Source organism: Dolichospermum sp. LEGE 00240 (genome assembly GCF_015207875.1).
Taxonomy (GTDB): Bacteria; Cyanobacteriota; Cyanobacteriia; order Cyanobacteriales; family Nostocaceae; genus Dolichospermum; species Dolichospermum gracile.
In genome coordinates this window covers 57,672-100,945 of the sequence record NZ_JADEVZ010000009.1, presented here as the reverse complement: position 1 = coordinate 100,945, position 43,274 = coordinate 57,672, and the positions used below count along the sequence as shown (strand labels likewise).

36 protein-coding genes (1 of these 36 only partly in view) are annotated in these 43,274 nt (G+C 38.4%); 23 read left to right on the top strand and 13 right to left on the bottom strand.

Features of this window, described 5'->3' with window-relative positions; translation table 11 throughout:
• The first annotated feature begins 119 nt into the window (after positions 1-119).
• The 3 genes from lepA (at position 120) to IQ226_RS05145 (ending at position 4,932) form a co-directional block, all read left to right on the top strand.
• Complete coding sequence (gene lepA, locus IQ226_RS05155; protein ID WP_193892927.1) at positions 120-1,931, top strand: translation elongation factor 4; 1,812 nt, start codon at positions 120-122, stop codon at positions 1,929-1,931.
• A gap of 300 nt (positions 1,932-2,231) precedes the next feature.
• Positions 2,232-3,518, top strand: coding sequence for an FAD-binding oxidoreductase (locus IQ226_RS05150; protein ID WP_193892923.1), 1,287 nt, complete (start codon positions 2,232-2,234; stop codon positions 3,516-3,518).
• Positions 3,519-3,579: 61 nt separating this feature from the next.
• On the top strand, positions 3,580-4,932 hold the full coding sequence (locus tag IQ226_RS05145) for a (Fe-S)-binding protein (RefSeq protein WP_193892920.1): 1,353 nt from the start codon (positions 3,580-3,582) through the stop codon (positions 4,930-4,932).
• Positions 4,933-5,101: 169 nt separating this feature from the next.
• Here IQ226_RS05145 and IQ226_RS05140 read toward each other — a convergent pair whose 3' ends face one another.
• The 3 genes from IQ226_RS05140 to IQ226_RS05130 all read right to left on the bottom strand — a co-directional run bounded on the left by IQ226_RS05140 (position 5,102) and on the right by IQ226_RS05130 (position 6,387).
• Entirely contained in the window at positions 5,102-5,425 is a 324-nt protein-coding gene (locus tag IQ226_RS05140; protein WP_193892917.1) for a DUF5615 family PIN-like protein, read from the bottom strand.
• Between the two features lies 1 nt (position 5,426).
• Positions 5,427-5,645 carry a DUF433 domain-containing protein gene (locus IQ226_RS05135; protein ID WP_193892914.1) on the bottom strand — a complete coding sequence of 73 codons (219 nt, stop codon included), beginning with the start codon at positions 5,643-5,645 and terminating at the stop codon, positions 5,427-5,429.
• A gap of 79 nt (positions 5,646-5,724) precedes the next feature.
• Positions 5,725-6,387, bottom strand: a complete 663-nt coding sequence (locus IQ226_RS05130; RefSeq protein ID WP_193892911.1) for a class I SAM-dependent methyltransferase — start codon at positions 6,385-6,387, stop codon at positions 5,725-5,727.
• A 152-nt stretch (positions 6,388-6,539) separates the two neighbouring features.
• Here IQ226_RS05130 and IQ226_RS05125 point away from each other — a divergent pair, with 152 nt between their 5' ends.
• From IQ226_RS05125 to IQ226_RS05090, 8 genes are all read left to right on the top strand, one after another.
• Entirely contained in the window at positions 6,540-7,739 is a 1,200-nt protein-coding gene (locus IQ226_RS05125) for a S8 family serine peptidase (RefSeq protein WP_193892908.1), read from the top strand.
• 194 nt (positions 7,740-7,933) lie between these two features.
• Entirely contained in the window at positions 7,934-10,405 is a 2,472-nt protein-coding gene (locus IQ226_RS05120; RefSeq protein ID WP_193892905.1) for an NACHT domain-containing NTPase, read from the top strand.
• A 117-nt stretch (positions 10,406-10,522) separates the two neighbouring features.
• The gene (locus IQ226_RS05115; RefSeq protein ID WP_193892901.1) at positions 10,523-11,461 is read left to right on the top strand and encodes a phosphoribulokinase; all 939 of its coding nucleotides are present in this window, start codon (positions 10,523-10,525) and stop codon (positions 11,459-11,461) included.
• Between the two features lie 124 nt (positions 11,462-11,585).
• Positions 11,586-12,317, top strand: coding sequence for a DNA repair protein RadC (gene radC / locus IQ226_RS05110; RefSeq protein WP_193892898.1), 732 nt, complete (start codon positions 11,586-11,588; stop codon positions 12,315-12,317).
• A 341-nt stretch (positions 12,318-12,658) separates the two neighbouring features.
• Positions 12,659-12,913: a SemiSWEET transporter gene (locus IQ226_RS05105; protein ID WP_193892895.1), complete on the top strand. Its 255-nt coding sequence runs from the start codon at positions 12,659-12,661 to the stop codon at positions 12,911-12,913.
• A gap of 16 nt (positions 12,914-12,929) precedes the next feature.
• The gene (locus tag IQ226_RS05100) at positions 12,930-14,579 is read left to right on the top strand and encodes a radical SAM protein (protein WP_193892892.1); all 1,650 of its coding nucleotides are present in this window, start codon (positions 12,930-12,932) and stop codon (positions 14,577-14,579) included.
• Positions 14,580-14,670: 91 nt separating this feature from the next.
• Positions 14,671-15,750: a 4-oxalomesaconate tautomerase gene (locus tag IQ226_RS05095; RefSeq protein ID WP_193892889.1), complete on the top strand. Its 1,080-nt coding sequence runs from the start codon at positions 14,671-14,673 to the stop codon at positions 15,748-15,750.
• A 26-nt stretch (positions 15,751-15,776) separates the two neighbouring features.
• Positions 15,777-17,105 carry an APC family permease gene (locus IQ226_RS05090; RefSeq protein WP_193892886.1) on the top strand — a complete coding sequence of 443 codons (1,329 nt, stop codon included), beginning with the start codon at positions 15,777-15,779 and terminating at the stop codon, positions 17,103-17,105.
• 267 nt (positions 17,106-17,372) lie between these two features.
• Here the strand turns inward: IQ226_RS05090 and ureC are convergent, their stop codons facing one another.
• Positions 17,373-19,079, bottom strand: a complete 1,707-nt coding sequence (gene ureC, locus IQ226_RS05085; RefSeq protein ID WP_193892883.1) for an urease subunit alpha — start codon at positions 19,077-19,079, stop codon at positions 17,373-17,375.
• A gap of 226 nt (positions 19,080-19,305) precedes the next feature.
• Between ureC and IQ226_RS05080 the strand changes: the two genes are divergently transcribed.
• Positions 19,306-21,999, top strand: coding sequence for a pentapeptide repeat-containing protein (locus IQ226_RS05080; RefSeq protein WP_193892880.1), 2,694 nt, complete (start codon positions 19,306-19,308; stop codon positions 21,997-21,999).
• A 69-nt stretch (positions 22,000-22,068) separates the two neighbouring features.
• Here IQ226_RS05080 and IQ226_RS05075 read toward each other — a convergent pair whose 3' ends face one another.
• Genes IQ226_RS05075 through IQ226_RS05055 form a run of 5 tightly spaced genes read right to left on the bottom strand, consistent with a single transcriptional unit; the run spans position 22,069 to position 25,455 of the window.
• Entirely contained in the window at positions 22,069-22,374 is a 306-nt protein-coding gene (locus IQ226_RS05075) for an urease subunit beta (protein WP_193892877.1), read from the bottom strand.
• A gap of 14 nt (positions 22,375-22,388) precedes the next feature.
• Complete coding sequence (locus tag IQ226_RS05070) at positions 22,389-23,045, bottom strand: DUF4276 family protein (protein WP_193892874.1); 657 nt, start codon at positions 23,043-23,045, stop codon at positions 22,389-22,391.
• Entirely contained in the window at positions 23,042-24,232 is a 1,191-nt protein-coding gene (locus IQ226_RS05065) for an AAA family ATPase (protein WP_193892871.1), read from the bottom strand. Before IQ226_RS05065 ends, IQ226_RS05070 begins: the two co-directional genes overlap by 4 nt.
• Before the next feature lie 41 nt (positions 24,233-24,273).
• Positions 24,274-24,576, bottom strand: coding sequence for an urease subunit gamma (gene ureA, locus IQ226_RS05060; protein WP_193892869.1), 303 nt, complete (start codon positions 24,574-24,576; stop codon positions 24,274-24,276).
• A 39-nt stretch (positions 24,577-24,615) separates the two neighbouring features.
• Positions 24,616-25,455, bottom strand: a complete 840-nt coding sequence (locus tag IQ226_RS05055) for an urease accessory protein UreD (protein ID WP_193892866.1) — start codon at positions 25,453-25,455, stop codon at positions 24,616-24,618.
• Between the two features lie 171 nt (positions 25,456-25,626).
• Between IQ226_RS05055 and IQ226_RS05050 the strand changes: the two genes are divergently transcribed.
• Positions 25,627-26,367 (top strand): sulfite exporter TauE/SafE family protein, encoded by a 741-nt coding sequence (locus IQ226_RS05050; protein ID WP_193892863.1) that lies wholly within the window; start codon positions 25,627-25,629, stop codon positions 26,365-26,367.
• 236 nt (positions 26,368-26,603) lie between these two features.
• Complete coding sequence (locus IQ226_RS05045) at positions 26,604-27,179, top strand: Uma2 family endonuclease (protein ID WP_193892860.1); 576 nt, start codon at positions 26,604-26,606, stop codon at positions 27,177-27,179.
• 84 nt (positions 27,180-27,263) lie between these two features.
• Here the strand turns inward: IQ226_RS05045 and IQ226_RS05040 are convergent, their stop codons facing one another.
• Positions 27,264-27,941, bottom strand: a complete 678-nt coding sequence (locus IQ226_RS05040) for a response regulator transcription factor (RefSeq protein WP_193892857.1) — start codon at positions 27,939-27,941, stop codon at positions 27,264-27,266.
• A gap of 1,037 nt (positions 27,942-28,978) precedes the next feature.
• Here IQ226_RS05040 and groES point away from each other — a divergent pair.
• From groES to IQ226_RS04995, 9 genes are all read left to right on the top strand, one after another.
• Positions 28,979-29,290: a co-chaperone GroES gene (gene groES, locus IQ226_RS05035; protein ID WP_193892854.1), complete on the top strand. Its 312-nt coding sequence runs from the start codon at positions 28,979-28,981 to the stop codon at positions 29,288-29,290.
• Positions 29,291-29,392: 102 nt separating this feature from the next.
• A complete protein-coding gene (groL, locus tag IQ226_RS05030) occupies positions 29,393-31,030 on the top strand; it encodes a chaperonin GroEL (RefSeq protein ID WP_193892851.1) in 1,638 nt (545 codons plus the stop codon).
• A 238-nt stretch (positions 31,031-31,268) separates the two neighbouring features.
• Positions 31,269-31,676: a hypothetical protein gene (locus IQ226_RS05025; protein WP_193892848.1), complete on the top strand. Its 408-nt coding sequence runs from the start codon at positions 31,269-31,271 to the stop codon at positions 31,674-31,676.
• A gap of 11 nt (positions 31,677-31,687) precedes the next feature.
• Positions 31,688-34,393: a ParA family protein gene (locus tag IQ226_RS05020; protein WP_193892845.1), complete on the top strand. Its 2,706-nt coding sequence runs from the start codon at positions 31,688-31,690 to the stop codon at positions 34,391-34,393.
• A 357-nt stretch (positions 34,394-34,750) separates the two neighbouring features.
• Positions 34,751-35,044 carry a hypothetical protein gene (locus tag IQ226_RS05015; RefSeq protein WP_193892842.1) on the top strand — a complete coding sequence of 98 codons (294 nt, stop codon included), beginning with the start codon at positions 34,751-34,753 and terminating at the stop codon, positions 35,042-35,044.
• Entirely contained in the window at positions 35,045-35,218 is a 174-nt protein-coding gene (locus IQ226_RS05010; RefSeq protein WP_228039250.1) for a hypothetical protein, read from the top strand.
• 440 nt (positions 35,219-35,658) lie between these two features.
• A complete protein-coding gene (locus tag IQ226_RS05005; protein ID WP_228039249.1) occupies positions 35,659-36,459 on the top strand; it encodes a type 1 glutamine amidotransferase in 801 nt (266 codons plus the stop codon).
• A gap of 158 nt (positions 36,460-36,617) precedes the next feature.
• The gene (locus IQ226_RS05000; RefSeq protein ID WP_193892839.1) at positions 36,618-37,160 is read left to right on the top strand and encodes a GAF domain-containing protein; all 543 of its coding nucleotides are present in this window, start codon (positions 36,618-36,620) and stop codon (positions 37,158-37,160) included.
• 254 nt (positions 37,161-37,414) lie between these two features.
• Positions 37,415-37,747: a hypothetical protein gene (locus IQ226_RS04995; RefSeq protein ID WP_228039248.1), complete on the top strand. Its 333-nt coding sequence runs from the start codon at positions 37,415-37,417 to the stop codon at positions 37,745-37,747.
• Positions 37,748-37,829: 82 nt separating this feature from the next.
• Here IQ226_RS04995 and IQ226_RS04990 read toward each other — a convergent pair whose 3' ends face one another.
• From IQ226_RS04990 to topA, 3 genes are all read right to left on the bottom strand, one after another.
• Entirely contained in the window at positions 37,830-40,394 is a 2,565-nt protein-coding gene (locus IQ226_RS04990; RefSeq protein WP_193892836.1) for an AAA family ATPase, read from the bottom strand.
• Entirely contained in the window at positions 40,394-40,786 is a 393-nt protein-coding gene (locus tag IQ226_RS04985; RefSeq protein ID WP_193892833.1) for a hypothetical protein, read from the bottom strand. The genes IQ226_RS04990 and IQ226_RS04985 overlap by 1 nt, the downstream gene beginning before the upstream one ends.
• Positions 40,787-41,134: 348 nt before the next feature.
• Positions 41,135-43,274, bottom strand: the 3' portion of a protein-coding gene (gene topA, locus IQ226_RS04980) for a type I DNA topoisomerase (RefSeq protein WP_193892830.1). 26 nt of this gene lie beyond the right edge of the window; the window shows 2,140 of its 2,166 coding nt (coding positions 27-2,166); its start codon lies beyond the right edge, outside the window — the gene reads right to left on this strand; its stop codon occupies positions 41,135-41,137.

Here is a 43,274-nt window from a genome sequence, read left to right as displayed (position 1 = left end):
AGACTTCCCCCTGCCCCCTGCCTCTTCCCTCTTCCCTCTTCCCTTATTACCTCAAAAAGCATTAAAATACATGGAGTAAATAGCTTTCACTTTGGTTTGCTTTAGAGCAAAGATGGTATATGACTGACGTTCCCGCAGATCGCATTCGCAACTTTTGTATTATTGCTCACATTGATCACGGGAAATCAACTCTCGCAGATCGGTTGCTACAGGCTACTGGGACTGTAGAAGATAGACAGATGAAAGAGCAGTTTCTCGATAACATGGATTTGGAACGGGAGCGCGGCATTACAATTAAGCTGCAAGCTGCCCGGATGAATTATACTGCCAAAGATGGTCAGCAGTACGTTCTCAATTTAATTGATACTCCTGGTCACGTAGACTTTTCCTATGAAGTGTCTCGTTCTCTTGTGGCTTGTGAAGGGGCATTGTTAGTTGTGGATGCGTCCCAAGGCGTAGAGGCGCAAACCCTGGCAAATGTGTATTTAGCTCTAGAGAGTAATCTAGAAATTATTCCGGTTTTAAATAAAATTGATTTACCAGGAGCAGAACCAGAGCGAGTAATTGGCGAAATTGAGGAAATTATTGGTTTAGATTGCAGTGGTGCAATTTTAGCTTCAGCGAAAGAGGGAATTGGCATTGCTGAGATTTTAGAAACAATTGTCGAACGAGTTCCCCCACCTGCTGACACGGTGAATGAAAACCTGCGAGCGCTGATTTTTGATAGTTATTATGATAGTTACCGAGGTGTAATTGTTTATTTTCGGGTCATGGATGGTACTGTCAAAAGAGGCGATCGCATCTACTTAATGGCATCCGGTAAAGAATATGTCATTGATGAATTAGGCGTACTCTCTCCCACCCAAAAGCCAGTTGAAGAACTCCATGCCGGAGAAGTAGGTTATTTAGGTGCAGCCATTAGAGCCGTAGCTGATGCCAGAGTCGGAGATACCATTACCCTATGCAAAAACAAAGCCACCGAAGCCTTACCTGGTTACGCAGAAGCCAATCCGATGGTATTTTGTGGAATGTTCCCCATAGACGCAGATCAGTTTGAAGACTTGCGGGAAGCTTTAGAAAAACTAGAACTCAATGATGCCGCATTACAGTATGAGCCAGAAACCTCCAGTGCCATGGGTTTTGGTTTCCGTTGCGGGTTTTTGGGACTACTGCACATGGAAATCGTCCAGGAACGCTTAGAACGGGAGTATAACCTAGATTTAATCATTACTGCCCCCTCAGTGGTTTACAAAGTGGTCACCATCAAAGGGGAAGAACTGTACATTGATAATCCTAGCCGCTTACCCGCACCCAATGAACGCGACAGAATTGAAGAACCCTACGTCAAAGTAGAAATGATTACCCCCGAAATCTACGTCGGTTCTTTAATGGAGTTGTCTCAAAACCGTCGCGGTATCTTCAAAGATATGAAATATCTCACCCAAGGACGGACCACACTCACCTATGAATTACCCTTAGCCGAAGTTGTTACCGACTTTTTTGATCAAATGAAATCTCGTTCTCGCGGTTACGCCAGTATGGAATATCATCTGATTGGCTACCGCGAAAATCCTTTAGTAAAATTGGATATCATGATTAACGGTGATCCAGTGGATTCCCTAGCCATGATCGTTCACAGAGATAAAGCCTACAATGTCGGTAGATCAATGGCGGAAAAACTCAAAGAACTAATTCCCCGTCATCAATTCAAAGTCCCCATTCAAGCTTCCATTGGCGCGAAAGTTATCGCCAGTGAACATATCCCCGCCATGCGAAAAGATGTGTTAGCTAAATGCTACGGTGGCGACATCAGCCGCAAAAAGAAACTATTGCAGAAGCAAGCCAAAGGCAAAAAACGCATGAAAGCCATAGGTACTGTAGATGTACCCCAGGAAGCTTTTATGGCTGTATTGCGTCTAGATAAAGGCTAACGTAGGGGCGGGGTTTCCCCGCCCTAACTGTGGGTTTCCCGTCCCTAATTTTATGACTTTGTTCCCTGGTGCGAAATATAATTCATATTAAGTAAGTAGGCGTTAAAAATATAAGATAGACCTAACCCTCCAGCCCCCTTCTCTGGTAGGGAAGGGGGAGTCAAAGCCTCTCCAGTAATAAAAGTAATTCCTTTCCCCTCTCCTAAGAGGAGAGGGTTAGGGAGAGGTTTGGAGAGTGGTCTTATATTTAATTATGCCAAGCTACTTACATTAATTAAGAAGGATATGAAAAATACACTGATGAATTCAATAGCATCTACCTTAACTTCTATTCTCAGCCCTGAAACCTCTATTATATCGTGGGAAAATCTTACCCCCACCCAACAGCATCATATCCAACAAGGGATAGACTCCAAAAGCCAACCCAGTTGCGTCATTTATCCCCATAACCAAGCAGAATTAGCCGCAGTGATAGCGATCGCCAACAGTCATCAATGGCGCGTTCTCACCTGTGGTAGCGGTAGTAAAATCAATTGGGGTGGTTTAGCTAAAAATATTGATATTGTTGTCAGCAGCGATCGCATCAACCAACTCATAGAACACGCAGTTGGTGATTTAACTGTCACCGTCGAAGCAGGGATGAAATTTGCCCAGCTTCAAGAGATTTTAGGTAAACATAACCAATTTTTAGCACTTGATCCGGCTTTTCCTGATTCTGCTACCATAGGCGGTATCGTTGCTACGGCTGATACAGGTTCTCTGCGTCAACGTTATGGTGGTGTGCGTGACCAACTTTTAGGGATAACTTTTATCCGCGCAGATGGACAAATCGCTAAAGCTGGGGGACGAGTTGTCAAAAATGTGGCTGGTTACGACTTAATGAAATTATTTACTGGCGCTTACGGTACATTAGGAATTATCAGCCAAGTCACTTTTCGAGTTTATCCGATTCCTGAAACTTCGGGAACAGTGATATTAACTGGGAAGCCAGAAGCCATATCCCAAGCAGTAAGAACTTTACAAGGTTCGGAATTAACACCAACTCAAGCAGATTTATTATCAAGTAAGTTAGTTACTAATTTGGATTTGGGGACAGGAACAGGTTTAATTACCCGGTTTCAAAATATTAATGAAAGTGTCCAAGAACAGTGCAAACGACTATTAGCAATTTGCGAAAAATTGGGTTTACATGGGGTAATTTATTCAGGAAATAATGAAACTGATTTATGGCAACGATTACCAGAACAAATACATTCTCATGTTACGGAATCTACGATTACCTGCAAAATAGGAGTATTACCAACTGCGGCGGTGGAAATTATCAATCAAATAGAAGTTGGTTTAATTCACATTAGTAGTGGTTTGGGTTTGGTGCGTTTAGAAAATCAAAAGCAGATTTTGCCTTTGCGAAATTTATGTCAAGCAAATTCTGGTTTTTTAAGTGTTTTATCTGCACCTGTTGAGTTCAAGGAAAGGTTTGATGTTTGGGGGTATACTGGTAATGGGTTGCAGGTAATGCGCCGCATTAAGGAACAGTTTGACTCTCAAAATATTTTAAGTCCTGGTCGGTTTGTGGGTGGGATTTAAGTTTTAATAAACGAACCACAGAGGCACAGAGGTCACAGAGGTTAAGAGGGGAGGAATATAAATGCAAGTTTCGGAAGGTTCGGTGAATAATAATACTGCTAGTATTAAGAATTTAAAGGGTTTTGATGGTAATTGTCCACCTGATGCAAAGTTAATTGATAGTTGTGTTCATTGTGGTTTTTGTTTGTCTACTTGTCCTAGTTATCGGATATTAGGAAAGGAGATGGATTCTCCCAGGGGACGTATCTATTTAATGGATGCTATTAATGAGGGTGAAATTGCTCTCAATACGGCTACTGTTGAACATTTTGATTCTTGTTTGGGTTGTCTGGCTTGTGTTTCTACTTGTCCTTCTGGTGTCCAGTATGATAAGTTGATTTCGGCTACTAGACATCAGGTGGAGAGGAATTATAGTCGCAGTTTACCTGATAAGTTGGTTCGACAATTGATTTTTTCTCTGTTTCCTAATCCTGATCTTTTAAGAATTTTACTTTTTCCTTTATTAGTTTATCAAAAATTAGGAATTTCTAAGTTATTACAAGCAACTGGGTTAATTAAGGCTATATCTCCCCGGTTAGCTGCTATGGAATCTATTTTACCGGAAATTACTCTTAAATCTTTTCAGGATAATTTACCAGATATCATCCCAGCGAAAGGTGAAAAAAGATATCGCGTGGGTGTAATTTTAGGATGTGTGCAAAGGTTGTTTTTCTCTGGTGTCAATGAAGCGACGGTAAGAGTTTTAACTGCTAATGGTTGTGAGGTGGTAATTCCTAAATCTCAAGGTTGTTGTGCTGCACTTCCTGAACACCAAGGACAAACGGAACAAGCTAAAACATTAGCAAGACAAATGATTGATAGTTTTGCTGATACTAATGTTGATTTTGTGATTATTAACGCTGCTGGTTGTGGTCATACTTTGAAGGAATATAGTCATATTTTAGCAGATGATCCAGAATATGCCGAAAAAGCGAAAATATTTGCAGCTAAAGTGAAAGATTCACAGGAGTTTTTAGTTAATGTGGGTTTAACTGCTAAACTTTCACCTTTGACTGAGAAAAATATCAATTTAGTTTATCAAGATGCTTGTCATTTATTACATGGTCAAAAAATTAGTGTTCAACCCCGTCAACTGTTAAAACAAATTCCCGGTGTGACTTTAAAAGAACCCATAGACGCAGCTTTGTGTTGTGGTAGTGCGGGGGTTTATAATATGTTACAACCGGAAGTAGCGGAAGAATTAGGTAAACAAAAAGCTGAGAATTTGTTAAATACTGGCGCAGATTTGATTGCTTCTCCTAACCCTGGTTGTAGTTTGCAGATTAGTAAGTATTTACAGGGGAAAACTATTTCTGTTATGCACCCAATGGAATTGTTAGATTATTCAATTCGGGGGGATAAATTGGAGATTTAGAAAAATATAATATCCATATTCCTCAATACGATTCGGTTAAACGAAAATCCCAACTTTTGTAATTATAAAAGATTTATTCTTGCATTCTGTTGTTGAGAATAATATCAATTATTAATTTTATCCGCACCGTATTGAGGGCGATACCTTCGGTGTGGTTCGTTGTTCCTTATCATTCAAGACTAACAACTACAGCTTGACCCTTTACTAAGGTAGATAAAATATCTACAATCTTGGGAACTAAAGGTTTCAAATCAATTAGTCTATTAGAAGATGCTTGTAAAACAACTACAGCAATATTGAACTGAGACAAATTTTGCTGAAAAGATAAATTTCTGTCAACCGTAATAAAAACATCAAATTCCTGTTCTACTAAAGCCAGTAGTTTACCATTTTTAGTTCCCGCCCATCCCATTTGGGGAACTGTTTTGATTTCATAACCGACAAATTCCTTAGTTAACTTGCGGTCAATACATTCATCTAGAAGCAGTTTCATCCTAAGCTACCTTGTTAATCATTTCTTTTCCTGCTTCTTCTAAGAATGTAATGACTTGTTCCCTAGTAACAGTGGGAAAACCATCTAAAAAATCATCTATTGAGTCTCCTGCTTTTAAATAATCTAAGAGTGTTTGTATAGGAACTCTTGTTCCCGTAAAAACAGGAGTACCACTCATAATTTCAGAAGAGACACTTATAACTGAAGGATGATTGGACATTGTATTTGATATTTTCAAGTTATATTCTTAGTCTAGCTATAAATAGGACTAAGCGCGATTCCTGCGCTATCTATTCGGACTAATTTTTCATCGCTAAGGTTAATCCGTCGGCTATGGGAACTAAACTCAGGGTAATGCGGGAATCTTCATGTAATTTGCGGTTTAAAGCCCGAATTTTATTAGTTTGATTATCCTGGATTTCTGTGTCTGCAACTTTACCTGACCACAACACATTATCAATGGCAATTAGTCCACCTGGGCGAATTAATTCAAGACATCTTTCATAATAATTATCATAGTTACCCTTATCAGCATCTATAAAGGCAAAATCAAATGTTCCCGTTTCCCCGGTTGTTAATAAATTATCTAATGTTTCCAATGCTGGGGCAATATGCAAATCAATTTTATCAGCTACTCCCGCGTCTTGCCAATAACGTCGAGCTACACTGGTATACTCTTCACTAACATCACAGGCGACTATTTTACCATCTGCGGGTAAAGCCAAAGCCACTACTAAGGAACTATAGCCAGTAAATACACCGACTTCTAAGGTTTTTTTTGCTCCTATCAACTTAATTAATAATGCCATGAATTGCCCCTGTTCAGGAGATATTTGCATTATAGACCTGGGCATTTGAGCGGTTTCTTGACGCAGTTGGGTTAAAATATCCGCTTCTCGCAGGGAAACTGAAAGCAAATAATCATATAGGCTTTGTTCTAAACCCAGGGTTTGTTTTGTCATAATTTATGTTTATTAATTATTTTATGATAGTTCTTCCTTATCGAGTTTATGATAACAAATTTAAAATCGAATGTCAACCCCTAAATCCTCTTTTAAACCGACCTTTACTCTAGTAATATGTTGTATGGCAATTGTTTGGTAAGGGGTTCTTGATGACTGTTTATATTATTCGTCCGAAAACAACATCGGTAGCACGTTCTTTAAAATTAGCATCGAGAAAATTTACTCCTGAAAGTCGTCCCTCACAAGTTGCAGAAGTGGTGAATTTTTGGCAAAAAGATTCTGGATATCAAGAAATAATTAGTTATTTAGAAGATACAGATACAATTAGCGAATATCCAACTTATTCAAATATTACAGGTGCTAAAGTTGTTGATATACCTGATGAAGAAGTTGAACAACTACGGCAAGATTTACCTAATGCTTTAATTTTACGGGATTTGCCAATAGAATTAATTAAACCACAAAAAAGTACGGCAGTTTCTAAAACCACTCTCACCACAGATGATCTTTGGCATTTAGAAGCCATATCTCTGAATTTAGCACGTCAAAAGGGATTTACAGGCACAGGGAAAAATATCACTGTTGCTGTTTTGGATACGGGAATTGAAGCAACCCATACAACATTAGCAGGAAAAGTAGTTGCTTCCTACAGTCTGAATAATAGAACACAGCAAATTCAAATTATATCTCCTCAAGATACAGAAGGTCATGGTACTCATGTTGCGGGGTTAATTTGTGGACAAGAAGTGGGAGTAGCACCAGAAACTCAACTCATTAGCGGAACATTAACACCGGGAGGTACAGGTAAATTATCAGATTTATTTTTATGGTTAGACTGGTTAGCAATGCAACCGGAGGTAAATATAGTCAATATTTCCGCAGGTATTCCCACATTTATTGATGAAATTAGCGATTTAATTGACTCTTTATTAGCCGTAGGTATATTACCCGTTTGTGCTGTGGGTAATGATGGTATGAATAGAAGTGATACACCCGCTAATTGTCGAGGTTCACTTTCTGTAGGTGCGATAAATTCCAATTATCAAGTTGCAGCTTTTAGCGGTAGTGGCACAATAGCAATTAATAACCATCAATATCAAGTTCCTTATGTAGTTGCACCAGGGAAAGGTGTTTATTCTAGTGTTATGGGTGGAGGATATGAAGCATGGGATGGAACATCAATGGCAACTCCTATTGTTTCTGGTGTGGCTGCGTTAATATTAGAGAAATATCAAACAATTACATACCTTGATTTATTTGATGCACTGCTTTCTACTTGTAAAGATTTGGGACTGGATAAAGAACGTCAAGGTAAAGGTTTAGTTCAAATACCAACTGCACTATACTAAATACGGTTGGGAAATAGCCTTGGCGAATGTAATTCACGGAACCACACAAACAAAGTCCGCCTGTGCGGACTAAGGAAAAATCAAGGATTTGAAACCCACGCAGGTGGGTTTTGCCTGTGTAGACGCGGTTTCTAACCGCCTGTTTGACTAAACCCCTACGGTAGAATCAAATTATTCAGCCGTTTTGAGTATATATGAACCTTAAAGAAGACCAAATTACTAAAATTGATCCTTTGCTGGAAGAATTTTTAATGAATGCAAGGGGTGATGAAAAAATTCGGGTAATTATGACATTGGGTGATGAAAATCAACTCAGGAATAATCAAAGTATTTCAAATCTTAAACCTGCTGATTTTCCATCACCTATAGCATACCGACAAGCATTAATTGAGCGGCGAAAAAATCAACTTTCTCAGGTTATAGGTGACACAATTCAAGAATTACAAAATTTGTCTTTAAAACCTATAGGTGGAACAATGAGCCGTGTTGTAGTTGTTGAAGGTTCGGCAACAGATATATTAAATTCATTAGAATTATCTGGCATAAATAATGTTAGTTTAGATCAATTGGTGGGATTACCAGAAGTTGCATCTGATGAAGCAGTTAATCATTTTGCTGAATTGTATATCGAAATGTTTGAAATTGAATTGTATATCAAAAATCTAGAAATTAAATCAGACAAGAAAACCAAAAAAATAATTTATCAAGCTTCTAAACAATACATTCTTAATTATCAGAAACGATATAATCGGTTGCGAGTTTTGGGAATGTCTCAACCTGTAAATTTAGATGATATTTATACAGAAGTCCAATGTTTAGAACCTGATGAGATTAGAAATTTTAAATCAGTAACAGCATTAGAAGAAAATTATCGCCAAAATGGTAGTCGCAGATTGACTAATGAAAAATCTGCAAGACGAAATGGAATGACAATTGCTAACCAATATGCACATTTAATGATATTGGGACAACCGGGTGCGGGTAAGTCTACATTTTTAAGAAAAATAGGACTAGAAACACTTAAAGGTAATTCTGGACAAATTCAGAATCAATATATTCCAGTTTTAATAGAACTAAAACAATTTACTGGAAATGAAGTTAATATTTTTAATATTATTACAAATGAGTTTTTATCTTGTCAGTTACCACGAGCAAAAGAATTTACTTATCAATTACTCAATCAAGGTAAATTATTACTTTTATTTGATGGATTAGACGAAGTACCTAGTAGAAATTTTGAATTAGTTATTAATAAAATACAACAGTTTGTTAAGAAAAATAAGCAGAATAAATTCGTTATTTCTTGTCGAACGGCTGCTCATCGTCAAAATTTCAAAGATTTTAAAGAATTTATTATTGCGGATTTTAATAATATGCAAATTCAACAGTTTATTAATAACTGGTTTTATTCAGAAGTTGATAAACAATTAGGGACTGCGGAAAAATGCTGGAATAAAATTAATAGTGAAGAAGCTACTAGGGAATTGGCTAGAACTCCCTTATTATTAACTTTTTTATGTTTAGAATATGATGAATCTCAAGATTTACCCAAAAAGAGAGCTACATTATATGGTAATGCTTTAGATATTTTATTGAGAAGATGGGCATCTGAAAAAAGATTACCTTATGAACCAGTTTATCGTCAAATTGGGATTGATTTAGAAAAAATCATGTTGGCAGAAATTGCTTATCATAATTTTTCATCAAATAAGTTATTCTTTTCTCAGCAAGAAGTTTTAAATCGAATTCAAAAATTTCTATCTAATAATGATAATGCACCGAAAAATTTAGATCCTGGGAAAATATTGGATGCTATTACTATTGAACAGGGAATTTTAGTCGAACGTGCTAGAGATGTTTATTCTTTTTCTCATTTGACGCTACAGGAATATTTAACAGCCCAATATATTGATGATTATCGCTTAGTTGAAAAATTAGTGACTGAACATCTGACAGATAAACGCTGGAAAGAGGTATTTTTATTAGTTGCGGGAGTTATGCGGGGTGGTGCAGATGATTTATTGTTGTTGATGGAAAAGGAAGTACAAAACTATATCAATACCCCAAAATTACAGGCTTTATTAAATTGGGCGGAAGAAGTCACAGTAGGATCTCAAGGTGATTATAAACCAGTTGGGAAACGTGCAGTTGCGATCGCCTACGCCTACGCTAACGCCAACGCCTACGCTAACGCCAACGCCTTCGCTAACGCTAACGCCTTCGCCAACGCCAGCACCCTCGCCCTCGCCTACGTCAACGTCCTCACCCTCGCCCACGCCCACGACCTCGCCTACGTCAACGTCCTCACCCTCGCCCACGCCATTTATAACATCGGTGAAATTGAAAAATTACAGATATTTAATCAAAAACTCAACTTTACTGTGTTACCTGCTCAACTAGTAGAAACACTAAAAGCTAAAATACCTGATGATAAACAACCAAAAGAAATACATCAAGCTTTTGCTAAAACATTGATAGAAACCTTACTCAAAAGTTTTAATCTCACCCCAAAAATGGTTAATTTATCTGAAGAAGAAATCAAAGACTTAGATAAATACCTCTACGCGAATTACTTAATTATCCAATGCAAAGAAGCGGCGGTGCGGGTATCACCAACAACATGGGAAGCAATAGAGGCGCGGATGTTGTTAGTGGGGAATAATTAAAATCTGGGGAGTTTGTGTAGAGATGTTGCAAAGATAGGATTTTCTAAAAAAAGGGCTTATTTGCCCCCTAAAATTAAAGATTATTCTATAAACTTACTCGCGTCAGAGGAGGTATTCATGAGCCGTCCAATTATTCTGGGTATTGTTGGTGATAGTGCTGCTGGGAAAACAACTCTGACTAGAGGGATTGCTCAGGTACTAGGTCCAGAAAATGTGACTATTATCTGTACAGACGATTACCACCGCTATGATCGCACACAACGGGCAGAAATCGGCATTACAGCCCTGCATCCTGATTGTAACTATCTGGATATCATGCAGCAACATTTATCGCTATTACGGACAGGACAGGCGATTCTGAAGCCGGTTTACAGCCACTCTACAGGGACTTTTGAACCACCGCAATATATCAAACCCAGTAAATTTGTGATTATTGAAGGGTTACTAGGTTATTCTACCCGTGTAGCCCGTGATGCTTATGATGTTAAAGTCTATCTTGCCCCTCCTGAACCACTTCGCGCTGATTGGAAGGTGAAACGGGATACTCAAAAGCGCGGTTATACTCCAGAACAGGTATTAGCGGAGTTAGACAAGCGCGAACCAGATTCAGAAAGGTATATCCGCCCTCAGCGGCAATGGTCGGATATTGTAGTCAGTTTCTATCCTCCCAGTGATGAAATTGATAACACAAATGGACGTTTAAATGTGCGCTTGGTGCTGCGTCCTTCGATTCCCCACCCTGATTTTACGGAAATTATTCACGCTGGTCGTAGTGATTCCCAGTCAGCTATCCGCTTGGGACTAGATAGAGATATGGGAAAACCGGTGGATGTTTTGGAGGTTGACGGTCATGCAACATTGGAACAGGTGAATAAAATAGAACGCATTATGTGTAATGATATGCCGTATTTAAATAGTGTGTGCGATCGCGAAAGTAATCCAGAATTGGGTAAAATTGCGGGTACAACTGGAGAAACACTGCAAAGTTATCCCCTGGCACTAACTCAGTTAATTATTACCTATCATATGCTCAAAGCTACGCAAATTTACCAATAAGTAATTCCGGGTAATCTCTACAAAAATTAAAGATTTTGTCAACGCGGAATAATTGTGTCCAAAAATAAGAGATAAATAAAGATGGCTCTACCCAATTATTCCCAATTCAAAATCCCCAATTGGTATGACTTATTGCCTGAGAATAGCCGATTTACCGGAAAATGAACGCCCTCGTGAAAGGTTAATGACTCACGGACCGAAGATTTTAGCCACAGCGGAATTAATCGCTATTTTGCTGGGTACTGGTCAAGGACCCGGTAAACTCTCAGCCGTTGGTTTAGGGCAATATATATTACAAGAATTGGGTAAAGGTCAGTGTGATCCCTTAGCTGCTTTACGAAATGTCTCCCCCGCTGAGTTAATGGAAATTCCCGGTGTGGGACCGGCAAAAGCGACAACTATTTTGGCAGCAATTGAATTGGGTAAACGAACTTTTTTATCTCGTCCCTCCGACGGAACAGTAATTGATAGTCCCATTGCTGCGGCTGCGGTGCTGAGTCAAGACTTGATGTGGCAAAATCAAGAAAGATTTGCCGTATTATTATTGGATGTGAAAAATAAGTTATTAGGCACAAAAGTGATTACAATTGGGACAGCAACGGAAACTTTAGCCTCGCCCCGTGATATTTTCCGAGAAGTCATTCGTCAAGGTGCCACACGGGTAATAGTTGCCCATAATCACCCTTCTGGTAGTTTAGAACCCAGTGAAGCAGATATCGAATTGACTCGTCAATTATTAGCCGGGGCAGAACTGTTAGCTATTGCCATTTTAGATCATTTAATCTTAGGTAATGGCACTCATCAGAGTTTACGAGAAATTACAACTTTATGGGATGATTATTCTCAAGTTGATTGATATTTCTACTTTGTTCGTTCGACCTGTACTAGTTCCTTCTCTGTGCGTGCATTGGGATTTTTGGGACGAATAACTCACAAGTAATAAGTAGGTGGGCGTTAAAAATTGTCGTTGGGGCAAGGGAACAGAGAACTCTTAACAGGGAACAGGAAGAGAGTTTTGAGTGATTTTACTTTTCTTCACATACCTTTAAATTTTTCTGTTCACCTACTTATCTTTTCCGAATCTAATGTGCAAACAACATGATCTAACAAAATTTTTTAACTGTTAATTTCTAGGATTGAGGCAAATATCTGCAATTAATGGAGTATAATCTGTAAAATCAGGAGATATTATTGAACATGGATTTGATCACCATTTTAGGATTAGTTGCGGGGGCATTAACTACTATTGCTTTTTTACCACAAATGTTCCAAATATGGCGTACAAAATCAGCAAAAGATGTTTCTTATGTGATGCTGATTGTCTTCATGAGTGGTTTGCTTCTATGGTTAGTCTATGGGATTACTCTCGGTGCTTTGCCCGTTATCATCGCTAATGGGGTGACATTATGTTTTAACTTGATTATTCTATGGCTTAAAATTAAATATAGATAACTCTACTAAAAAAGCTGTGACATCATCTGTATTTGACTGTGAACGCCTGCTGTTTACCCCCGCAACGCCCAATCACGATGCTATTCCCGTAATTTTCGCCTTTCCCAATGAGTACACGGTGGGGATAACTAGCCTGGGTTATCAGGTGGTATGGGCGACTTTGGCTATGCGTGATGATTTGCAGGTAAGTCGCTTATTTACTGATATTCGGGAACAACTTCCTAGACATCCAGAATTATTAGGTTTTTCGATGTCTTGGGAATTAGATTATGTGAATATTTTTAATCTTTTGGAATCTTTAGAAATTCCAATTCGGGCTAATTCTCGCCATCAAAATCATCCTTTAATTTTTGGCGGTGGACCAGTTCTCACAGCTAATCCTGAACCTTATGCGGAATTTTTTGACGTGATTTTATTGGGAGATGGTGAAAATCTGCTGGGTGATTTTATAGATACTTATAAAAAAGTCAGAAATGCTGATAGAGAAACTCAATTAAAAACCTTAGCCCAAGTTCCGGGAATTTATATTCCGAGTTTATATGTAATTGAATATATCACACCCGATGGAGAAATAAAATCAATTAATCCGATTTCGGCAGAAATTCCCCCCATTATCCAAAAGCAAACTTACCGAGGCAATACTCTTTCTGCCTCTACTGTTGTCACAGAAAAAGCTGCTTGGGAAAATATTTATATGATGGAAGTGGTGCGAAGTTGTCCCGAAATGTGCCGGTTTTGTTTAGCTAGTTATTTAACTTTACCTTTTAGAACTGCGAGTCTAGAAAATTCTTTAATTCCCGGAATTGAACGGGGTTTAAAAGTTACCAATCGTTTGGGTTTGTTGGGGGCTTCTGTTACTCAACATCCAGAATTTACAGAATTGTTAGATTATATTAGTCAACCAAAATATGATGATGTGCGGTTAAGTGTGGCTTCCGTAAGAACCAATACAGTTACAGTTAAATTAGCCGAAACTTTAACAAAACGAGATACAAGATCATTGACAATTGCGGTGGAAAGTGGTTCGGAAAAAGTGCGGAAAATTGTCAATAAAAAATTACATAATGATGAAATTATCCAAGCGGCTATCAACGCAAAAGCTGGTGGTTTATCTAGTTTAAAACTCTATGGAATGGTGGGAATTCCAGGGGAAGAACCCGAAGATGTGGACGCAACTGTAAAAATGATGGAAGACGTAAGAAAAGCTGCTCCTGGTTTGCGGTTAACACTGGGATGTAGTACCTTTGTACCCAAATCACACACACCATTTCAATGGTTTGGGGTAAATAAGCAAGCAGAAAAACGGTTGCAATTGTTACAAAAGCAAATAAAACCTCAAGGGATAGAGTTTCGACCAGAAAGCTATAATTGGTCAATTATACAGGCTTTGTTGTCGAGAGGCGATCGCCGACTTTCTCAATTATTAGAATTAACCCGTGATTTTGGCGACTCACTAGGAAGTTATAAACGCGCTTTTAAACAACTAAAAGGAAAAATTCCCGATTTAAATTTTTATGTTCATAGTAATTGGTCAACTGAGCAAATTTTACCTTGGAATCACTTGCAAGGACCCTTACCTCAATCTACGCTGATTAAGCATTTGGCAGAGGCAGAATTAAAAATTCAGGAGTCACCGAGTCAGCAGGAAGGAGGAACAAGAAGTTAAGCATAAATGTCACTAAAAAGCTGGCGACAAGGGAAGCGATCGCTGATAGATTGTATTATTAACACTCCCAGAACTAAAAAAGTTCGGTTATATGAAACAGTTAGCAATCCCATGTTTATTCTTCCGTAGCGGCACATCTCGTGGACCATTTTTTTTGCAGTCAGATTTACCAACAGAGGCAACTATCCGAGACAAGATAATTCTAGCCGCAATGGGTTCACCAGATGACCGCCAAATAGACGGAATCGGGGGAGCAACAACACTAACCAGCAAAGTAGCCATCTTCTCACCATCTCCACATTCTTGGGCTGATGTAGATTATCTCTTCGGTCAAGTGAGCATTAACAAGGCGGAGATTGATTGGAGTCCATCCTGCGGTAACATGGTTGCGGGTATTGGTCATGCTGCCATTGCCAGAGGTCTTGTCACCGCAACAGATCAGACAACCACTGTTAAAATCCGTAACCTCAATACCAATGCACTGATAGAAGCTATCATCCTGACCCCTCAAGGACAAGTTATATATGATGGTGATATGTCCATTGACGGTGTACCAGGGACAGCAGCACCAGTTTTACTCAACTTCATGGAAATTGTCGGTTCTAAAACTGGTCAACTTTTACCCACAGGCTATTGTCGTGAAGAAATTGAGGGAGTTGAGGTTACTTGCATTGATGTCGCCATGCCTATGGTGATAGCACGAGCTAATGATTTAGGTAAAACTGGTTATGAAACCAAGGCAGAACTCGATGCAGACACAGCTTTCTTAGCCCGAATTGCCAGAATTCGCCGCCTTGCTGGTGAACGGATGGGACTAGGTGATGTTACAAATAGTGTGATTCCTAAATTTGCGATTATTGCACGTCCACGTTATCAGGGAAACATTACCTCCCGTTATTTTGTCCCCAATGTTTGTCATAGCGCCCATGCCGTGACAGGTGCAATTTGTGTTGGTTGCTGTAGTCTCCTGAAAGGTTCTGTTGCCGAAGGTATTACTACTTCAATAGGTTCTGGCAATGAAATGGTGATAATTGAACATCCTACTGGAAAAATTGAGGTTTCTTTGGTGACAAGCAATCAAGGCTCGTCCATGATTGTTGAAAGTGCAGGTATTGTCCGAACTGTGCGGTTGCTCTTATCAGGTAATGTTTATGTATCAAGTCGCCTGTAGAATTAGATCAATTCAAAGGAAACACTATGTTAAATGAAAATCCGCCAAAGCAACTGAAACGAGAGTTAGATTGGCTGAGTGCGGCAATTATGGGATTAGCATCAGTTATTGGCGCGGGTATTTTTGTCAGTATTGGTCTTGCTGCTGAGATATCTGGTTCAGCGGCGATCGCTGCCTTAATTGTTGCCGGCTTATTAGCAGCTTGTAATAGTCTTAACCTCGCCCAACTAGCTGTTAATCATCCTGTTAGTGGTGGCATCTATGAATATGGTTATCAATACTTAACGCCCTGGTTAGGCTTTACCGGCGGCTGGATCTATCTTTTAAGCAAAACTGCTGTAGCTGCCACGGCCGCCCTGGGATTTTCTGGCTATCTTTTAAATAATCTCGGTATGACAGATGCTGGGATTTTAGTCCCTGTAGCGGAAACTGCTGTATTTTTGATCACTTTCATTGTTTTGGGGGGGATGCGGAGTTCTAAAATATCAACTATTGTAGTTGTTTCTATCACCATCCTGTCTCTACTTTGTTTAATTATTGTGGGGTTCTTTTTCTGCTTTACTCATGGGTTTGAGAAATTGACTTTTTCAGGTACAAATTCTCATGACTGGGCAATTAATTTTCTGCAATCAGTGGCTTTAATGTTTGTTTCCTATAATGGTGCTGCTCGCATTTCTATGGTGGGGGAAGAAATTGTAGACCCTAAAAAGAGCATCCCCAGAGCGATTATTTTCACTATAATTGCCACCATGCTCCTTTATATCTGCGTGGCAGTCATCAGTTTGGGATCAATTGGGTCAGATGCTTTTGCTGAGGCAACTAGATTGAATGCAGCACCTTTAAAAGCAGTAGCTGATAGTTTTGGTATTCCCTTTGTTGCTAATTTCTTAGCTGTTGGCGCTGTCACTTCTATGCTGAGTATCCTCTTAACTACGGTTTTGGGTGTATCTCGGTTGCTGTTAGCAATGGCACGTCGTGGAGATATGCCTAGTTTTTTTACCAAGCTGAATAGTGCGGGGACAACACCTGATTTAGCCGTCATCGCTGTGGGTATGATCATCGCCCTTCTTGTATTCATCGGTGATGTAAAAGTTACTTGGTCTTTTGGGACATTTGGAGCTTTATACCGAAGTGCCATTGTCAGTCTAGCCGCATTGCAAATCAGTAAGGAGGAACGGTTATATCCGAAATGGATATCTTGGTTATCTTTTTGGTCTTCGCTGTTGCTGGCTTTTTGTGTGGAATGGCACTACTGGTTAATTGGTCTGGGATTAATGGGTATTGGGTTGATCTGGCATTTTATATTTCGTCGAATCAACTCTAGAGAAAATCTTGAGGTAACATTAAAGGAATAGGCTCTATGGAAAATTAGGGGGTGAATTTGGAAACCAATCTCCTAAGCCACCATTTTTGAACTGTGTGGCATCTAACCCACATTCCGCACCCCCAGTGTCACAATCGGTTTTTTCTGATTTTTATCCCCACTTAATGTTGTATTTTGTACCAAAACCAAGAAATATTGGTAGGCGATAGCGAAGCGCTGCTGCAAGCAGTTCGCTAAAACCAAATCTCCAAACGACCAATTTTCGTTGTGTGACAGTTTAGGGTGCGGAAGGTAGGATCTAAAACAGAAAGTATCTTTGTGCCATTGGTAAAATGGTTGCTGGTTCACAAGTTAATAATTCACCGTCTGCACGAACTTCGTAGGTTTCTGAATCTACTTCAATTTCGGGTAAGGCATCATTTAATTTCATATCTCGCTTAGTAATTTGACGAGTTCCTGAAACTGCGATCGCTAATTTCCTTAATTCTAATTGTTGAGGAATTTCTCTTGCCAAAGCTGCTTGAGACACAAAAGTTAATGATGTGGCGTTTCTAGCACCAGCAAAACTGCCAAACATCGGTCGCATATATACAGGTTGGGGTGTGGGAATACTAGCATTGGCATCACCCATTTGCGACCAAGCAATCATACCTCCTTTAATGACAATTTCCGGTTTAACACCAAAAAAAGCAGGTTGCCACAAACACAAATCGGCTAATTTTCCCGCTTCCACAGACCCCACATATTCAGAAATACCATGAGTGATTGCTGGATTAATTGTATATTTAGCAACATAACGTTTGGCTCGTAAATTATCAGCATGACTATCACCAGCAAGACTTCCCCGTTGCACCTTCATTTTATGTGCTGTTTGCCAAGTCCGAATTATTACCTCACCTACCCGTCCCATGGCTTGGGAGTCGGAAGCAATCATACTAAACGCGCCTAAATCGTGGAGAATATCTTCCGCAGCGATCGTTTCCCGACGGATACGAGATTCAGCAAAAGATACATCTTCAGGAATTGCCGCATCTAAGTGATGACATACCATCAACATATCTAAATGTTCATCTAGAGTATTAACAGTGTAAGGACGGGTAGGATTAGTGGAAGATGGTAAAACATTACTTTGTCCACAAACCTTAATAATATCTGGTGCGTGACCTCCCCCAGCCCCTTCCGTGTGATAAGTGTGAATAGCACGATGTTTAAAAGCGGCAATAGTATCTTCCACAAAGCCAGCTTCATTGAGAGTGTCAGTGTGAATTGCTACTTGCACATCATACTCATCAGCAACAGTCAAACAAGTATCAATTGTGGCAGGATTTGTCCCCCAATCTTCATGAAGTTTTAACCCCATTACCCCTGCTTCGATTTGTTCTATCAGTCCTTGAGGTTGACTTGTGTTACCTTTACCTAAAAATCCTAAGTTGACAGGGAAAGCATCTGCCGCTTGCAACATTCGGTAAATATTCCAAGGGCCAGGAGTACAAGTTGTGGCATTTGTTCCTGTAGCTGGGCCTGTGCCACCCCCAATCATTGTAGTGATCCCAGAAGCGATCGCCACCTCAATTTGTTGAGGACAGATAAAATGGATATGGGTATCTATTCCCCCCGCAGTCAGAATCATTCCCTCCCCGGCTAAAGCTTCAGTTCCCGGGCCAATAATAATATCCACATTATCTTGAATATAGGGATTTCCGGCTTTACCAATTTTGTAAATTTTACCATCTTTAATGCCGATATCCGCTTTGACAATGCCCCACCAATCAAGAATTAAGGCATTTGTAATCACTAAATCTACAGCCCCATCATGATTAGAAATTGGGGATTGTCCCATGCCATCTCTGATGACTTTACCACCACCAAATTTTACCTCATCGCCGTAGGTTGTGAAATCTTGTTCGACTTCGATAAATAATTCAGTGTCAGCTAGTCTAATTTTATCACCTACTGTAGGCCCGTAGGTTTCCGCGTATGCGCGACGCTCCATTCTGTAAGTCATCTAAATCATCTCCTGATTACTTTTTAAGTCTGTCATATTTAGTTCTTTTGGGAATATTATCCAAAAGTTGGGAAATTGTCATAAAAACCCAATAATTATGATCACCAGCCATAATGGCAATTTATAAAAATAAGTAAACTATTGTCGCAATTACTTAATAAGTATGCTATTGAATACAATTAGCTAAGTTTAAATCTCTTTATCAAAATACACTCACTACATAATTATGCCTAATAATTTTTCCAGACGAAGACCAAATGTAAATATCCAACATTTAAAAAATATGACTGCGGGTAAAAACAAAGCACAAGATATAGAACATACACAAACAACAGAAATTACAAATACTGAACTATCACCAGAAGAACAAGCAGAAATTTTAGAATTAGAAACAGTTGTCAAGAATTTAGAGCATAGCTTTAACCAAGTTACTTCTATTGAAGATCCAGTCAAACAAGAGTACAAAATACTCCAAGAAGCTAAAAAACTAGATATCCCACCAGAAACTTATCGGCGGATGTTTGAAAGTTACTGCCTAGAATCAGGAAAAGTACTCAAAGAAGAAAAGTATTCCTGGCTCAACCCACTAAGGTTTTTAGATCAGCGACTGGGAGACTTTGTTAAATGGTGTGAAAATGTCTCTCTATATAGTCTAGCTACAGTAATTGGTCAATTTACGCTGTTAGCAGCAATGGGGGCTTACTTTATAGAAGCTCCCCAGAGAGAACAACAGGCTCTTGATGATGCTAGATTAGAAGTTAGAAATCAGAAAGGTGTTGAGCATTCTGACTCCAGAATAGAAGCTATAGAAAAGCTCAATAAATCTTGCCAAAGTCTATTAGGAGAATCGGCTCCCAAGGCCAATTTAGAAGGGATTGAACTGAATAAATGCTATAAATTTCAATTGGAATGGGCTGGTATTGCCCAATGGCCACCACAGTTTTACAGATATGAAGGAATTAACCTTTCCCGAATGGATTTGTCTGGCGTAAATTTAAGTGGAGCAAACCTTGAAGGAGCAAACTTAGAGAAAGCTAACTTAGAAGGCGCAAATCTGGAGAGGGTAAATCTAAAAAGGGCAAATTTGAAAGGAGCAAACCTTAAAGGTGCAGTTCTGCGGGCAGCTAATTTGGAGAAAGCCAATTTAGAGGAAGCGAATCTGGATAGCAGTCGTATGAGTCGTGTTTATTTAAGAGATGCCAATCTCTTGAAGGCATCAGTCATTAACTCTCGCTTGATATGGGCTGATTTGGAAGGAGCAAATCTTAACCAAGCAAATTTTCAAGGCTCTAATCTTAGTCGTGCTAATCTTCAAGGTGCGGATCTCTACAAAGCCAACTTTAAGGCAGCTTTGCTCCGCTATGCGGATTTAGGGAACGGAACAATTACAATTGGTACTGAATTCGAGCGTGCTAATCTCAAACGAGCTAAATTTTGGTCAGTAGATCAACTGAAACGATCTTATAACTGGGACAAAGCTGCCAAAGATAAAGATTGGGAAGCAAAAATTATTAAAGACAGCCCACAAAAGTATAAAGTCGGATTTATTGTTCCCAACGATAACTTAACTTATAAGTTATATCAACAAGGACTAGAAAGGCTGGCTAAGGAAAATAAACAAGTCGAAATCATCCCCATTAAGACAGGAGAAACAGTTGAAGCAGAAGCTCAAGGAATCAAACAACTGCTCACCCAGGATGTAGATGCAATCATCATGAGACCCCTAGATCCGGAAAAATCCGCAGCTACTATTCTCCAGGCTTATGTTTCCGGTGTGGTAGTTGTTAATATTGGTGATTGCTTGCCAAAAGAATCTCAGAAAGTTGTGTTTGCTTGTTATGAAAGCGATTCTTCCCGTATGGGTTACGATCTAGGAAGATATGTGGGAAATCAGGCATTAGACAGCAACAGGAACCAAATTAAAGAGCTAAATGTGGGTTTGGTAGATGGGACAGATTCAACCCGTCTTTATCCTTATTTACAGGGTTTTCTCAAAGGTATGAAAGACTCTAATACCAAATGGACTCAAACGGGAACGACGGATGCCAGAACCCCGCAAGATGTAGATAAGGTTAAGGCAATGCTCAAAGGCCACCCAAATATAAATGTTTTATGGGGAGGCTCAGAAATGACTACAGAAATTGCTCTCAAGGCAGTTAAAGAATTGGGTTTAGAGAAAAAGGTAAATGTATATGGGATTGTGCCTTTAACTCGAAGGTTGGCAAATATGCTCCTCGATCCTAAGCAATCGCTGCAATCAATTGTAGATGAAGCCCCCAGTTATGCGGCTAATGAGGCAGTTACGCACGCAATTAATGTGATCGAGAGGAAGATTTCTAGAGAATATAAATATGTGGTATTTCAGCATCGGTTACTGACTGTTAATGATCAAAAGAAAGTTAATGATTTAATTGGTGATGCGTTGGATTTAGAGAAAAACAGTCTCAAAAAACCAGTTCCACTTAAAGCTGGAGTTACTCTGATCCCTACGGAGATTCCATCAAGTTTAGATCCTGCTGTTGCTAATCCTCTACCAGCTATTAATGATCCTAAAAAGATCCAGAAGTTGCAAGAGGATCTGCAAAAACTAATTGTCCAGAATTGGCAAATATCTACCAAAAAAGAATCTACTGAAACATCTGCTAATTTTGATCGGGATTTGGTTTATCGAGTATTGGTAGATACGGAAGGGGCAGTTGTTTCCTATGAACCAATTGATAAATTAGCGATCGATCTACTGCCAACTACACCTTTACCCAAATTGCTATCTAAACCTGATGACGGTAAAGCCAAGGATGAGACTCTCATATTGCCTACTAAGCTGGCAATTAGTAAGCCTGTAACTGAATTTAAGGTTGTATTTAGTCCCAGCGGTAAAGTTGAATTAAAATGGGGAGAAAGTTTCTTAGCAGATGAGTAAAATTTAGGCTCAAACTTCCTTTTACAGAGTATGTATTTTGCCTACTCTCATTGCACGAGTTGAACTTTCTTAGAGATTCCCATTAATTTTGCCGTTGAATCCGTAGATTTGGCGAGTACCAACGAGGGGAATTAGAGTAACTTCTTTTTCGTCTCCTGGTTCAAATCTCACGGCTGTACCTGCGGGGATATCTAATCGCATTCCTCGTGTTTTTTCTCTGTCAAAAAATAAAGCGGTATTAACTTCGTAAAAGTGAAAATGCGATCCTATTTGAATTGGTCTATCTCCTGTATTTGCTACTGTTAATTTAGTCGTGGGACGACCTGCATTTAATTCTATTTCACCTGCTGGGGTAATAATTTCTCCGGGAATCATAGTTGTTTCCTACTTTAAAGGGTTTCTAAAAACTCTACAAACGGTCTGAAAGCTTGTGGACACAGTTCGGCTATATCTTGATATCTAGCATTTTCTAAAATTCTGCGTGCATCTACAGAACCTTTATACTTCTTACCACATTTTTGGAAAATTTCCTCTACAATATCTCTAGGTGGAACATTATGATTTTGCTCTTCAACTGGTGTTATCCATTTTATAGCAAGAGAATTAACACCAAGTATGCTCATTAGTTGGGATTCAGCAGCCAAAATTAAGGCTTCTAAATCATGTTTAAAGCAAAAGACTCGAAAACGCTCTTTTAAGCGATTGTCATTAATTCCTTTAGACTCTAATACCTGATTAAAATTATTTAAAATACCATTTTCTAGTTTTTCAATTGTTTCATGTTCAAATCCTTTATTTTTGGGATATAGGTCTGGTATGATTACCACAATTGAATCCGACTGATTGCAGATAATATTGACTGCTTTAATTGGTGTCTTTGTTAATAAATCTTTCTTAGCATCTCCTCCTTTATCATTATCATTTCCCTTAACTGCAAAAAATTTGATACTAATACCATCCTGTAATTTTTGGTCAATTAAAGGTGCTAATAGTGCCTCCATTGCATATTTATCAGATGTCCCTTCTACATAAATTTCAACTCTCATGGAAGTCTCTCTAATTCATCACTGCGGTGTAATTGTTCTATTTCATCTGAGCCAAAATCATCAAGCATATCAATTAATACTTGAGACTCACCAGGTTTAATAAACTTTGCTTCTCCATTTTCTTTTCTGAGTACAGCAATTTGCGAAATATCAAACTGTGTCAGAAAATAAGATGAGTGAGTAGCTAATAAAATTTGCGTGCGTTCAGAAGCTTTTTCAAATAAAGCAGCCAAAACAGGTAATGTCCGAGGATGAACACCTTGGTCTGGTTCATCAATACAAATTAAAGATGGTGGATTTGGGTGTACACACAAACAAATCCAGCAAATTAAACGCAAAATTCCATCTGATAAATCAGCAAGACTTAACTCATCATCAACACCTGATTCTTGCCAAAAAGCGATCACTTCTCCTGGTCCACCACGTGCTTTTACTGTTAAACCTTTAAAACCAGGAATTACAGAACGTAAATGTTGTTGTAATTCATCAAATGCTGGTCTATATTCAGTCATTAAAGAAAAAAGAACTGAACTCAAATTACCTGCATCTTCATGTAAAATTGGTTCTTGCTCAATGGGAACTGATTGACGAATTTTCTGATTTGCTATGTTGAAAGAATTATAAAATCTCCATTCATGAATATACTCACGTAAGTTATATAAGGCTTCCAGTGATGGATTTGTCATTGCATTTAGCGTCAGTTGATTAGAACGCTTTAAAGCAATATCTTGTGTTAATTTATCTGATGTTAATGTTGTAAGTCCTTTTTCTCCAGGTTCTCTAATCACACCTTTATTACCTTGAATATCCATATATATGTATGGACTACTGTATTTATCACTAAAAGGTTGAGATGATTCTACTCTTTCGTAGGAAACTTGAGTTCGACCAACCGGACCCATAAGTTCTCCTAGATATCTAATACCAATTGGAAGACCTGTATCAATTTCTATATCCCATTGAAATTTAGCTAGTCCAGGAATATGAAAAATCTGCTGTCCAATAGAACCAGAAATTATTTCGGGAGGAATATCATAATAAAGACTATCTCGCAAAAATTTGAGAAATTCAAAAAAACTTGATTTCCCTGCACCATTAGCACCAACAATAATTTCTAGTGGTTGTAATGGGGCTTGAAAATTTTTGAAAGGGCGATAACCTTGAATATTAACTGATCTTAATCTCATATTTTTTGCTGGATTTGTACTTTCTCCTATTTTAATCTTTTCTAATGAATGGGATTATGTACAGTTACCAACTTTGTGCCATCAGGAAATGTGGCTTCTACTTGAACATCATGAATCATTTCGGGAATCCCTTCCATAACATCATCACGAGTTAATAAAGTTGTCCCATAACTCATTAAATCTGCTACAGTTTGACCATCTCTTGCACCTTCTAAAATTGCCGCCGAAATAAAGGCAATTGCTTCGGGATAATTTAATTTTAAACCTCGATTTTTACGCCTTTCTGCCACTAAAGCAGCGGTGAAAATTAATAATTTATCTTTCTCTTGGGGTGTAAGCTGCATTGTTCCCTCCTCTGCGTTCTCTGCGTCTCTGTGGTTCGTTTAAATTTGCCATACTCTAGGAATACAATTACCACGATTTAGACAAGATACTCGTAACATTTGCCAGATATTTGTAAACCAACTTCTGACTTCTGATGTAGAATTACCACGATATCGGCACAAAAATCCATGTTGTAAGCGAGTTACCCCAGCATCAGAGTTTTGAATAATTAAAGACCGGGCTTGGTTGATGATTTCTGGAGATATGGGGAAACCAACGCCAACAAAACTACCAACAACGGGATTGTCTCTTAAACCATGAGGACTGTGAAATACTTGTTCGCTACCGGGGACGATTTGCCTATCAATCCATAATGGCATACCATTTTGCCAGATTTCCGTGTGCGATCGCATCTCTCCCTGGACAAATTTTTCTCCCCTAGCACTGCGGCCAAACCGGGTAATTTCCCAACCTAAATAACTGGCATCCGTAGCTAATTCTACCCGTAAATCTTGCCGATAAATCCCCCCATTAAATAAAATCGTTTCTTGGGGTAAATATTCTAAACAAGCATGAGTATCCACTTGGATATTTACGGTTTGTCTCCCTGGTAAGCCATTACTGCGATATATTTTACCAGCAGCGGCTGTAGTAATCAAGGCGTTTGTATCGGGTTGGAGGTGAATATGAGAGCATAGGCGATCGCCCCCCACAATGCCCCCAGCCGTATGTAAAATCACACTATGGCAAATTCCTTGTCCTTCCGGGTAAAAGGGGCGTTGTACCTTTAATGGGGCTTGATGGTGGTTATAAATTAACTGAGTGGAATCTTGGCGATGACCATAAACTAAGTTAAGTTGACCGTGCCAACCCCGTATCGTCTGAGACTTGTTAATCATTCAAGTATTTAAGCAAAATTAATTAGATCAAAGAATTAGATTTAATACAAGGTTAGCACCCCGTACTTACCCCAATATTTGAGGCAACCACAGGGGGTTTGCACCTACAAAATAGGGTAAAGTAAAAATTAAGCGCCTGATTTACTCGGTTTAACATATTATTCAATATTTATGACAATATTTTGGTTAGCATTAGCTGGAATTGTAGGATGGTTTGTCAGTTTACTAGCAGGTGGTGGAAGTGCATTAATCCTTATGCCCATTGTCAGTATATTTCTAGGGGCTGTAGCTATTGCTCCCGTAATTACTATTAGTGGGCTATTTGGAAACAGTGAAAGAGTATTTGTGTATTGGCAAAAAATTAATTGGGATGTTGTTAAATGGGAGTTACCCGGAGCAATTTTTGGCGGAATTTTGGGAGCTTTTACACTGACAAAACTTAAATTAGATTGGTTAAGTATTTTAGTTGCTATATTTCTGATTTTTTCGGCTGCTAGTTACTTTTTTAAAAATGAAGAAAAATCTTTTTCAGTCAAAGCTTGGTACTTTTTACCAGCAGGTTTCGCCTATGCTTTTTTCTCTGGATTAATAGGGAGTATGGGTCCTGTATTAGCTCCACTTTATATTAACTATGGCTTACAAAAAGAAGAATTACTAGCAACTCAGGCAACAAATCGAGTGATTGTTCATATTGTCAAGATTTTTGTCTATAGTTTTTTGGGTGCTTTCAAATTGCCATATATTGGTTATGGAATTGTCCTTGGTTTAGCTGCTATACCTGGTAATTGGTTGGGACATTTAGTTCTCCAGAAAATCAGTGAAAAACAATTCCGGCGACTGGTTATCTCCTTTGTTCTGTTCAGTGGTATCCTGATTTTATGGCAGCAAAGAGAATTATTAGTTTTTTGGTAAAACCACTTTTAATTTCATTCTGCCACTTGATTTGATTAAACTAATTTTTTAGTTCTATAATTTATTGTAGATGCCTAACTTAGTATCAATATGGCGGTATGCACTCGAATAAGATACAGTCAGTAAATCGAAAACCCTGTAGGGGCGCAGGGCCTGCGCCCTCGATTGTATTTCATCCAACCAATAACCCCTATAGCAAGTGTTAAGCCTACATCTTAATTTTTGAGGTTTTAAATATGGTTGCTTCTCCCCAAATCTACATTACTCCAGAAGAATATTTAGAATTAGAAGAAAACAGCCCCGTCAAGCATGAATATATTGATGGATATATTTACGCAATGGCTGGCGCATTAGACGCTCATGTTACCATTACTGGAAACTTGTTTACACTACTGCGTAATTATATGCGTGGTTCTGGTTGTCGAGTATATATTTCTGATATGAAAGCCAGAATTGAATCTTTAAATAGATTTTTTTATCCTGATATTATGGTAACTTGCGACAAGCGTGATCAAGAAACATTAGGATATAAAAGATTTCCCTGTTTAATAATCGAAGTTTTATCTGATTCTACCGAAAGATTTGATCGAGGTGACAAATTCGCTGATTATCAAACTATAGAAACTTTACAAGAATATATCTTAATTAATACAAAAAAACCGAGAGTTGAATGTTTCCGCCGCAATCAAGATGGATTTTGGGTATTACAGTCTTATGTAGGAGAAGAAACTTCATTTCAATTACACAGCATTAGCTTTGCGGGAACAATGAGACAACTTTATGAAGATGTAGATTTTCCGCAGCCAGCGTAATTTTCCCCAATCCACAATCAGAAATTTTGGACTTTAGACTTTAGATAAATCATCCAAAATCCAAAATCCAAAATCTAAAATTGTTTAAGCCATTTGATTTTCAATCGCCCAACGTGCTAATTCAGTACGGTTGTGGAGATTGGTTTTGCCCAACATATTGGACACATGGCTTTCAACAGTTCGCTGACTGACATTTAATTCTTCAGCGATTTCGCGGTTCGCTAAACCCCTAGCGACGAACTGGACTACTTTCAGTTCCGTTGGGGTTAACTGGACATCGAAAGGAACTTGGATGCGACCGCCGCTGTCCCCGCCCTTGGTTTGATGTTCTTTCCAACGCACAGTTTGCTTGAGTGAGGATTCTACTTGGGCGACAAGTTCTTCAGGTTCAAAGGGCTTGATCATATATACGTCAGCACCTTTATTTAACCCCTTAACTCGGTCTGCACTTTGACCTTTAGCGGAGAGGAAAAGAACGGGAATCCAACTAGTTCGTTCAGTCTTGCGGACTTCTTCGACAAAAGTGTATCCGTCCATTTCCGGCATCATCACGTCACAGATGATCATATCTGGAACTTCAGTTTCGAGAAGATCCAGAGCTTCTCTACCATTTGCAGCCGTGATGACTTCGTAGCCCCGGAACTCTAAGTAATCCTTCACCAGCAAGATGAGGTTAGGGTCATCATCAATAAGTAGAAGTCGTTTGTGGTCTTTCATGCTGGGTTCTTTCATAACAGTGGCACTTCTCGCGCTTCGATCCATTAAGGTATTGATATAGTTATCCTGTATGGTGGATGACTTCGGATGTTGTCTTTTTTCCCACTTAACTTACTTTAACTCCCCGAAGTCTTAAAAGTGTTAGTTACTTTCAACGGACTTGCAAGTGAATGGAAAAAGTCTAGTAAGGATACGTATAGCAGTAGTCTTTATAATGCGCTATTATAGATCCATTTGAAAGTTGCAGGCTAAAAACCCTGATAAAATTATTGTCCTTGTGAATCACAAGTCAGTATTTTTTCAAGATGACCCTAGCTCGAAACTCGCCCGCGCTTTCATTGGTACACCGCTGCTTTACTTATCCTTCGGATGTTCAGCCTCCATTTGGAGGTAGAAAATCAACCGGGGAATGTTTTGGCCAAGCATGGTTAAAAATATAAATTTCTTCACCATACTCGTTACCAATCTACTGGTCTTGGATGACCTACTCTAATGACTTCTGGATTTAATTGGCGATACCAGACCCCATCTAGGTAAACTACTATTATCGTTCTAGAACAACAAACACGCAAGTTTTTGACTTGGGCTGTGAAGATGCCTATGGAATAACCATCTGTTAACTGATGGGTTGATCGCTCTCCCAGTCCTGGTTAACAGCATTACCAAGTTCTAGACTAGCCGATTTGTAACAGAATTGAGCATTTATCTGTTTTGGGCAATAGTTAATTGGTAATGGGCAATGTTACCTATTACCTGTTCCCTGTTCCCTGTTCCCTTATCCCTAGTAGTTTTAGGGATGAGACGACTGTTTGTGGATCATTGTGATGTTACTCATTGAGTAGATCCCTGATTACAGTTCTATAACAATTTCCCAGGTTTGCAAATAAAGTTGTCCATATCAAAATATTCATTACTTACGCAACAAACCCTGACAACTAAAATAATTGGATATTTGCACTTAAGTGTCGCCACCCTCATCTTAGTTCGGAAACCCGTACACAAGCCATGATTGCTATTGAGTCCCAGATAGAGCTAAATTAGCACTCATGAGTCGAGAGTGCTAATTTAGCAAAAGATTTTGTATGGCAGCTGTATCTCTAAGCGTTTCCACCGTTAAGCCCCTGGGCGATCGCGTTTTCATCAAAGTGAGCGCCCCCCAAGAAAGAACCGCAGGCGGTTTGTATTTGCCCGATAATGCCCAGGAAAAACCCCAAGTAGGCGAAATCGCCGCTGTTGGACCTGGTAAGCGCAATGACGACGGTACTCGTCAAACAATGGATATTAATGTTGGCGATAAAGTGTTGTACTCCAAGTACGCTGGAACTGATATCAAATTGGGTACAGATGAGTATGTACTCCTTTCTGAAAAAGACATTTTAGCGATCGTTAACTAATTGGGACTGGGTGATGGGTAAGGACTTTTCCTAATTACCTGTTCACCACTCACCAATTCTTCGCCAAATTTAATTAATTTACTACCGGGATTTAGACTTATTATGGCAAAGCGCATTATTTACAACGAAAACGCCCGTCGCGCTCTAGAGCGTGGTATTGATATTCTCGCTGAAGCTGTAGCTGTTACCCTTGGTCCAAAGGGTCGTAACGTGGTTCTAGAGAAGAAATTCGGCGCACCACAAATCGTCAATGATGGTGTCACCATCGCTAAAGAAATTGAATTAGAAGACCACATCGAAAATACCGGTGTAGCTCTAATTCGTCAAGCTGCTTCTAAAACTAACGACGCTGCTGGTGATGGTACAACCACAGCTACCGTTTTGGCTCACGCGATCGTTAAGGAAGGCTTGCGGAACGTTGCTGCTGGTGCTAATGCGATCTTATTAAAGCGCGGTATTGATAAAGCATCGGCGTTTTTAGTCGAAAAAATTGCTGAACACGCTCGCCCTGTAGAAGATTCTAAGGCGATCGCTCAAGTTGCGGCAATTTCCGCTGGTAACGACGAAGAAGTCGGTAGCATGATTGCTCAAGCTATGGACAAGGTGGGTAAAGAAGGCGTAATTTCCCTAGAAGAAGGGAAGTCTATGACCACCGAATTGGAAATCACCGAAGGGATGCGCTTTGATAAGGGTTATATTTCCCCTTACTTCGCTACCGATGCAGAACGGATGGAAACAGTTTTCGATGAGCCTTTCATCTTGTTAACTGACAAGAAGATTGCTTTAGTCCAAGATTTAGTTCCTGTCCTCGAACAAGTAGCTCGTTCCGGTCGTCCTTTGGTAATTATTGCTGAAGACATCGAAAAAGAAGCTCTAGCAACATTGGTAGTTAACCGTTTACGCGGTGTTCTGAACGTGGCTGCTGTAAAAGCTCCTGGTTTTGGCGATCGCCGTAAAGCTATGCTAGAAGATATTGCTGTCTTAACTGGTGGTCAACTCATCACCGAAGACGCTGGTTTGAAACTAGATACCACCAAGCTAGAAAGCTTAGGTAAAGCTCGTCGCATCACCATCACCAAAGACAGCACCACAATTGTGGCTGAAGGTAATGAAGCTAGTGTGAAGGCTCGTTGCGAACAAATCCGTCGTCAAATGGAAGAAACCGAATCTTCCTACGACAAAGAAAAACTCCAAGAGCGTTTGGCTAAATTGTCCGGTGGTGTAGCTGTAGTTAAAGTTGGTGCAGCTACCGAAACCGAAATGAAGGACAAGAAACTACGCTTGGAAGATGCTATCAACGCTACCAAGGCTGCTGTAGAAGAAGGTATTGTTCCCGGTGGTGGTACAACCTTGGCTCACCTCGCTCCTCAATTGGAAGTTTGGGCGCACAGCCACCTCAAAGATGAAGAGTTGACAGGTGCTTTAATCGTCGCTCGGGCTTTACCTGCTCCTCTGAAGAGAATTGCCGAAAACGCTGGTCAAAACGGCGCGGTAATTGCTGAAAGAGTGAAAGAGAAGGATTTCAACATTGGTTTCAATGCTTCTAGCAACGAATTTGTTGATATGTTGGAAGCTGGTATTGTTGACCCCGCTAAGGTAACTCGTTCTGCACTACAAAATGCTGCTTCTATCGCTGGTATGGTGTTAACAACAGAATGTATCGTTGTTGACAAGCCAGAACCTAAAGATGGCGCTCCTGCTGCTGGCGCTGGTATGGGTGGCGGAGATTACGACTACTAAAATCTTTTCGTAGTTTTCCTAGTTTAAATAATGGCCGCTTCCGCAAGGGGGCGGCTGTTTTTTTTGCACGCAGAGGCGCGGAGAGAATATTGAGTTTCAATTCAACTTATATATAAAATTTGATCAGGCTGATTTTTTAATTCTGGGGTGTTTTTTCGTGGTTAATGGTTAATTTTTAGCTCAAAAATCTCAATTTAATAATATAGTGAGTGAAGCTTGAATTTTAAGTTTAACAAGTATGGAAAATTATCAGGCAGCTTTTATGGAGCGCCATATTGATATTCAAACACTATATCCTATAAGGAAAGTCGGAGCTATGCACTTTGGTGGTGTAACCATTGAGTGTTTATTAAAAGCAATTATTTGTAAGACTCTACCTGGGGTTACACACAACTTGATGACACATAGTTACACAGAACTTCTAAAAAAACACAATAAACTAAAATCTAGAGTGGATAATAATTCAGAAGTGAGAAAATGGCTTAAACAAGTTGAGAAACCAATAGGGAAAGATTTTCAAGATTTTATAGATATGCGTTATTCTGTCCTTAAACCTGATGATTTAAATGAGCAAAATTACAAGGAATGGTTATATGCGTACAATAAACTTATAACGTGGTTACATCAACAATCTACTCAACTTTAAAGAGGTGGACAATGCAGGAAAATTGGAAAGTTTTACTAAAACAGGAAATTAAAAGCCGGTATGTAGATGATAATGTACATGATTCGCGGGAATGGGTTGATGTCAATATTTCTACATCAGGGTTATTGAATTTGACTATTGTGAGTAATGCTTTTATTAGTTTATCTACTACTCAACGTGAAGAAGAAATTTCTAACTTACTTAAATCACAAAATCGTCCCTCTCGTACTGGTTTTCTCTCCCTATATACACCTGAAGAAGCTGAATCACTTAATCTTTCACCTCCAGAAATTTTTGATGTAACTACAATTAAAACTTGGCAGGATTTAGCTATTCAAGCAGCAAATCCCCAAAATGAATCAACAGTGCCTCAGCGAGAACTTAGTTTACCCCGAACAGTGACATTTTATTCGTTTAAAGGAGGAGTAGGACGCACTACGGCATTAACTCATGTTGCTTGGATTTTAGCAATGCGGGGACGTAAAGTTGTGGCTGTAGATTTAGATTTAGAAGCACCTGGTTTAAGTACAGCATTTAACCTACAACCACAACCAAAATATGGAATTGTTGATTATTTTTATGAACGTTCTTATTTACCAGAAGGAATAGATCCGAGTATTTCAATTGCTGAAACATTTGGTGAAGTGAGAATACCTAATGCCACAGGAAGATTATTTGTTGTTCCTGCTGGTTATCTTAGTCTTGATTATATTGCTAAGGTTGATGATCTTCATGCTAATACTATTATTGATGGAGATAAAAGTCTCTGGTCTGTTTTTAAACGTGAAATTCACGAACAATTAAAGCCTGATGTTATTTTAATTGATTCTAGAACGGGAATTAATCAATGGGGAGCTTTATCCTTAATCCAAGCTGCTGATGAAGCAATCATATTTCTTTTTCCTAATGAACAAAATAAACAAGGAATAGAACTCTTACTACAGTCACTTCAAAGCCTGAAGAATTTATCAATTAATTTTGTTTTTTCTCCGGTGCTTGATATTAATTCAAAAACCGTTTCATCAAGAATAACTGATATTTGGAAATCATTACTCAACAAAATAAAGACAGAAATAAGTGAAAATTATGAAACAGATGAAGATGATTCAGATTTAGAAAATTATCAATATTCAATAGAAGAACCTTTAGTAATTCCTTACTTTACACCAATTGCTGTCGCTGATAATTATCCTGTAATAGCTTTTATAGATTACTATAATAAGATTGCTAACTTGATTGATGAAGAAACTGATGAAATTGAACGCAAAAATATTCTAACTAATTCAGAGAAACGCTGGGCAATCATTGAAAGTCTGCAATTTCCTGAAGTAAATGCTGCTGATCAAAGACAGGATTTAAGCTTACTATTTCAGCGTACAAATGACTTTGCCAGATTTTTAGACGACACAACTTGCCTGATCAGAGGACGAAAAGGGACCGGAAAAACTGCGCTATATTGGCTTTTTTTAAAACATAAAAGTGTTGCTCAAAAACTTGCCCCTGGACGTTTGGATAATACTAGATTTTTGTCAGCACACGGTAGATTTCAAGAAAGTCGCCCATCTCGTGAAGAATTTCAATTTATCCATCAAAATTTACAACCAAAAAGTGGCACATGGGAAGCTTTTTGGAGAGCTTATTTACTGATTAGATGCCATCAGGAAAATTTATTGCAGTTTCTAAAAGGTAAGAAAGCTGCAAAGTTTAGTGAATTAAGAGAAATTATTAATAACTTACCCAAAGAAAGATGGCAATCAGAATACACCTCAGCTTTATTAGAATTATCTACTAACTATCAGTTAAGACTCTTAGTAAAAGATGTTATAGATCTTCTTAATGAAGAAGCAAAAAATAATTCTCAAAAACTGTGGTTTCTTTACGATGATTTAGATGAAGATTTTTCTGAAGCGGGGCAAGTAAGACAGCAAGCATTAACCGGACTTTTTCAATTAGTACAATCCTGCGATGCTAATCGCCTAACAGCAATTAGATTTAAGATTTTTTTAAGAGAAGATATATGGAATCGTTTAAGTTTTGATAATAAAAGTCATTTTACTGGACGCGATATTATTTTACAGTGGAATAAAATTGACTTTTTACGGTTAGCACTTCGTCAAGTAATACAATCCAAAGATTTCAAAGATTTAGTTGATCGATCTTCTCCTATTGCTGTTGAAAGTATTGATCAAGCTAGTGAAGAGGCTATTGATAAAGCATTAGAACTACTTTGGGGAAGCCGTCGTCGAGGTGGAAATAGAGCCAAAAATGTATCTAGATGGGTTTATGAAAGATTAACAGACCCAAGTGGTACTACTTTTCCTCGTAGTTTAAGTATATTCCTCAAAGGAGCAAAGGAACAAGAATTAACCTACAAAGGACAATCATCAAGCAAATTCCGTACAGACCGCCTACTTCAGGGAAATTCCCTAGAATTTGGATTGAAAAAAGCATCAGAAAAACGCTGCGAAGAAATTAAAGAAGAATACCCTGATTTAACTAAATTTTTTGATTCTCTCAAGGGTAAATTGGCTTTCTTATCTAAAGAACAGTTACGAGAAGTATGGCAAGATTCAGCGCGTGATATAGCGGGTTTTGAAGAATTTGTTTCTTTTTTAAGTGAGATTGGCATTATTGAATGGCGCGAAAAAGAGAAGCGCTATAAGGTTGCTGATATCTATGTATATGGTTTTGAGATGGATCGTAGAGGTGCAGTATAAAAATATTCTGAATACTAACGTTGGTTGGGATATTTTGAAATTATTGTTACCAATGCTTTTGTGAAAAAATTACCAAAAAACCAGAAAGAAAAAGCTATCAACTATATGAATGATTATATTAAACTTAACCAAGAAGGAGCATATTATGAAGAAAATTGAACAACTATCAACTTTTGATAGAATGATGCAAAACCTTGATTGTAAAGATAAATTTACAGCAGGATATCAGAGATTTTTACCACTTTACCGATGCGATAACTAAGTTTTTGTTGATTCCCACTTTTTCCGGGATATTATAGCTGTTATAATAGGTTTTCAGGTTATTCAAGAACGATATTATTTTGAGGAGGCTTAACTATGACTCAAATTATTAATCATCAATCTAATTATCAAAAATTACCCGAAATTGTCAAAACTTTGATTGACAATAATCCTCTTTATCAAGAAAACTTAGATAGAGAGAAAATGATTGAAGTGATTAATCGTAATTTTGATCCTATTACTGTCCCTGATGTTAATAATATCTCTCAGGGGGAATTAACGAAACGCATTAAAAGTATTTTATCTTTACATTTAGTTTCAGGAATGTTAAATGATTTGACTCCAGAGCAAATGCAAATTTTTGATGAATCTGTAAAACGTGGGGGTTAAATGGGTTATTTACTAGATACGAATATTGTTTCAGCCTCACTAAAACAGAATATTGAAGTAGCATTGAAAATTACAGAAATACGTCGTCAAGGTGAATTTATCGGTATTAGTGGCATAACTTATTATGAAGTTCAAAGAGGACTTTTAAGAAGTAATGCGACTCCAGATAGATGAGGCAGATTTTAATAATTTATTCCACATATTATCAAATTTATTCCAGCTATTTTCGTCTTTTTCATTGCTTAACTGGGGAACATACAAACGTAAATATTATCTAATTATTTGATGTGGTTTATTTAAACAAAAAGATGTAGATAGTTCAAGGGTAAAATTAGTAAATAGAAATTTTTGGCGAGGATGTAAATATTCTTGGCTGTAATTGTCATGTTTATTTTACCCGAAATTACTAATTCAATATAGAGAGAGAATATATTTTAAAACCTCGTAAAATGAAGTTACTTAATATGTTCTATTTTTTGGCAAATAAAGTTAAACTCAACCAGAAAAATTAGGTAGATAAAATTTTGCTGGCTGGAATTTTTCAAAAATCCCAATAATCTAAGTCACATCTGCGGAATGTGGGTTATAGTAAAGGTTTTATAAGTTATAAACCGATGGAAATTATTATTGGTTGGCTATATCCGAAGTTGATGAGTACCTACGGCGATCGCGGAAATGTGATCACTATCCAACGTCGCGCTCAATGGCGGGGATATAATGTCATTGTTTTACCCTTAGACCAAGATTCTACCGCAGAGGATATAAAATCAGTAGATGTGATTGTTGGTGGGGGCGCACAGGATCGTCAGCAAGAAATTGTCATGAGGGATTTGCAAGGGGCAAAAGCTGAGGCCATGCGTGATAAAATCGAAGATGGCACGCCGGGAGTTTTTACCTGCGGTTCTCCCCAACTGCTGGGAAATTATTATGAACCAGCCTTTGGACAAAGAATTGAAGGTTTAGGAATCTTAGATTTAGTTTCTATTCATCCTGGTGAAAATACTAAAAGATGTATTGGCAATTTGGTGATAGAAGTAACAGCTTCCCGGTTAGCACAGGAACTAGAAGCAATGATAGGGACAAAACCTTATTTAGTCGGGTTTGAAAATCATGGCGGAAGAACTACATTAGGGAAAGTGGAAGCTTTGGGGCGTGTGGTGTATGGTTTGGGGAATAATGGAGAAGATGGAACAGAAGGCGCGTTTTATCAAAATGCGATCGCTACCTATTCTCACGGGCCATTATTACCAAAAAATCCAATAGTAGCCGATTGGTTAATTCAAACTGCGTTAAAGTTGAAATATCAGCAAGAAATCAAACTTTCACCTTTAGAAGACACTTTGGCAATGCAAGGACGGGAAGCGATATTGAAACGCTTAAAAGTTAATTTGCCCACTGTAACTGGAGTTAGGTAATGGGTAATGGGTAATGGGTAAAACATTCTTCCCAATTACCAATTACCAGATTCATAAACTACATTATTTCTTTATCAAATAAGAATAACTTCCTGTACAATGTCTGATAAGTTACTATAGAAATCCGAAATTGTTTAATTAGTCATTATTTTAAATCTGTGCAACTTCCTTCTTCCCCAGAATTTGAAAATCGCTCAAATCATCATTATTGTGATGAGGGTTTACAAAAATTACTTGATCGCCTTGTGAGCAGAATAGAACGCGATGAATTAGTGCGACAAACAACAAATCACCTGAGAGAATCACTTCAGGCTAATCGTGTAGTGTTGTATTATTTCTATGAACAATGGCACGGGCAGGTAACATTTGAATCATTGAGTGCTGATGAATATTCGATTCTTGGTTTTACCGGACCAAGGGATTGTTTTAACCATGAATATGCTGCTTTGTACTTAGAAGGACGAATCAGAGCGATCGCTGATATAGAATTAGAACCAATTCAGGATTGTCACCGTGATTTTCTTCGGAGTATGCAAGTTCGCGCCAATTTAGTAGTCCCAATTCTCATACCGCGAGGATTATGGGGACTATTAGTAGCGCATCATTGTCAGCATCCCCGTAATTGGACATTAGCAGATATTGAACTGATGCAAACAGGAGCGCGAACCTTAGCGACAGATTCTAATATTTTAGAAAGTTAATAAATTATAATTGTATTCAAATCGAATACCCTCTAACATTGTCAATAACTCAGCCCTAAAGGGACTGAGCTTGTAAGAAATCAAGACTTACGTGTTTGACTAGCTCATTGAGACGTAATTTGGTACGAACTTCCACATACTTCCCTAGTCTGGATTATCTTCAAGCTATCTTGTAATAGCGTTGGTTAAAGCCAAGACATCTTGATTGCGTTGAGCGAAGGGACATTAAACTTTACTCGAAGGATTATCTCTTTATGCGAGTACCCGTAATTTCAGTAGACTTTAGTAAAGGTGGTAATCGTCGGAAATATGGTGGATCTACAACTCGTCATGGATTTAGAAAAGGTGACTTTGTGGAAGCAAGTCAGGGCAATAAAACATTCTTTGGTTGGGTTAGTGGAGATACTGAAAAACAAGTCTCTGTCAGTGACGCTAATTGGAAAAGACTAGGACAATGCACTGTTAAAAAAGTTAAGTTGATACGAAGATCAACAGGTCTAATTACCACTGCGGTTAAAACCGCCCGTGTCGCTTCCCTCTCAGCACGCTTTGTGACTGAGTTTCCCACTTACCGCGAGGTCTTATGAAATAAATGTTGGGTTGACGTAAGAAAACCCAACCTACTTGCTAACACACTTTTTTAGGGTCTCATTTTTTATGTAGAAGGTTTTAATTACCTGAATCTTTATGAGGATATTTACGATTATATTTCATTCTCAATGATGATTTAAACAAGCGGCCAACTCGTAGTTCGCCAGGATACTTAGGACGATCTTCAAACATTCCCACTCTCTTCATACTCTCAATCGCATTCCTGATTTTTGATTTATCTATCTGTGTTTTTTCAGCTAGTTCAGAAATACATTGATCTAACTTAAAAGGTGTTTTCAGTCCATCAAATGCACTAAGTAAAGACCTAATTTTTTGTTCATTTTCAGACATATGATCTGCAAGATTAATTAGATAGTTTAGTTCAGAACGCAACTGCCCTAAATAATCTTTTGCTGCTGCTTCATGAGCTATAACAATGAGTGAAGGATCGATTTTACCATCTTCAATTTGTTTACCTGTAAAAGAACCTACATCAGTAGATGTGGGATTTGCAATTACTTGAATAAATTTATCGAAAATACGTGGATAGTAACGAAGTTTATCAGTGGTATTACCTTCTGGTGTTTCGCTGGCACTATCGGCAAAATATGTTTTCAGAAATGTTTTAGTAGCCAGATTATTTTTACGTAGTTTTTCTGGGAAAGCCATTAATAATAAATTTTCGCATTCTTCAGTAGATAAAACACCTCTTAGAATATCTTGGCGTTTTTCTTCTATTCTTTTTATTAGGTTTGGAAAATTTTGTCGATACCAGTTAATTTTATCTATTCGAGATAATATAAAATTAAATATTTTTTGGGTATCCCAACTTAGATAAATTACCTTTCCAAATATTTGTTGCTCAATGTTCTGATAGCCTCTTTCAGCTAAATCAGTTCTTAAGAAAATTTTAAACTGTAAACGATTTGATAGTCTATCATCAGATTCAATAGTTTGAATAAATCTAAAAAGGCTTTCAATATATGTAAAAGTAAGTTTAGCATCAAAAGCAGTTTCTAAACCATCAAGAAGAAAAGTACGCTTGGGACTTTGATTTAATTGATCAATAATTAAATTTATAATAGTTCCATTAAAATTCTCCTCTAGTTTTTGAGAAAAATTTTCTCTTAACAATTCTCTTGATGTTGTCTTTGTTTCTAGGGCAGCCAAAAGTAAATTCCACCATAAATTCTCAGGCGTATCTCGATAACGCTCAATAGCTGTCGATAGTTCTGGACTAGGAGATTTCAAACCTTTGTCTTCTGCATTATCAGCAGTTACAAGTAACGGTTCACCAATTTCTGCTTTGGCTAGTTCTTTTAATAATCGAGTTTTACCTGTACCTTTTCTACCAAAAATATATGAAATTGAATTGCCAGGTATAAGAAGTTGTTGGAGAGCATCTGTCTGGATCAAATCTCCTTCATCTGTAGCTCCACTTGGGGTAAGTATATTATTTTGAATCTGCTTTTTAGAAGCTATATTTAAAATACTGCGTAGACTACTAAGTTTATCAAAGTTTTTGGGTGCTAGTTGATTTTTATCTGGCAATCGGCTATATCTAAAAGCACTGTCATAAGGCCAAATAATCCAATGATCTCTAACTTCAACAGCAGAAAGTTCTGAATCTTCATCTTCTGATTCTTCAGATATTATTTCTGCCAGCATATCTAGTAATGTTTCAATTTGTTGATTATTTCTTTGTATATATGATTTTTCATTTTCATCATCTGGCTGCCAAGAAACAAAAACTCCAGGGTTAGAAATATGTGTTCTCAAGACAGATTCTATAAATTGTTTAGCGGGTAGCCATTGATCATCAAGACGAACACATACAACAGTTGGTCCTGGAAGTGTAGTCATCCAGGGTAAAGTTACTGGTGAAAGTCCGGCTCGATGATCGATTAAAATGATATCGTATTTTTCAGCCGCAAATTCAGAGATTCGCCTAGCTGCATTCTCAATTATCATTGGTTCAAGAGCAGAGCGCAGAGCAAATGCCGCAGCATCAATATTAAAATCTGGCGAAGTTGGCCGACAGGCTAATAAATCTACATATCCAGCTAAAGGTATCGACTTAACACGCTCAGGTTTTATTTCTGCAACAGACTGAACTACTCCTAGCAAAGTTCCTGAAATAGAACCGGAAGTTCGTCCATAAATTACGTCTAATGATGGGGCTTCAATGTCACTGTCTATAACAAGAACTTTCCAGCCATCTTCAGCTAAAACTGTAGACATGAGTCCAAGTAGAGTGGAACGTGCTTGTCCACCTTTATATCCATAAAAATGGACAATTTTTAGTTCTTTTGAAACCTGATCATTAACAACTGATTTTTGAAATTGCTGTTCGATAAGAGAACTTAACCAATGATGTCCTCTTTCTCGTGGACGATTTTCAGGATATTCTAGTGCAAATTCCTCTGAGGTAAGAAGTCTTAATGATAGCAAGGAATTAAGGAGTGTAGTCCTTAGTTCTGCCACACTTATATTGATATCCTGAGCAAAAGATATTTCACGTTCTTCATCATCAATATTTTGAAACTTGGGAGACAGATAGATAACATGAACGTAAGGAAATCTAAATATGGTTTGTATTTCTCCGAGCTTTTTTGCTTCTTTGAGTAGTTGAGCAGCATTCATTACAGCGATACTCCTTTATTTCTCAAACTTGTCTTGATGTCTTTAATAGTTTCTAACGCATCTCTAATTTGAGTATCCGTAGAGGTTCCTGGAAAATCGCTTTCATGTATAATGTATCTAATACCGGGGTAATTGTCACCGTCCACTGGACTATCATGTCCGTTTACATCGGTACATTGCAACGCAGCAAGCTGTGATTTTAGTTGCTGTGCAAGTGAAGCCTCACCTAAGTCACCAACCCAAGTAATTATTCTATGCCTGCTTTTCCAGGGTGGATTATAATGATCTTTGATAGCAAGCTCCAGAGCTACAAGGGAGCAATACAACGATAATAGACAATTGCTGCTGGCTGCGCCAGTGGTAAATGCGGCTCTGTTATAAGCATGAGGCATACTTGATGCTAAGTATTAAATTAAAAAAATAGTTAGGATGATTGTATCATATGATGTTGATATTAAATTTAACTAAAATAAAGCTCGCATCAGCAAGTAAGGTTTAAAATTCTGGAATTATCTACAACCTATTCCTCAACATTTACCCTTCTTTGAAACTGGTTGAACTTCCTGTTGTAGTGATTCTAGCAGTGATTGTACCAATTGCCAGCGATAGCGAAGCGTTCCGGAGAATCGCTCATTGGTAATTTTAGCAAACAGCATATTCTCTATCATTCAAAAATCGCTATTTTTCATCAACAATAAAAAATAACATCCTGTACATCCTTAAATCCTGGGAATCCTGATTTAGACATTCAAATTCCCAAGTTTAGGACTCCACCATCCTTTTGCAGTATGAAAATAAGCCACATCCTTATGTTTTGTATCCTTCCATGAATCCTGACCAGAACACCGCAACATAGTTTTATTTTGCCCATCTTTAATATAACTGTATTCCTCCAAAGGTTTCTTGCATACAGGACAAGGATATGCAGTAATTTTTGCAGAAGGTTTGGGAGCATTTTCATTTGTAGATGTTTTACTTTTTGGTGCTTCCCACTTCTTGCTAAAATCACTCCAAAATAGGACAATGTTTTCGCAACCACTCACACATTTAAGAAAGTATTTCTTTTTAACTTTACTGCTGGGAATTTTAGCTAAATAGTTCTTACAATCAGGACAACGAGTTTTAGAAGTTTCATATTTACGCTCACCAAAATTATTAGTTTTAGCGGTAGTTGATGAATTAATAACCACAGTTTTAGCTTTGGAAAGTGCAGGGACAAAATAACTTTGATTCCAGCTAGTTAGGTAATGTTGCCAAGAGTTTTTGCCTTCAGAAATTGCATCTAGGGCATCTTCCATTTTGGCAGTAAATTCCGCTTCTAATAAATCGGGTAAAGCCTTTTGTAAAAATTCATCTACTTCTAAACCCAAAGCTGTAGGTTGAAGATTATCTTTTTTCAACTCCACATAATTGCGTTTTTTCAAAGTAGCAATTGTGGGTGCATAGGTGCTAGGACGACCAATTCCTTTGCGTTCCATGAGTTGCACCAGTTTGGGTTCGCTATATCTGGGTGGTGGTTGGGTTTGTTTTTGGTCATGTCCCGCTTTGGCTAAATTCAGTTTTTGCCCCTGTTGCAATAAGGGTAAAACGGCATCTTTGCTAAGATTTAGCCAATATTTTGCATAACCGTAAAATTCCACTACCTGCCCTCTAGCTTGCCATAAAATATTACCTGATTTCGTAATTACCAAAGTTTTGCGAAGTTGAGCCGGACGACATTGGGAAGCGATCGCTCTTTTCCAAATCATCACATATAGGTTAAACTCATCTTCAGGTAATTCTGCCCGTAATTGCACCGAGGAACGAAAAACATCTGTAGGACGAATGGCTTCGTGTGCTTCCTGAGCGGTTTTACTACTACGCTGTTTGGCTACTTGCTGGGGGACATTTTGCGGGTCATTTTGTTCCAACCATTGACGAGCGCTCGCACAAAATTCAGGACTCAACATGACTGAATCTGTTCGCATATATGTAATTAATCCTGCCTCATATAACTTTTGTGCCACCTGCATAGTTTTGTCAGGGGAAAATTTCAACTTTGAACCGGCAGCTTGTTGGAGGGTGGAGGTGGTAAATGGTGGAGGGGGTTGACGATAAACCAGTTTCCCTTCGAGGTGAATAATTTGATGAGGATGAAGTTTTGCCTCTTCAACTAGTCTGTTTGCTTCTGCTTCTGAGAGAACGCGCTTAGATTCCGGTTTTTCTGGGTTGTTACTAGCTGCATCATCATGAGTTTCCGTTTCTGGTTCTGGTGTTTCTTTCTCAGTATTTGTTGTACCTTTGTAAAAAGCTCGGAATCCTTCTTGATAATCTACCCACACACTCCAGTAATCTTGGGGAACAAAAGCCAGAATTTCTCTTTCGCGCTGACATATTAGGTGTAATGTGGCGCTTTGAACTCTACCTACGCTTTTTGCGCCGTTATTTAATGCCCAAACTAGGGGACTACCTTTATAACCTACCAGTTTATCCAGACAATCTCGACATAATCCTGCACCGATTAAGTTAGTGTCAAGTTTTCTGGGGTGTGCGATCGCATTTCGCACCGCTGATGGTGTAATCTCAGTATAAACTACCCGTTTGGGGTCTCTTAATCCTAAGGTTTCTTGAAGATGCCAAGCAATAGTTTCTCCCTCTCTGTCTGGGTCTGTAGCTAAAACCACCTCATCAACCTGTCTAACAGCCGCTTTTAATTGTTGAATTGTTTCTTTTGCGCGTTGGTCACGGGGAACATAATTACAGCGAACAGTATTACCATCCATTGTAAATCCTAGTGAATCATCACCCTCATTACTGAGTTCGCGGATATGTCCACAACTAGCGCGAACAATCCAATCTGCACCGAGAATTTGACTCAGTTTTTTGACTTTTCCAGGAGAT

Excerpts from the sequence above, each read along its gene's own strand:
- lepA (WP_193892927.1), top strand. The coding sequence starts at position 120 with ATGACTGACGTTCCCGCAGATCGCATTCGCAACTTTTGTATTATTGCT.
- IQ226_RS05150 (WP_193892923.1), top strand. The coding sequence starts at position 2,232 with ATGAATTCAATAGCATCTACCTTAACTTCTATTCTCAGCCCTGAAACC.
- IQ226_RS05145 (WP_193892920.1), top strand. The coding sequence starts at position 3,580 with ATGCAAGTTTCGGAAGGTTCGGTGAATAATAATACTGCTAGTATTAAG.
- IQ226_RS05140 (WP_193892917.1), bottom strand. The coding sequence starts at position 5,425 with ATGAAACTGCTTCTAGATGAATGTATTGACCGCAAGTTAACTAAGGAA.
- IQ226_RS05135 (WP_193892914.1), bottom strand. The coding sequence starts at position 5,645 with ATGTCCAATCATCCTTCAGTTATAAGTGTCTCTTCTGAAATTATGAGT.
- IQ226_RS05130 (WP_193892911.1), bottom strand. The coding sequence starts at position 6,387 with ATGACAAAACAAACCCTGGGTTTAGAACAAAGCCTATATGATTATTTG.
- IQ226_RS05125 (WP_193892908.1), top strand. The coding sequence starts at position 6,540 with ATGACTGTTTATATTATTCGTCCGAAAACAACATCGGTAGCACGTTCT.
- IQ226_RS05120 (WP_193892905.1), top strand. The coding sequence starts at position 7,934 with ATGAACCTTAAAGAAGACCAAATTACTAAAATTGATCCTTTGCTGGAA.
- IQ226_RS05115 (WP_193892901.1), top strand. The coding sequence starts at position 10,523 with ATGAGCCGTCCAATTATTCTGGGTATTGTTGGTGATAGTGCTGCTGGG.
- radC (WP_193892898.1), top strand. The coding sequence starts at position 11,586 with ATGACTTATTGCCTGAGAATAGCCGATTTACCGGAAAATGAACGCCCT.
- IQ226_RS05105 (WP_193892895.1), top strand. The coding sequence starts at position 12,659 with ATGGATTTGATCACCATTTTAGGATTAGTTGCGGGGGCATTAACTACT.
- IQ226_RS05095 (WP_193892889.1), top strand. The coding sequence starts at position 14,671 with ATGAAACAGTTAGCAATCCCATGTTTATTCTTCCGTAGCGGCACATCT.
- IQ226_RS05090 (WP_193892886.1), top strand. The coding sequence starts at position 15,777 with ATGTTAAATGAAAATCCGCCAAAGCAACTGAAACGAGAGTTAGATTGG.
- ureC (WP_193892883.1), bottom strand. The coding sequence starts at position 19,079 with ATGACTTACAGAATGGAGCGTCGCGCATACGCGGAAACCTACGGGCCT.
- IQ226_RS05080 (WP_193892880.1), top strand. The coding sequence starts at position 19,306 with ATGCCTAATAATTTTTCCAGACGAAGACCAAATGTAAATATCCAACAT.
- IQ226_RS05075 (WP_193892877.1), bottom strand. The coding sequence starts at position 22,374 with ATGATTCCCGGAGAAATTATTACCCCAGCAGGTGAAATAGAATTAAAT.
- IQ226_RS05070 (WP_193892874.1), bottom strand. The coding sequence starts at position 23,045 with ATGAGAGTTGAAATTTATGTAGAAGGGACATCTGATAAATATGCAATG.
- IQ226_RS05065 (WP_193892871.1), bottom strand. The coding sequence starts at position 24,232 with ATGAGATTAAGATCAGTTAATATTCAAGGTTATCGCCCTTTCAAAAAT.
- ureA (WP_193892869.1), bottom strand. The coding sequence starts at position 24,576 with ATGCAGCTTACACCCCAAGAGAAAGATAAATTATTAATTTTCACCGCT.
- IQ226_RS05055 (WP_193892866.1), bottom strand. The coding sequence starts at position 25,455 with ATGATTAACAAGTCTCAGACGATACGGGGTTGGCACGGTCAACTTAAC.
- IQ226_RS05050 (WP_193892863.1), top strand. The coding sequence starts at position 25,627 with ATGACAATATTTTGGTTAGCATTAGCTGGAATTGTAGGATGGTTTGTC.
- IQ226_RS05045 (WP_193892860.1), top strand. The coding sequence starts at position 26,604 with ATGGTTGCTTCTCCCCAAATCTACATTACTCCAGAAGAATATTTAGAA.
- IQ226_RS05040 (WP_193892857.1), bottom strand. The coding sequence starts at position 27,941 with ATGGATCGAAGCGCGAGAAGTGCCACTGTTATGAAAGAACCCAGCATG.
- groES (WP_193892854.1), top strand. The coding sequence starts at position 28,979 with ATGGCAGCTGTATCTCTAAGCGTTTCCACCGTTAAGCCCCTGGGCGAT.
- groL (WP_193892851.1), top strand. The coding sequence starts at position 29,393 with ATGGCAAAGCGCATTATTTACAACGAAAACGCCCGTCGCGCTCTAGAG.
- IQ226_RS05025 (WP_193892848.1), top strand. The coding sequence starts at position 31,269 with ATGGAAAATTATCAGGCAGCTTTTATGGAGCGCCATATTGATATTCAA.
- IQ226_RS05020 (WP_193892845.1), top strand. The coding sequence starts at position 31,688 with ATGCAGGAAAATTGGAAAGTTTTACTAAAACAGGAAATTAAAAGCCGG.
- IQ226_RS05015 (WP_193892842.1), top strand. The coding sequence starts at position 34,751 with ATGACTCAAATTATTAATCATCAATCTAATTATCAAAAATTACCCGAA.
- IQ226_RS05010 (WP_228039250.1), top strand. The coding sequence starts at position 35,045 with ATGGGTTATTTACTAGATACGAATATTGTTTCAGCCTCACTAAAACAG.
- IQ226_RS05005 (WP_228039249.1), top strand. The coding sequence starts at position 35,659 with ATGGAAATTATTATTGGTTGGCTATATCCGAAGTTGATGAGTACCTAC.
- IQ226_RS04995 (WP_228039248.1), top strand. The coding sequence starts at position 37,415 with ATGCGAGTACCCGTAATTTCAGTAGACTTTAGTAAAGGTGGTAATCGT.
- IQ226_RS04990 (WP_193892836.1), bottom strand. The coding sequence starts at position 40,394 with ATGAATGCTGCTCAACTACTCAAAGAAGCAAAAAAGCTCGGAGAAATA.
- IQ226_RS04985 (WP_193892833.1), bottom strand. The coding sequence starts at position 40,786 with ATGCCTCATGCTTATAACAGAGCCGCATTTACCACTGGCGCAGCCAGC.